Source organism: Desulfobacterales bacterium, from assembly GCA_030066985.1.
Lineage (GTDB): Bacteria > Desulfobacterota > Desulfobacteria > Desulfobacterales > JAHEIW01 > JAHEIW01.
The window spans coordinates 57,672-115,342 of record JASJAN010000007.1 but is presented as its reverse complement, the minus strand read 5'-3'; the positions used below and the strand labels follow the sequence as shown (position 1 = coordinate 115,342).

At 49.2% G+C, this 57,671-nt stretch carries 49 protein-coding genes and 1 pseudogene (2 of these 50 cut by a window edge); 29 read left to right on the top strand and 21 right to left on the bottom strand.

Features of this window, described 5'->3' with window-relative positions:
• Positions 1-4,054 carry the 5' portion of an NAD(P)-binding protein gene (locus QNJ26_05745; protein ID MDJ0985028.1) on the bottom strand. Its footprint begins 377 nt before the window's first position, so the window shows 4,054 of its 4,431 coding nt (coding positions 1-4,054); its start codon is at positions 4,052-4,054; its stop codon lies off the left edge, out of view.
• Between the two features lie 489 nt (positions 4,055-4,543).
• On the opposite strand from QNJ26_05745, the gene QNJ26_05740 reads away from it, so the two are divergent.
• Genes QNJ26_05740 through QNJ26_05730 form a run of 3 tightly spaced genes read left to right on the top strand, consistent with a single transcriptional unit; the run spans position 4,544 to position 8,002 of the window.
• Positions 4,544-6,112: an ATP-binding protein gene (locus QNJ26_05740; GenBank protein ID MDJ0985027.1), complete on the top strand. Its 1,569-nt coding sequence runs from the start codon at positions 4,544-4,546 to the stop codon at positions 6,110-6,112.
• On the top strand, positions 6,105-7,448 hold the full coding sequence (locus QNJ26_05735; GenBank protein MDJ0985026.1) for a sigma-54 dependent transcriptional regulator: 1,344 nt from the start codon (positions 6,105-6,107) through the stop codon (positions 7,446-7,448). The genes QNJ26_05740 and QNJ26_05735 overlap by 8 nt, the downstream gene beginning before the upstream one ends.
• A complete protein-coding gene (locus QNJ26_05730) occupies positions 7,445-8,002 on the top strand; it encodes an archaemetzincin (protein MDJ0985025.1) in 558 nt (185 codons plus the stop codon). The genes QNJ26_05735 and QNJ26_05730 overlap by 4 nt, the downstream gene beginning before the upstream one ends.
• Before the next feature lie 42 nt (positions 8,003-8,044).
• Here the strand turns inward: QNJ26_05730 and QNJ26_05725 are convergent, their stop codons facing one another.
• Together QNJ26_05725 and QNJ26_05720 are read right to left on the bottom strand one after the other, a co-directional pair.
• Entirely contained in the window at positions 8,045-8,971 is a 927-nt protein-coding gene (locus QNJ26_05725; GenBank protein MDJ0985024.1) for a glycine cleavage system protein H, read from the bottom strand.
• A 92-nt stretch (positions 8,972-9,063) separates the two neighbouring features.
• Complete coding sequence (locus QNJ26_05720) at positions 9,064-10,062, bottom strand: glycine cleavage system protein H (GenBank protein ID MDJ0985023.1); 999 nt, start codon at positions 10,060-10,062, stop codon at positions 9,064-9,066.
• 528 nt (positions 10,063-10,590) lie between these two features.
• On the opposite strand from QNJ26_05720, the gene QNJ26_05715 reads away from it, so the two are divergent.
• Complete coding sequence (locus QNJ26_05715; GenBank protein MDJ0985022.1) at positions 10,591-11,061, top strand: ferritin family protein; 471 nt, start codon at positions 10,591-10,593, stop codon at positions 11,059-11,061.
• A gap of 183 nt (positions 11,062-11,244) precedes the next feature.
• Here the strand turns inward: QNJ26_05715 and QNJ26_05710 are convergent, their stop codons facing one another.
• The 3 genes from QNJ26_05710 to QNJ26_05700 all read right to left on the bottom strand — a co-directional run bounded on the left by QNJ26_05710 (position 11,245) and on the right by QNJ26_05700 (position 14,460).
• The gene (locus QNJ26_05710; protein ID MDJ0985021.1) at positions 11,245-12,594 is read right to left on the bottom strand and encodes a glycosyltransferase family 4 protein; all 1,350 of its coding nucleotides are present in this window, start codon (positions 12,592-12,594) and stop codon (positions 11,245-11,247) included.
• Between the two features lie 444 nt (positions 12,595-13,038).
• The gene (locus tag QNJ26_05705) at positions 13,039-13,599 is read right to left on the bottom strand and encodes a DNA-3-methyladenine glycosylase I (GenBank protein MDJ0985020.1); all 561 of its coding nucleotides are present in this window, start codon (positions 13,597-13,599) and stop codon (positions 13,039-13,041) included.
• A 384-nt stretch (positions 13,600-13,983) separates the two neighbouring features.
• Positions 13,984-14,460, bottom strand: coding sequence for a PilZ domain-containing protein (locus QNJ26_05700; GenBank protein ID MDJ0985019.1), 477 nt, complete (start codon positions 14,458-14,460; stop codon positions 13,984-13,986).
• A 431-nt stretch (positions 14,461-14,891) separates the two neighbouring features.
• Between QNJ26_05700 and QNJ26_05695 the strand changes: the two genes are divergently transcribed.
• The 3 genes from QNJ26_05695 (at position 14,892) to QNJ26_05685 (ending at position 15,980) form a co-directional block, all read left to right on the top strand.
• Positions 14,892-15,164: an HU family DNA-binding protein gene (locus QNJ26_05695; protein ID MDJ0985018.1), complete on the top strand. Its 273-nt coding sequence runs from the start codon at positions 14,892-14,894 to the stop codon at positions 15,162-15,164.
• Between the two features lie 290 nt (positions 15,165-15,454).
• Positions 15,455-15,697, top strand: a complete 243-nt coding sequence (locus QNJ26_05690) for an ATP-dependent Clp protease adaptor ClpS (GenBank protein MDJ0985017.1) — start codon at positions 15,455-15,457, stop codon at positions 15,695-15,697.
• A 16-nt stretch (positions 15,698-15,713) separates the two neighbouring features.
• Positions 15,714-15,980 carry a hypothetical protein gene (locus QNJ26_05685; protein ID MDJ0985016.1) on the top strand — a complete coding sequence of 89 codons (267 nt, stop codon included), beginning with the start codon at positions 15,714-15,716 and terminating at the stop codon, positions 15,978-15,980.
• 212 nt (positions 15,981-16,192) lie between these two features.
• Here the strand turns inward: QNJ26_05685 and QNJ26_05680 are convergent, their stop codons facing one another.
• From QNJ26_05680 to QNJ26_05650, 7 genes and pseudogenes are all read right to left on the bottom strand, one after another.
• Positions 16,193-16,636 (bottom strand): SoxR reducing system RseC family protein, encoded by a 444-nt coding sequence (locus QNJ26_05680; protein ID MDJ0985015.1) that lies wholly within the window; start codon positions 16,634-16,636, stop codon positions 16,193-16,195.
• A 313-nt stretch (positions 16,637-16,949) separates the two neighbouring features.
• The gene (locus QNJ26_05675) at positions 16,950-18,842 is read right to left on the bottom strand and encodes an FAD-dependent oxidoreductase (protein ID MDJ0985014.1); all 1,893 of its coding nucleotides are present in this window, start codon (positions 18,840-18,842) and stop codon (positions 16,950-16,952) included.
• Between the two features lie 7 nt (positions 18,843-18,849).
• Positions 18,850-18,905: pseudogene (locus QNJ26_05670) on the bottom strand (hypothetical protein).
• Between the two features lie 12 nt (positions 18,906-18,917).
• A complete protein-coding gene (locus tag QNJ26_05665; GenBank protein ID MDJ0985013.1) occupies positions 18,918-19,055 on the bottom strand; it encodes a hypothetical protein in 138 nt (45 codons plus the stop codon).
• Positions 19,056-19,392: 337 nt separating this feature from the next.
• Positions 19,393-21,180 (bottom strand): NADH-quinone oxidoreductase subunit NuoF, encoded by a 1,788-nt coding sequence (gene nuoF / locus QNJ26_05660; protein MDJ0985012.1) that lies wholly within the window; start codon positions 21,178-21,180, stop codon positions 19,393-19,395.
• Between the two features lie 175 nt (positions 21,181-21,355).
• Positions 21,356-21,709, bottom strand: a complete 354-nt coding sequence (locus QNJ26_05655; protein MDJ0985011.1) for a DRTGG domain-containing protein — start codon at positions 21,707-21,709, stop codon at positions 21,356-21,358.
• A gap of 17 nt (positions 21,710-21,726) precedes the next feature.
• Positions 21,727-22,221, bottom strand: coding sequence for an NAD(P)H-dependent oxidoreductase subunit E (locus QNJ26_05650; protein ID MDJ0985010.1), 495 nt, complete (start codon positions 22,219-22,221; stop codon positions 21,727-21,729).
• A gap of 258 nt (positions 22,222-22,479) precedes the next feature.
• Here QNJ26_05650 and QNJ26_05645 point away from each other — a divergent pair, with 258 nt between their 5' ends.
• From QNJ26_05645 to QNJ26_05560, 18 genes are all read left to right on the top strand, one after another.
• Positions 22,480-23,319, top strand: coding sequence for a purine-nucleoside phosphorylase (locus tag QNJ26_05645; protein MDJ0985009.1), 840 nt, complete (start codon positions 22,480-22,482; stop codon positions 23,317-23,319).
• Positions 23,300-24,619, top strand: a complete 1,320-nt coding sequence (locus QNJ26_05640) for an amidohydrolase (GenBank protein ID MDJ0985008.1) — start codon at positions 23,300-23,302, stop codon at positions 24,617-24,619. Before QNJ26_05645 ends, QNJ26_05640 begins: the two co-directional genes overlap by 20 nt.
• A gap of 34 nt (positions 24,620-24,653) precedes the next feature.
• Positions 24,654-25,973, top strand: a complete 1,320-nt coding sequence (locus tag QNJ26_05635) for an amidohydrolase (protein ID MDJ0985007.1) — start codon at positions 24,654-24,656, stop codon at positions 25,971-25,973.
• Between the two features lie 257 nt (positions 25,974-26,230).
• Positions 26,231-27,940 (top strand): adenine deaminase, encoded by a 1,710-nt coding sequence (ade, locus tag QNJ26_05630; GenBank protein ID MDJ0985006.1) that lies wholly within the window; start codon positions 26,231-26,233, stop codon positions 27,938-27,940.
• Positions 27,941-28,098: 158 nt separating this feature from the next.
• Entirely contained in the window at positions 28,099-28,452 is a 354-nt protein-coding gene (locus QNJ26_05625) for a DRTGG domain-containing protein (protein MDJ0985005.1), read from the top strand.
• Between the two features lie 58 nt (positions 28,453-28,510).
• A complete protein-coding gene (locus tag QNJ26_05620; GenBank protein MDJ0985004.1) occupies positions 28,511-28,951 on the top strand; it encodes an ATP-binding protein in 441 nt (146 codons plus the stop codon).
• A complete protein-coding gene (locus QNJ26_05615) occupies positions 28,948-30,318 on the top strand; it encodes a [Fe-Fe] hydrogenase large subunit C-terminal domain-containing protein (GenBank protein ID MDJ0985003.1) in 1,371 nt (456 codons plus the stop codon). Before QNJ26_05620 ends, QNJ26_05615 begins: the two co-directional genes overlap by 4 nt.
• Positions 30,293-30,637, top strand: a complete 345-nt coding sequence (locus QNJ26_05610) for a DRTGG domain-containing protein (GenBank protein ID MDJ0985002.1) — start codon at positions 30,293-30,295, stop codon at positions 30,635-30,637. The genes QNJ26_05615 and QNJ26_05610 overlap by 26 nt, the downstream gene beginning before the upstream one ends.
• A gap of 41 nt (positions 30,638-30,678) precedes the next feature.
• Positions 30,679-31,416, top strand: coding sequence for a PHP domain-containing protein (locus QNJ26_05605; protein ID MDJ0985001.1), 738 nt, complete (start codon positions 30,679-30,681; stop codon positions 31,414-31,416).
• Positions 31,417-31,974 (top strand): ATP-binding protein, encoded by a 558-nt coding sequence (locus tag QNJ26_05600; protein ID MDJ0985000.1) that lies wholly within the window; start codon positions 31,417-31,419, stop codon positions 31,972-31,974.
• A gap of 18 nt (positions 31,975-31,992) precedes the next feature.
• On the top strand, positions 31,993-32,361 hold the full coding sequence (locus tag QNJ26_05595) for a (2Fe-2S) ferredoxin domain-containing protein (GenBank protein ID MDJ0984999.1): 369 nt from the start codon (positions 31,993-31,995) through the stop codon (positions 32,359-32,361).
• Positions 32,362-32,617: 256 nt separating this feature from the next.
• The gene (gene mtnA / locus QNJ26_05590) at positions 32,618-33,733 is read left to right on the top strand and encodes an S-methyl-5-thioribose-1-phosphate isomerase (GenBank protein ID MDJ0984998.1); all 1,116 of its coding nucleotides are present in this window, start codon (positions 32,618-32,620) and stop codon (positions 33,731-33,733) included.
• A gap of 196 nt (positions 33,734-33,929) precedes the next feature.
• Entirely contained in the window at positions 33,930-34,409 is a 480-nt protein-coding gene (locus tag QNJ26_05585; protein ID MDJ0984997.1) for an Lrp/AsnC family transcriptional regulator, read from the top strand.
• Positions 34,399-35,751, top strand: a complete 1,353-nt coding sequence (locus QNJ26_05580) for a radical SAM protein (protein MDJ0984996.1) — start codon at positions 34,399-34,401, stop codon at positions 35,749-35,751. Before QNJ26_05585 ends, QNJ26_05580 begins: the two co-directional genes overlap by 11 nt.
• Positions 35,752-35,958: 207 nt before the next feature.
• The gene (locus QNJ26_05575; protein ID MDJ0984995.1) at positions 35,959-37,428 is read left to right on the top strand and encodes a leucyl aminopeptidase; all 1,470 of its coding nucleotides are present in this window, start codon (positions 35,959-35,961) and stop codon (positions 37,426-37,428) included.
• Positions 37,429-37,597: 169 nt separating this feature from the next.
• Positions 37,598-38,728, top strand: coding sequence for an MBL fold metallo-hydrolase (locus QNJ26_05570; GenBank protein MDJ0984994.1), 1,131 nt, complete (start codon positions 37,598-37,600; stop codon positions 38,726-38,728).
• A 35-nt stretch (positions 38,729-38,763) separates the two neighbouring features.
• Positions 38,764-39,729 carry a carbon-nitrogen hydrolase family protein gene (locus QNJ26_05565; protein ID MDJ0984993.1) on the top strand — a complete coding sequence of 322 codons (966 nt, stop codon included), beginning with the start codon at positions 38,764-38,766 and terminating at the stop codon, positions 39,727-39,729.
• A gap of 38 nt (positions 39,730-39,767) precedes the next feature.
• Complete coding sequence (locus QNJ26_05560) at positions 39,768-39,965, top strand: hypothetical protein (protein ID MDJ0984992.1); 198 nt, start codon at positions 39,768-39,770, stop codon at positions 39,963-39,965.
• Positions 39,966-40,083: 118 nt separating this feature from the next.
• Here QNJ26_05560 and hisD read toward each other — a convergent pair whose 3' ends face one another.
• A complete protein-coding gene (gene hisD, locus QNJ26_05555) occupies positions 40,084-41,379 on the bottom strand; it encodes a histidinol dehydrogenase (GenBank protein MDJ0984991.1) in 1,296 nt (431 codons plus the stop codon).
• A gap of 228 nt (positions 41,380-41,607) precedes the next feature.
• On the opposite strand from hisD, the gene QNJ26_05550 reads away from it, so the two are divergent.
• The gene (locus tag QNJ26_05550) at positions 41,608-43,350 is read left to right on the top strand and encodes an aldehyde ferredoxin oxidoreductase C-terminal domain-containing protein (GenBank protein MDJ0984990.1); all 1,743 of its coding nucleotides are present in this window, start codon (positions 41,608-41,610) and stop codon (positions 43,348-43,350) included.
• 83 nt (positions 43,351-43,433) lie between these two features.
• A complete protein-coding gene (locus QNJ26_05545; GenBank protein ID MDJ0984989.1) occupies positions 43,434-44,030 on the top strand; it encodes a hypothetical protein in 597 nt (198 codons plus the stop codon).
• Between the two features lie 81 nt (positions 44,031-44,111).
• On the opposite strand, the gene QNJ26_05540 is transcribed toward QNJ26_05545, so the two are convergent.
• The 5 genes from QNJ26_05540 to QNJ26_05520 all read right to left on the bottom strand — a co-directional run bounded on the left by QNJ26_05540 (position 44,112) and on the right by QNJ26_05520 (position 53,011).
• Positions 44,112-45,290 carry a thiolase family protein gene (locus QNJ26_05540; protein MDJ0984988.1) on the bottom strand — a complete coding sequence of 393 codons (1,179 nt, stop codon included), beginning with the start codon at positions 45,288-45,290 and terminating at the stop codon, positions 44,112-44,114.
• 242 nt (positions 45,291-45,532) lie between these two features.
• A complete protein-coding gene (locus QNJ26_05535; GenBank protein MDJ0984987.1) occupies positions 45,533-47,938 on the bottom strand; it encodes a 3-hydroxyacyl-CoA dehydrogenase NAD-binding domain-containing protein in 2,406 nt (801 codons plus the stop codon).
• 339 nt (positions 47,939-48,277) lie between these two features.
• Positions 48,278-49,216 (bottom strand): LysM peptidoglycan-binding domain-containing protein, encoded by a 939-nt coding sequence (locus QNJ26_05530; GenBank protein MDJ0984986.1) that lies wholly within the window; start codon positions 49,214-49,216, stop codon positions 48,278-48,280.
• Positions 49,217-49,221: 5 nt separating this feature from the next.
• The gene (locus QNJ26_05525; protein ID MDJ0984985.1) at positions 49,222-51,030 is read right to left on the bottom strand and encodes a protein kinase; all 1,809 of its coding nucleotides are present in this window, start codon (positions 51,028-51,030) and stop codon (positions 49,222-49,224) included.
• Between the two features lie 637 nt (positions 51,031-51,667).
• A complete protein-coding gene (locus QNJ26_05520) occupies positions 51,668-53,011 on the bottom strand; it encodes an HD domain-containing phosphohydrolase (protein MDJ0984984.1) in 1,344 nt (447 codons plus the stop codon).
• A 118-nt stretch (positions 53,012-53,129) separates the two neighbouring features.
• Here QNJ26_05520 and QNJ26_05515 point away from each other — a divergent pair, with 118 nt between their 5' ends.
• Positions 53,130-53,414, top strand: a complete 285-nt coding sequence (locus QNJ26_05515) for a hypothetical protein (protein MDJ0984983.1) — start codon at positions 53,130-53,132, stop codon at positions 53,412-53,414.
• Between the two features lie 120 nt (positions 53,415-53,534).
• On the opposite strand, the gene QNJ26_05510 is transcribed toward QNJ26_05515, so the two are convergent.
• On the bottom strand, positions 53,535-54,668 hold the full coding sequence (locus tag QNJ26_05510; protein ID MDJ0984982.1) for a cyclic nucleotide-binding domain-containing protein: 1,134 nt from the start codon (positions 54,666-54,668) through the stop codon (positions 53,535-53,537).
• 129 nt (positions 54,669-54,797) lie between these two features.
• Positions 54,798-56,888 (bottom strand): 6-phosphofructokinase, encoded by a 2,091-nt coding sequence (locus QNJ26_05505; protein MDJ0984981.1) that lies wholly within the window; start codon positions 56,886-56,888, stop codon positions 54,798-54,800.
• A 396-nt stretch (positions 56,889-57,284) separates the two neighbouring features.
• Here QNJ26_05505 and QNJ26_05500 point away from each other — a divergent pair, with 396 nt between their 5' ends.
• On the top strand, positions 57,285-57,671 hold the start of the coding sequence (locus QNJ26_05500; GenBank protein MDJ0984980.1) for a transporter substrate-binding domain-containing protein. 441 nt of this gene lie beyond the right edge of the window; only the first 387 of its 828 coding nucleotides appear in the window; it begins with the start codon at positions 57,285-57,287; the stop codon falls past the right edge of the window.

Here is a 57,671-nt window from a genome sequence, read left to right as displayed (position 1 = left end):
GTCGTAATTTGACATGGGCTTCCATGAAAAAGTTTTCCGGTGTGCGCGCCAGTTTTACAATCGATGCCAGCTCCTCGGTATCTTCAGCTTCCACACCGGCGCTAAGGACCAGCAGATCGGTGCTGACGTTCAGCTTGCGATTGAGCACGTGGTCGGTAAAAGTGACCTCGATGCCGTCTTTGCCCTTCTCAGCCACTGGTGGATCTTCGGAATCGTACCGGAAAAAGAAGACCCCTTCGCGCCGGGCTTCGGTATAATAGTCTTCCAAAAGCCCATAGGTGCGGATATCGCGGTTCAACACATAAATCTGGGCATCCGGATATTTTTCCTTGAGATGCAGTGCGTTTTTAACGGCTGTCTGACAGCATACGCGGGAACAATTGGGGTTCTCATCATTACGGGATCCAATGCACTGAATCATGACCACTTGCTCGGGTGTTTCCAGTTCGCCTTTTTGCATCCGATCAGCCAACTCAAGCTGGGTCATCACCCGCGGGTCATCGCCGTACAGATATTCTTTGGGAGAATATTCGTGGGCCCCGGTGGCGACGATCACCACGCCGTGCTCAATTTTGCGCTGGATCATGTCCGGCGCCACCAGAATCTCGGTGGTAAAATTGCCTTTAAAGCCTGAAAAACCTACCACCAGCGAGTTGGCAATCACCTGAATCTTTTCATGCGCAGTCACCCTCGAAACCAGGTCAGAGACATATTCACCAATATTGGCGCCCTCAATGGTGGCGGTTAGACGATTGGCCAATCCACCCAGTTCGGCCTCTTTTTCAATTAAAGCGACTTCATATCCCTGATCGGCCAGACCCAGGGCGGCATTCATACCGGCCACGCCGCCTCCGATCACCAGGCCTTTTTGGATGACTGGGATCCTCTTTTCTTCCAACGGGTGCAGGGTGGTCGCCCGCGCCACCGACATGCGCACCAGATCGTTGGCTTTTTCAGAGGCGACTTCAGATGCTTCAGAGTGCACCCAGGAATCCTGGTTGCGAATATTGGCCATCTCAAACAGGTATTTGTTTAAGCCGCAGGATTCCATGGTATCCTGAAAAATGGGCTCATGGGTCTTGGGGCTGCAGGCCGCTACCACCACCCGGTTGAGCTTGTGCTCCTTGATGATCTCTTTCATCTCATCCTGTGAATCCTGGGAGCAGGTAAACAGGTTTTCCTGGGCATGGACCACATTGGGCAAGGTTTTGGCATACTCGGTAACGCCTTTAACGTCTACGACGCTGGAGATATTAACACCGCAGTTGCAGACAAATACCCCCACCCGGGCATCCTGATCGGTAACGTCAATTTCTTCCGGAATTTCCACACTGCGGGTCAGGGTGTTGCGGGCCGTATTGAGACTGGCACCGGCGGCACAAGCAGCCGCACTGGCTTCGGTCACTGAGCTGGGAATGTCTTTGGGTTCCTGAAACACACCACAGGCGTAAACACCCGGACGCGAGGTCTGGACGGGGGTAAACGGATGGGTTACCGCAAAGCGGGCGTCATCGAGTTCAACCCCCAGACGCTCGGCCAATTCAACGGTTGATTGCGGCACCTGCAGGCCCACCGACAACACCACCATATCAAATTCTTCGATCTGCAATTGACCGGCATCATCCATATAGCGGATGCTAAGATTGCCGGTGTCTGCGATTTCATCGATGGAATGGATTCGTGATTTGACAAACCGGATACCGGCATCTTTGGCGCGATTGTAATATTTCTCATAGTCTTTGCCAAAGGTCCGGATGTCCATATTGAACACGACACAATCCAGCTCTTCTTCGGCGTGCTCTTTGGCGATCATGGAATCTTTGATGGCATACATGCAGCACACCGATGAGCAATAGCTGTTGCCGCACTGGTTGTTGTCTCTCGAGCCCACACACTGCAGCCACGCAATCTTTTTGGGATCCTTGCCGTCCGAGGGCCGCTGCAGGTGGCCCATGGTCGGCCCCGAGGCCGACAGGATGCGTTCAAATTCCAGACTGGTCATGACATTGGGGCTGGTTTTGTAATGATAGACATTTTCTAGATGGGAGGGGTCATAGGGTTCACAACCGGCCGTCAGAATGACCGAGCCGACTTCAATTTCTTTGAACTCAGCCTGCTGGCTGTGATCAACGGCATTGGCCAGACAGGCCTCCACGCATTGATAGCACTCACAGCAATACCCGCAGTTAAGACAGCGGGCCGCTTCGGCGCGACCTTCTTCTTCGCCATACCCCAGTTCGACTTCATCGAAGTTGCCCTGACGCTTGCTGACAGCCAGCTCGGGCATCTTGGCCCGTTCGACGATGGGTTCGTCTTCGGGTATCGGTCGATAAACCGGGTTCTCGTTGACCACCGGCTCGCGGCCTTCGGCCATATCATGCCCTTCGATATACCTTAGAATGGATTCGGCGGCTTCCTTACCGGCGCCAATGGCACCGATGGCCACCCAGGGACCGGTCTGCAGATCACCGCCGGCAAATACCCCGTCGCGCTCGGTGGCATAGGTGACCGAATTGACTTCAGTCGTCCCCCAGCGGGTGTAGGTCAGCCCGGTAATATCTTCCAAGGCGGACAAATCCGGCCGTTGCCCGATGGCGGGTATCAGCTGATCGATTTCGATTTCATATTCGCTTCCGGGAATGGGAATCGGTCGCTTGCGCCCGGAAGAGTCGGGCTCACTGAGCTCCATGCGGATACAGCGCAGACCCACCACCTGACCGTCGCGGGTTAACACCTCCTGGGGTGCCGATAGATAGGTAATTTCAACACCTTCATCTTCTGCCGCCTGGATTTCTTCTTCCCAGGCCGGCATTTCGTTGCGGGTGCGCCGATAAACGATGTTGACCTTTTCAGCACCCAGCCGCACGGCTGAGCGGGCGACATCAATAGCCACGTTTCCGCCGCCGATGATAGCCACCTTTTTGCCGGTATCGGTCTTGCCGGTCAGATTCACTTCTCTTAGAAAGTCAACGCCCTGGCGCACACCATTGGTCTTTTCCCCGGGGATACCCAGTTCAATCCCCTTATGAGCGCCGATGGCCAGATAAACCGCTTTATAGCCGTCTTCTAGCAGACCATCGATGGTAACGTCACTTCCCAGGGCTGTGCTGGTTTTGATCTCCACGCCCAGGTTGGTAATGATTTCAATTTCCTGATCTAAAACTTCACGGGGCAGACGGTGGGCCGGAATACCAACCCGGAGCATCCCGCCCGCTTGCGGTAGGGATTCAAATATGGTCGCTAAAACGCCCTTTTTGACCAGATGATAAGCGCACGAAAGCCCTGCGGGGCCGGAACCGATAATGGCCACTTTTTCTTTTTTGGGCGGGGCACATTTAATTTCCACCTGGCGGGCGTCAAATTTATCGGCTGCCAAACGCTTTAAATCCCGAATGGCCACCGACGATTCCACCTCGCAACGGCGGCAGGCGTCCTCGCATCCGTGGGGGCAGATGCGACCCAGCACACCGGGCAGCGGCAGGTCTTCCATAATGATTTCCAGGGCTTCTTTATATTTGCCCTCTTTGACCATCTGCACATAGCCCTGCACATTAAGTCCGCCCGGACAGGCCAGGCGACAGGGGGCCGTATCGGCCTTATCAATGGCATAAGCGCCGGGAATCGCCTGAGCATATTGCTTAAAGGTGGCTTTTTTGGTGCACAGACCTTCGTCATAATCGCTCGGAAGATCCACGGGGCAGACCGTGGTGCATTCACCACAGCTGGTACACTTATCCAGATCAATGTAGCGGGGATTTTGACGCACGCGGGCTTTAAAATTCCCGGGTTCGCCTTCAAGTTCTAAGAGTTCACTGTTGGTTAAAAGCTCGATGTTGAGATGCCGGCCGACCTCGACCAGTTTGGGTGAGATAATTCACATCGCACAGTCATTGGTGGGAAACGTCTTGTCAAGCTGTGACATCAACCCGCCAATGGCAGATGAACGTTCAACCAAATGAACCAGATAGCCGGAATTGGCCAGATCCAGTGAAGCCTGCATCCCGGCGATGCCGCCACCGACAACCATTACAGATCCTTGGACTTTGTCCGTCATGCTGTCTTACTCCTTACGCAGAATTTGATTTAGATTTACGATCTGATAGAGATAATCCGCATTCGCAATCAATGTTCATGAACCCCAATTCAGCAACAACATTCCGCTTGGAGGCGGGGGAAAACGGTGCTGCTTGAAAACCTGATATTGCCCAATAGGCGAATTCCTATTGGAATGCTTATCTTTACCGTAACCCGTGCGCCTGCGGGCTTTTTCGGGCAGCGTCGCCCTTTAGGCCCAAGTGGCGCGAAGAGGCGAATTTACTTGTTTTTATTTAATTTGTCAACCGATATTTGCACCAAAAACCGTCTCTGAAACGCTGCTGGCAAAATCATTCCCGACGTCCTTGAACGTCAAAAATGCGCTTGAAACCGAAAGTAGTGCGTGATACGTTTCTGCCCTCATGTTAGCGGGCGAGCAGCGTCAACGACAGGCTTCATAACACACCTGATTATTAGCGCTTATTGTCCATACAGGGGGTCCGTTTAAATGCAGCAACAACCTTCAATCATCAGTATCGGTTTGGTCGGCGGCGGCGACCTGTGCAAGGAAATTCTTGAAAAAACAACCGCCGTCTACGAACAGGCCGAAATGGTGGCCCCTATATTGGCGGTGGCCGATCCGGATCCGGAGAGTCCCGGCCGTAAGCTCGCCAGCCAATTGGGACTGCTGACCTTTGACGACTACAAACAGCTTTATGATCGGCGCTACAGCATCCATCTGATCATCATCCTGACCCCGGAAACCGACATTTTCGAAAATATTTTGGCTACCCGACCATCCCGCATACGGATTTTGTCCTATCATGTGTTCCGCATGTTTTGGAAGGCCATCGGTAAAGAGGAGCAAAAGCTGCGCGAGCGAACCGAGGAAATGGAAACCATCCTCAACGGTATCGATGATTTTATTCTGGTCATTACCCCTGAGATGGAAATATTAGAAGCCAATGAATCGTTTTTTGACAAAATGAACTATACCCCCGCTGATGTCATTGGTAAAAAATGCCACCAAGTATATCATAAAATCGATCATCCCTGTAATGATGGCCGCACGGATTGCCCCTTGCAGGGTGTGGTGCGCAACAAACGCCATGTTCGTCAAATCCAGACCCGCGTCATGCCCGATGGTCAAAATCGATATTATGAAGTCAACATTTATCCCATCTGGGAAAAAGACGGTAAAGTTTCCAAATTTATTCACATCAGCCGGGATATTACGCAACACCGCAAAGAAGAGGAAGAAATCACCCGTCGTCTGGAACAAATGGTTGATGATCGCACCCGGCAACTTAAAGAAACACACAAAAAATTGCTCCACCAGGATAAAATGGCGTCTTTGGGCAAACTTTCGGCTTCCGTGGTCCATGAAATCAACAACCCCATCGCCGGAATTCTCAATTTGATCATGCTGATGAAACGGATGGTTGAGGAAGATACCATCGGCGCGGAACAGATCGAGCGGTTTAACCAGTATCTGACCCTGATGGAAACCGAAACACGACGCACCAGCCGTATTGTGTCCAACCTTTTGGCCTTCTCACGCCAGTCTAAAATGGAGCTCAAAAGTGTTAGCCTCAATCGTCTGATCGAACAGACGCTTTTCCTAAACGCCAACCTGCTAAAAATCAGTGGCGTTAAGGTGGAAACCAAGCTTGACCCAGACTTGCCGGATCTCATCGGCTCTGAGGACCAACTTCAGCAGGTGTTCATGAACCTGGTGTCTAATGCCGCCGAAGCCATGGAATCCAAAGGAGGTGGCCGATTGCACATTGAAACCCGGCATTCGCTGCGCGACGACAAATTGGTAGTTGATGTTAAAGACACCGGTGTCGGTATTCCGGACAAAAATATGTCAAAACTGTTTGAACCCTTTTTTACGACCAAAAAAAAAGGCAAGGGTGTGGGGCTGGGCCTGTCGGTCGCCTATGGCATTATACAGGAGCACGGCGGTTCCATTTATGTGGAATCGAATACCGACGAGGGTACCCATTTTAACGTAAAGTTGCCATTAAAACCGGCTACAGAGAAACTTGATTCCCAGGGAGGTTTCAGTGAGTAGCATTAAGATCCTGATTGTCGATGACGAGCTCATCATGCGTGAATCTCTGGCTGGCTGGCTGGAACGCGACGGCCATGTCGTCCAGACCGCTGCCAGCGGCGAAGAAGCCCTCGAGAAAATAAATGAGACCCATTTTAACATTCTGCTAGTGGATATCAAAATGGAGGGCATCAGCGGTCTGGATGTGCTGCGTAAGGTCAAAGAAAGCGACCCGGATGCCGAAGTGGTCATGATCACAGCGTATGGCTCCATTCCCTCGGCAATCGAGGCCATGAAAGACGGCGCCTTTGACTATATGCTCAAGCCGTTTGATCCCAACGAACTGGGTGTACTGATTGAAAAGATCATCCAGCACCAGGAACAGGCGCGTGAAAACATTTACTTAAAAGAGCAATATAAAGATCGGACCCGTTTTGAAAGCATGATCGGCCAATCCAAACCGATGCAGGAGATTTTTGATCTCATTTGCGATGTGGCCCCCATGGATTCAACCGTCCTGATTACGGGTGAAACCGGCACTGGTAAAGGGCTGGCGGCCAAGGCCATTCACACCAACAGCTCACGCCGCAACGGCCCGTTTGTAACGGTCAATTGCGGTGCCATCCCAGAGCATCTGATGGAAAGCGAGCTGTTTGGGCATCAAAAAGGCGCTTTCACCGATGCCAAAGAGACCAAAAAAGGCCGACTGGAATTGGCTCACGGCGGCACTCTGTTCTTAGACGAAATCGGTGAAATCAGTATGCGAATGCAAATCGATCTTTTGCGGGTACTGGAAGATCGGGTATTTTATCGGGTGGGAGGCACCCAGCCCATTGAGGCTGATTTCAGGGTGATTGCCGCTACAAATCGAGATCTGGAAGCGGCCATCAAATCAGGGGATTTTCGGGAGGATTTGTTTTACCGCTTAAATGTCATCTCGTTTAAAATGCCATCTTTAAGTCAACGCAAAGAAGACATTCCGCTTCTGGCGGAGCATTTTCTGTATCGCTTTTCCCAGGAAACCAATAAGCCCATCGATAACATCAGCCGCGAAGCCATGGATGAAATGATGATTTATGATTGGCCGGGAAATATTCGAGAACTGGAGAATGCCATTGAACGCGCCGTCGTGGTTGGCCGGCAGCGCGAAATTTTGCCCGAAAATTTACCCATTTTCTGCCATGAACCGGCACCGGTAATAAAAGCGCACTCACTCAAGGATATTGAAAAAAATCACATCGAACGCGTGCTCACCGAAAATCAATGGAACATCGCCCGAAGTGCCAAAATCCTGGGGATCGACCGCTCCACGCTCTACAGCAAAATCAAACGGTATAATATTGAAAAGATAACTTGACGCCGCTATCCCCAAATACAATCGTCATTTCACCCATCGGAGATTTTTCACCCGAGTTGTTGGATCGCATCAGTGCCGAAATCCAGCGCATCTATGCCTTCTCAACAGACGTCCGGTCTCTGTTGACGGATATCGAATTTGCCTATCATCCGAATCGCAAGCAGTATCATTCCACCCCGATCATAGAAGAACTGGCCCGCAATACCCCGCAAGGCGCCATCAAAGTACTGGCGCTGGTTCAGGTGGATCTCTTTATCCCGATTCTAACCCACGTCTATGGTGAGGCCCAACTGGGCGGTAAAGCCTGCGTGGTGTCCACCATGCGTCTCAATGACGGGCACCGCTCCCTCAACACGCGAGAACCGTATTTGAGCCGCATTCTCAAAGAGGCCATTCACGAACTGGGTCATACGTTCAAATTGCGCCACTGTCGGGAGCATACCTGCTTGATGCATTACTGCCGCAATGAGGGCGATGTCGACCGTAAGTCAGACCAGCTGTGTCGCTATTGCAAGGTCTTGCTCGAGGACGATATAAAAAGGCTGGTGAAATAAATTTCACCAGCCTCAATAGCAAAGGGTGTAGCGCTACAGCTTTTAAGATCTTAAAAACAAGCGGGTCAAATTTTGCCAACCCAACTCCGGCAGATGACCCAAGATATTATCACCCAGGTAACCGCCGTCTGTGGCCAACGGGCCGGTGGTTTCCTCAATGACTTCGTATAGACGGTTGACTTCTTCATCAATATATTGGCTGGCCTGATTACCGATCATCAAATTCTTGAGATCCTGCCGCAGGTTGGCACAGTGTAGTCGCAAAATCCAACTCTCGCTGTAAGGATCTTCAGTGCCCCGGCTGCCGCGTTCTCGCAGGGCCGGGTTGATATCGGTGACCACCCCGCTGACCGGTGAAAGCAGCTTGGCGTCATTTCCTTCGCGCTGCAAAGAAATGTCCCCTCGACCCTGTTCCAGCTGTTTGCCCATCAAAGGGGCTTCAATTCGATCCAGCGGTCCCAGCAGGCGCAGGGCAAAGTCGTCCAGCCCAACACGCACCGTCGCGCCTTCCTCGATTTTTACCCAGGTGTGCCCCGGATGCAGGTAAAATCCATGTGGAAGCTTAAATCCCTTGATGTCTAAGACATCCACCGGCTGAACCACGGCGTGAACGGCAAACTGATCATTGAAATATTGATCGAACTCGCAGTTGCCGCACTGATAATCATGGGTGCACGCCCGAAATTCAATATGGCCGATCATGTGGTGCAGACAGGGTTGTTTCCAGGCGGGCAGCTCCCGTAATTTATCCTTCCAGAAAACAATCCGGCCGCGTTTGCCTTTCGGAATCTTGCCTTTTTCCCTGAGCTGCTGGTTTTCGGCAGCCGTGCGGCGCATGGCCCGGTCATAAGCACAGGCGGCACACTGATATTCAATGTGGCAAAACTTATGGGGTACCACCCCCGCCTGCATCCAGATACAGGGGGCATGGCTTGCTGACTGTATCGCTTCCATTCGGGTGGAGACCATGATCATTCTCCTTGCCATAAACAGGCAGTTATTGGTTATTCGGGTTGACGCGATTGACGGTCTATCATTTACCAATAACAGATAACGAATAACTAAGTGCGTAAGAATTTATTTGTCAAATTCTTCCAGCCCAGATCCGGCAGGTTACCGTAAATATCATCCGCCAGATAACCGCCGTCGGCCGCCAGAGGACCCGCCACCTCTTCAATCATGCCTTCCAATTCACTCACTTCGGTGTTCATCCAGCTCAGGCTGTCCTGGTCGACCATCAATTTTTTCATGGTGCCCTTGACATCCGGTGTACGAACCATAAAAAGCCATCCATCACCATAAGGCTCATGATTGGCCAGTTTGGGATTTTCCCTGACCTTTGAATTGACCTCCATGATGACCCCATCGACTGGAGAAAGTACGTCTGCCAAGTTATCCTTGCGCTTTAACCCCCAGCCCACTTTACTCTGGTCCAATTCTTTGCCGATCAACGGCAGATCAAGCGCATCTGCTTGCCCGAGCATCTTGAGGGCAAAATCATCCAGACCCACGCGGATATAGCCGCCGCTTTCAATACGGGCCCATGCATGTCCATTGTGGAAATAATACCCCACGGGGACATCAAAACCTTTTATCTGTTGCACCTCGCCGGGGATCGCTGTGGCTTTGGTGGTCCAGATATCTTCAAAGTATTGGTCAAAGTCACATTTGGCGCATTCATAGTCGTAGGCGCACATTCGCTTTTCAATGCGATTGGTAAGACTGTGACGACACACCCGATCCAGGTCCGGTCGTCTTTTCATGGCATCCTGCCAGCTGATTTGCTTGCCCTTGGCAACTTTGCTGTCCATGGCATGATCGTATTTACAACTGGTACAATCATAATAATTGTCACAGTTTTTGAATTTTACGACACCGGCTTGCATCCATAGACAAGGATTTGCAGCCTTGGCTTTTTTGTCTGGTTTGACTAGCCATACCTGGCCGCCGAGAACAGATTCAACTCCCTTCTGCTCATTTCCGCTGCCCGCTTGCGCTTTTTGGTAAGTCGATCCGAATCCCACTTGACTTCTCTGCGTTTTTTTCTTTTTTTCAGCCATTTCCTCGCTCCTTTGCTAGATATTTTTTCAATGTTGATAGCCTATAGAGCAATCCATGTGCCAATACCCACAACATACACGGATAAAATTGATAATCAATTGAAATTAATATATATTTTGAGATATCAGAATTGTCGTCAATCCGATCAACTGCATCGAGTTGGCGTTGGATTTTACCACAGTTTTATTTATCGACTGCCTTTATTGTCAAGGCGGTATGAAAAATATATATTATTTTCAAATAGTTAAAATTGTGTTGGATTTCCCACCAGTGCTTTTGTGTTTTCCAACACTGCTTATAGCGCTGCCGCGCGGTTTACTACAGATATGAGTCCACCCATTAAAGTTGAAATCTTATCAGAATCCTGCTATTAGCCGCAGGGTTGTTTTGAAAAGACGATTCCCATTTTAATTTTGGGGTGAAACTCAAAAAATCGTCATTATATTAGAGTCAATTTTACAAATGCATGGTTATAGATTTGGTGTTTTAAGAATAACTTTAGGTTGCGTTAGCGAAAGGAGATCATAATGGAATTTGAGAATTTGGAAGCGATCGTTGATTTTGCCATTCAAAAGGAGCGGGAAGCGGCAGAATTTTATCAAAAAATAAGTGATGATGAGGAAGATTTCTCGGGATCAAAACAGATGTTTGCCGAATTTGCCGCCGAAGAACAAAAACATGAAAAAATATTACAGGAGTTTAAAACCGAAGGCATATCTAAAAGTTTGCAGGAGTATCAATTAAAATGGATTACCGATATTAAGCGCAGCAATTACCTGGTGGATTTAGATTATGAAAAAGGTATGCCTTACAACGAAATCCTTTTGCTGGCGATGAAAAGGGAAGAAAAAGCCCTGAAATTGTACAATGATTTCCTGGCACAGGCCGATACGGAAGAAAGCAAAAAACTGTTTAAAATTCTTTGCCAGGAAGAAGCCAAACACAAGCTGGCACTGGAAACCATGTACGATGACTATATGGCCGCAATGGGCGACTAGCATTTGTTGCGGATGGTGGGTTTATAATGATGAATTTATAGAAATTAGCTTCAACAACCATTCCTTTTTCAATTGTTGATGCAGCAATTTTAAAAGAACGCCTGAGGAAACTTGAGCCTCGGGCGTTTTTGTTGGCTTAAAAACAGCCTGGCGCACATCCGTTAGCCAAGATCTGCACCGGCTTTACATCCGGCCCAACAGTTGCGGACAAGCAGTGCAGTCTGCAATAAGGTTCCCCAGTTTTTTCCCCAAAACTTTATAGGAGTAATACTGTTTGGCCGTTTCATAATTGTGAGTCACCATTTTTTTACGCAGTTCAGGATTGGTTAACACTTTCTTGGTTTTACGCACCGCTTCGTCGGTGACGTAGCCATCTATTTCGATAACCGAAAAGCCTTTGGGTTTGATATCGATTGTGTAAATCGAATACGTGTTGACAACAATCGGGCGGCAAAAATAAACGGCTTCAAGAAATGCATTGCCAAAGCCTTCAAAATTGGACGGATAGGTCACCAGATTGGAATGGGGATAGATATCCTGCAGGGTATAAATCTTGCGACCGTTTTTGGTTTTACCTCTTTGCTCATTGATGATGTTGGCCACAAAATAAGTGTCCACTTTTAGCAATTTAGAATATTCTCTGACGCGGCGTTCATAATCATAGCCTTCATCGCCTGACGCATGTGAAATTACCAGTTTGGCCTTCATACCCAGGCGGTGAACCAGCTCGATCGCGTGCTCGATGCCTTTGCGTTTAACAACCCGTGTGGGCTGCAGGATCAGCAGCTCATCATCGGCAACCCCCAGGCTCTGTCGAACATCTGCTGTATACCCATTGCTTTTGGCAGTATTGTCATTGTTATCCAATGCACATGATTCAAAATTACCGGAATTCGGTGGCGGATTGTCAAAATCCATCACATTTGGGATTATGGTCGCTGAAATACCGGTTCGCAAACTCAATTGATTATCGGCTGATGAGTTGATCACCACATGCTGGATTGAAGGCAAATGCGGTGGAAATGCCATATTCAGATATTCCCAACATGCATTTGTCATGAAATGCTGTCTCTCCCAGAAAAAATCATGGTGATGCGCAATCGTGGGGATGCCGGTCTCAGAGATGACTTCAGTCAATGCGATTCCCAGTGGAATATTCATCGGAATGGTTAAGGCATTTTCGGGAACCAGCATATCAAGTTCAAATTTCTCAATGAACTTGTAAAGGTGATCCTTGAGATGCTGCTTGATTTCATAGATTTTGCGGGTCACGAAACGACCGCGCACACTAGCACCGAAACAATTGCGATATACATCTTTGATGTCCGGATGCTTGAAATGAGCTTCTTTGACAAGATAAGAAACCTCGGGTGGCCGGTCAATTTCGCCGGCAAAATAAAAGCAGGTAAATCCAACTTTTTCGAATACGCTGGCCCATTTTGCGGTCTCCAACGAAACACCGTCTGTCCCTGCAAAACGGGTGGAGATAAAACCAACGTTATGATGCCTGCCGCACGCTGAACAGTATGCCATAATGCCCACCTTATTTAGCAGTTGTGAAAGTATCCATCAAAAGCACAAACCAAACAACAACCGACCATCAAAATATTAATTGATCCTGAAGATAATTTTTAAGCTATCGTCGTGCCTTGATCAAGCTGGACAACACTTATCTATAAAGAAATCGGCAGATAAGCCGATATAACCAATAGAGCAACGACAGCGAGAAACGGATCCGGTTTGAAAGGTGCTCTATGGTTAACTATGCGATCAAGAATGAAAATGGTCTGAATGTTGATGAAAGTATACTGGAGAACTACTACGGCATTTTGTGGAGATCGGTACTGAATCGTCTCAATCATAAGCATGATGGATATTTAATGACCATTCATGACCGTGACTTTAGGCTCCATGTGTATCGCATTCTGACCGCGTAATTTTTTCAAATATCGTGAATGGTGGTTTGCTCAATCCTCCTTAACACTCATGGTATCTAAAGCATCCAACCAGATGATCATTAACCATACCGGCTGCCTGCATAAACGCATAACAGATAGTGGGCCCCACAAATTTAAATCCTCTTATTTTTAAATCTTTGCTCATCGATACGGATTCTTCGGTCCAGGCGGGAATTTGGTCCAGCGTCTTCCAGGTGTTTCTAATGGTTTTACCGCCTGTGAATTGCCAGATATAATCATTGAAACTGCCAAATTCATCCTGGATCATCAGAAACGACTTTGCATTTTGAACCGCCGCTTCAATTTTGAGCTTATTTCGAATAATTCCCTTATTGGAAAGCAATTGTTTGACTTTACGCGTATTGTAGGTGGCTATTTTGCGAGCATCGAAATGATCAAAGGCCTTCCGATAGTTGGCTCGCTTTTTTAGAATCGTAATCCAGCTTAGCCCAGCCTGAAAGCCATCCAATAAAAGGAACTCAAACAATTGACGGTCATTGTGCAGCGGAACACCCCATTCACTATCATGGTACTTTACGTAGATGGGGTCGTTACCGGCCCATGGGCATCTCTTTTTCATAGGGAAAAATTCCTGCAGGAAAGTAACACCATCTGAAATGGGTACATCGATTCTTTTGAGCAGGCATTCGGATTTGTCAGAACTGCATCACCTGAATCTTGCATGTAATTCCGTACAAGATTCTTTTAAACTAGATCTTGCATGAAAATTAAAGCGATAAAATGGATTTCTTCCTAAGCATCTTGATAGCTGATATAGCCTACGAATCTATTTTGTCGGATACGATGTTGTTAAGATAAGTTCAAATGTATTGTTGGAAGCTATCTCAAAAATAGTAGATTACGCTCAAGGGCAAGGCGAAAACCGATTCAAAAGTGGAGTCCGCCTCCGGCGGATTAGATGCATTTTTGAGATAGCTTCTAATTTTCATGCAAGATTCAGTTATTAGCTGAAAAGGTAGAACCCCAAAGCCTTATCAACGGTTTCAAAAGGCGCAAATTCGGCGCCGATATGCTGGTCGCGCTGATTTCTGATAATGACGGTCTTTTTGATCAATGTGCGCTGGACGTCGTCTAGATGAAATTCAATTTTCATCTGATCACCGAGGGCAAAGTTTTGTTTTACGTTCAATTTAATTTTCACCCCGGATGTAGAGATATCTTCAATGGTCATCAGTCCGCGGTTCTGGGGCTGGCCGTCGATAAAATGGATGTAGGTCCCCGGCAGGTTAGTCTCCTTGCGATACTGCTTTCTTTTTTCCAAGATGGCTTTGTATGCATTCCCGCACGGACATTTGACATTTACCTTGACCATCTTATCAAGGGTCGCATATTTGGAAACGTCTACGGTTCTCGTCCGTGTGCATTGCGGACAGGAAAACGTTGCCATCTGTTTGCTGGTTACATAAACTTTCTGGTTCATTATAAATCGACCTGATAAACCGCAGAATACCAAAGCTAGCATTCTGTAGCACTGAAATTATAGACCCTATAGAAAATGAATCCAACGATCGTCAGAAAAAACCTGGTGAGAAGGCAACTATAAAACACCAAGTTTATTCATTTTTATCACAGAATCTTTTGTTTTTAAAGCGTTATTTGAGCAATTCGATATCTGGCCAGACCCTTATGAGGGCAGGTTTTTACAGCATCGATAAGGTTTGCAAAAGTTCGAATTTTCATTTTTCGAATTTTAAGAACTGCTAAACTTAGAGTCCATGCGCATTTAAAATGATTTCTTCCTGTGAAACCAATAAAAATAGGGTTTTATTTATTGACTTTCGAACTATTTTGCTGTAGACTTTTTCAAAAAACGCAATGAAAAATACCCAAAACAAAAAGAAGGAGGCTTAAATGACAAAGGCAGAATTGATTGACAAAATGGCAAAGGACGCTAAGGTATCAAAGGTTGCCGCCGGCAAGGTGCTTGATTCTTTCATGGCCAATGTGACCAAAGCATTGAAGAAAAAGAACGGAAAAGTGACCCTAGTTGGTTTTGGAACTTTTCAGAAAACACGTCAGAAAGCTCGCAAAGGCCGCAACCCGCAGACGGGTGCTCCGATTAAAATCAAGGCCAAAAACGTCGTCAAATTCAAAGCCGGCAAAGGTTTAAAGGCTGCCATCTAACTCGATTGTTACTCTTAAAGGCAGCTTATCAGCATCCCCTGTGCTGATAAGCTGCCTTTTTTATTTTATGGCCTCTTTTGGGCAGTTGTCCTACAATATCGGCAATCCAATCCGTCCAACCGATAGGCGCCCTGTTCGGTTTTTATATTGCGCGGCTTGATTTCTTTTGGCCAGCCCTTACGTTTTACTGATAATACAGAGAGCGGAGGGCCATCATTGTGAGTTCCAAGCAGCCTGATTATCAGCACGATATTCTAGAAGAGATCGATGAAAAAACAACCGAACCGCCGATGTACAAGGTACTGCTTCACAATGATGATTACACAACAAAAGCCTTCGTTGTAGAGATATTGATTGTAGTCTTTAACAAGTCCATCGACGAGGCAACCCGTCTAATGTGGCAGGTGCACCGCAGCGGTGTTGGCGTATGCGGGGTCTATCCTTACGAATTGGCAGAAACCAAAATAAATCTTGTAACCAAAATCGCCCAGGAAAACGGTTTCCCCCTCAAGACGAGCATGGAACAGGAATAAACCGAAGGATACGATAATGCAGCAGTTGAATGAAAAGGATATTTTGACTAAAGTTACCAGATATAATTTGATCCGCAACGAGAGATTAATTTATATCGACGTGCACGAAACAAAGGCCGGAAACTTGGCCGGAAAATTTGTGGCCGTTCCAAACCTCGTCAATATTGTTGCCCGGCAGGAATTTCAGGGCACCGGTGAAACGGAGGAGGATGCGTTGGAAAATTGCCTCCAAAAAATAAAGAAATTTGAAATCGAAGAACTGTTCCCTCAGAAAGAAGAATAACGCCGTCCCGACACACTTTAATCACACCCGCGTGCCTTCCTATTGCATTTGGATCGTTCATGAATCATCAACAAGTTGAAAATAAGATGGATGCCCCGTGGTAGCACTCTTGATCACTTACGCCGAATTTGCTGCTAGCCTGGGGAGCCGGTACTGTTCCAAGCAACGATGGTCAGATGACTAGATTGCAGGTAAGTTCTGAATTGAACCAGCTAGGGTTTATGGTTTTGTAAAATTTTTGTAATTTTCGGCTGGTATGCATTCTTGGCAGCCATTTTGTTGGCCCTCGTTTTCATAATCAACAGCGCGGCAAAAAAACCGGAAAACCCGATCAAAACAGATACGGCTGATGGATTAGCGCTGATAAGAGGAGCCAGCATCTGCCCAACGAGGGCGCCGGCAACCAAGACAATGATGGGGAACACATAGATTAAAAAGGTGGCTTTTAACAATGATTTGGTTTCAAAACTTAAGACAATTCGATCCCCTGCCCTGGCCCCGGCAAGGTTCAATGCTTTGACTTCCACTTCCTGACTGTTGCTGAGGGTATTACACGAATTTCTTGCCGTGCATCCCTGGCAGGCACTGCTGCGTGTCGTTTTGACCCAGGCAGCTTCAGAATTGGTTCGAAGGACAACGCCGTGTTCAGTAGCCATTGATGACCTCGCTCACCGATCGTATCCTAAAATTATAGAAGTCGATTGTTATATTTTGGTGGTGTTGCGATCTTGAAGCAACTCAATATTTAAGGTGTCAGTGTTCAGGTGGCAGCAATTCGGTCCGAAGGGCCTTGCATTCTTCCTTGGGATCTGAGGCCTTGAATGGTTACAATACAATTTAAGGTTTCGATGTGAAGCACGCTGGCCTGACACCTGAAACCTGCCACCTGACACCTTCTGTTATACTTTATAAATAGCTTACAGCACGCTATACAAGTACCTGAATTATACACGCATCGAGTAAAGGACTTTACCCAGAAGCTTCGGTTGGTTCCTCCTTTTCGTCAACCGACGCCTTTTGGGTATGCTCGTAGCAAATCAACCCGCACTGTAGACATCGATCCGCTTCTTCTTTGGCCATCGCAGCGGAAAAACCGCGTTCAACCTCGCCGCATACCGCCAGTTCTTTGCCACTGCATATGGGCATTATCTGGCGCCGGCTGGCTTGAACATTTTCAACATGATATACATTTTGCAGGGTTGATTGCGGTGTGATCACATGCTCCGTTAGACCGGGAGATAGTCCATGCATGATCTGATGAATGGATGCAGCTGCCCGGCGCCCCCCACCGATGGCTTTGATAGCTGCGCTGTAATCCGCCAGCACATCACCATCTGCGAATAGGCCGACCTCATCTTTGAAGGCAGGTTGTTTGTAAGGTGGGGTACCTTCCCAAAGCAAAGACGCATTTGGTGGTGATTCGACCGCTTCAGCTTCTTCAGCTTCGGCACCTTCCGGTTGTTGAGGACGGGTAAACACCATTTCTGGAAATCGGCCAGTGGCCAGTATCAGTGTCTGAGCCGGCAGGCGCGTTAATTTTGAGGTAGCGACTTCAATATATTCTAACTGCTCGAGCTGATCCGCCTGGCCTATCAGGCGGTTAATTGCTGCATCGCAGACAATATTCAGATCGGTCATACCCCGTTTTTCTAATTCCGCATCAGATACAGGACTGTTTTCCCAGCTCTCGCGAAACAAGACGGTGACGGTTGTAGCGCCCCTTTCTTTGCAAGCTTTGGCGGCATCAAGCGCCAGTTTGCCGCCACCGGCAATGACAATTTCAGAGCCAATCGATAAATCCTCTGCCGGTTGCGCTCCGAATCGCATCAGATCTACCAGCATATAAGTTCCGGGAATCGGTGATTCAATCTGATCTTTTGCCCCACGTGACAGGCGGCTATCCCAGCCACCGGAAGCTAAAAATACAGCATCAAATTCTTCTTGCAGCAATGAATTAATCGAAAAATCACGACCAAGAACCTTTTCAGTTTCGATGGTTACGCCCATTTCAACGATGCCCGCAATATCCCAGTCCAATATCTCCTCGGGCAGCCGGTCCTTCGAAATGGCGCTTCTGAGCAGCCCGCCCAGTTTTTCGGTGGCTTCATATACGGTTGCGGCATGTCCCAGACGCGCTATAAAAAACGCCACAGATAAACCTTGTACACCGCCGCCAACAATCGCGATTTTGCGGCCGGTATCTGGCGCCTTATAAGGTAAGACACGTTTGCCGCTATCTTTTTCAAAATCGGCGGCGTAACGCTTCAGATAATTGATGGCCACCGGCTCATCGATATAATTGCGCCGGCACTCAAGTTCACAGGGACGCGGACAAATCCGGCCAATCACAGCAGGAAAAGGATTGCGTTCCTTGATGACCTGAACAGCACGATGATGGTTTCCCTGCGATATTTGGTGAATGTACTCCCGTATGTTGATACCGGCCGGACATCCCCGCTGACAGGGTGTCGTGCATTCATCGGTGGTGTACTCGCGGATAATCCTTCGCGTAACCGAAGATAGATTAATAATGTGCTTCGGGCACACCCGTTCGCAGGTGCCGCAACCCGTGCATCTTTGCTCGACGACAACAGGCAGACCTTTGGGGCCCATTCCGATAGCATTGAATGGACAGGCCCTGGCACAAGTTCCCAGTCCCAAGCAACCAATGGTACATACTTTCATCCCGCCGCCCAGCAGGGCCACCGCCCGGCAATCATCTAAACCGTTATACACATATTTGGTATCCGCATCCGAAACCCCGAAAAAGCATCCCGGCAAGGCGATATCCGGTTCGACCGCTTCGATCTTAACTCCCATAATGCCGGCAATGGCTTCGGCTACCTCTTCACCGGCAGCCACGCATGAATTTGGAGCGGCTATCCCGGCAACAATGGCTTCGGCATTGGCGCTGCAACCCGGCAGCCCGCAACCACCTCAGTTCGCGCCGGGCAATTCTTCTTCGATCGCCAATATTTTGGGATCAACATACACATAGAAAACTTTGGATGCGATGGCCAAAATGATGCTGATGGCCAATCCCATGCCGCCCATTAAAATGATTGCGTCAGTCATTGGACTCCCTCGGCTAAATATTAAGGGTGATCTGAAATGAGATAAGTAACCTAAGATAGATTGAGTGAATCATATAACACAGAATTCACCGGATAAATTAAATTTATGAAACCTAATTGAGCGATTGTCGAGGTCAAAGATCCGCCTCAGGAGGATTGCTGCGGCTACACGGCAGATGTCGTTCCGCTATAGTAAACTATGCGGAACGGCATCTAATCCGACTGCGGCGGAGTGAGATCGGCAATCCCGGAGGGTTCCAAATTTTTTAATTTAAAATGGATAGAATTCCTTAAAGTGAGATTCATTAGCATTTTAAAATTTGGAACGCTCATTTAGGTTAATCGATTGCATCAAACTTGCATTTATCATAGCACGTCATGCATTTGATGCATTTTTCTTTGTCAATAACGGCCACCTCCTTCTTTTTCCAGTCAATGGCCTCAACCGGGCAGGCTCGAAAACACATGCCGCATTTGGTACACAGCTCCGGTTGCACTTCAAACTTTAACAGGGCCACACAGCGCTTGGCCGGACAGCGTTTTTCTAAAACATGGGCTTCGTACTCGTCTTTAAAATACCGCAACGTTGACAGAACCGGATTAGGCCCCGTCTGGCCCAAACCACACAGTGCCGCTTCCTTGATGGTGTCAGAGAGTTCCTCCATAATGGCAATATCTTCCGGCACCCCGTGACCTTCACAAATTTTTTCAAGAAGCTGCAGCAGCCGCCGTGTGCCTTCACGACAGGGGGTGCATTTCCCGCAGGATTCATCCTGCACAAAATCCATAAAAAAGCGTGCCATGTCCACCATACAGGTGTTTTCGTCCATCACAATCGCGCCACCCGACCCCATGATGGCACCAACCTTGGCAATTTCCTCATAGTCGATGGGGATATCCAGATATTGCTCAGGCACGCATCCGCCAGAAGGCCCACCGAGCTGCACGGCCTTAAACTTTTTCTTGTTGGGAACGCCACCGCCAATATCATAAATCATTGTTTTCAGCGTGGTGCCCATCGGCACTTCCACCAGACCGATGTTGTTGACATCACCCGAAAGCGCAAAGACTTTGGTCCCTTTGCTGCTTTCCGTACCGACACTGGCATACCAGTCCCCACCGTTGAGAATGATCTGAGGAATGTTGGCCAGTGATTCGACATTATTTAAGATGGTAGGTTTTTCCCATAAGCCCTTGAGGGCTGGAAAAGGCGGACGCGGGCGCGGCATCCCGCGCTTGCCCTCAATTGAGCGCATCAGCGCAGTTTCTTCACCGCAAACAAAAGCACCGGCACCCTGGTAAATATCGATATCGAAGTCAAAACCAGAGCCAAGGATATCGCTGCCCAGCAACCCATACTCCCTGGCCTGCTCAATGGCAATGTCCAGCCTGCGGATGGCTAGCGGATATTCCGTGCGCGCGTAAATATACCCGTGCTGGGCATTGATGGCCCGGGCGGCAATCAACATGCCTTCCAAAATAGCATGCGGATCAGATTCTAGAATGCTGCGATCCATAAAAGCGCCCGGATCGCCTTCGTCTGCATTACACAATACGTATTTGATATCACCAGCACTTTTGCTGGCAAATTCCCACTTCAATCCGGTAGGGAACCCGGCACCCCCCCGCCCTCTCAAGCCCGATTTTTTCACCTCAGCAATGATGTCTTCGGGTTCCATCTCCTGCAGCGCCTTGGCAGCGCCAAAGTAGCCATCGCGGGCGATGTATTCCTCAATCACCTCCGGATCAATGGCCCCTTTGTTGCGCATCGCCCAAAACATCTGATGCTCAAAGAAGGGAATCTCAACCATATTGGGAATGGTTTCTTTGGAAGCGGGCTCCACATAAAATAGTTTTTTGACCGGTCGGCCCTTGAGAAAGTGCTCTTCAACGAGGTGCGGAATGTCTTTAACCTTCAACTTCTGATAAAAAATACCTTCAGGCTGAACCAGCATAACCGGTCCGACCGCACAAAAACCATTGCAGCCGGTCTCAATGATCTTAATTTCGTCTGTTAGCTCCCGGCGGTCTATTTCTTTTTGGAGTTCTGCGTGAAAGACGTTGCTTTTATAAGCGTGGCAGCCTGTTCCGCCGCACAACATCAACTGTGTTCTCACTTTATTCATGCTGGGCTCCCGCAAGTGATCATTGAATATTTAAGATTGATTATTGAATATTTTACCGCTTTCAGTCGAGTTCAAAAATTACAAATTAAATGGAACACTTTTAATTGAGAGTTCGAAATATCAAAAAGGATAGAATTCCTCAATTATACAATTATCAATATTCAATGTTTCTTACTTACCACGAACCATCCAATCCACGAAGTCCATTGACATACAATCGCCCGCTGGCAACAAACAGGGAATATTTTGTCATCAAGGCGGGCATTTGATAAAATTTTGCCAGTTCGATAACGGGTGTATCGGGCTTTTTACCCCTGACAAACACCACCGCTGCAACATCAGCGACCTTGGCGGTTCGCAACACCTGCTCGGTTGTCAGGCCGGTCAGCAAAACCGCATCTTTGGCGACCGCCGACAGCACATCCGCCATTAAATCAGCGCCCCCGGCACCCACGACATTGCGATCCAGCTGATCTTCTCCTGTTAGAACAGTGGCATCCAGAATCTTTTGAATTTCAGATAATTTCATCAGCGCCACACTGTCGGCTACTCGTATTTTTCCAGCACTTCGATAACCTTGTCGGCTTTGACATCACCGTATGTATCCTCATCTACGACCACGACAGGTGCCAGACCGCATGCCCCAAGGCATCGGACGGCCTCCAGTGAAAACCGACGATCTTCGGTGGTGCTGCCTTCTTCAAGCTGGTATTCATTGCCGATCCGGCTCATCACTTCTTTAATGCCTTTTACATAACAGGCAGTACCTAAGCAGGCTTTGATCAGGTGTCGGCCCTTGGGCGTCAGGGAAAACAAGGAATAAAATGAAACCACCCCAAACACCTCGCTGCGGGACAAATTCAGACCATCGCTGATATAGTCAATCAGCTCCACCGGCAACCAGCCGACCACATCCTGGCATTCTCTCAAAACACCAATGATTGAACCGGGCACATTGCAGTTGGTAGAAATGATGTCATCGATTTTAGGCCACATTTCATCTGAAATTTCGGGATGGTCAGGACGGGTGTCAGGTGCCATGGGCAGATCTCCCTCGTTTGCTCGTGGTTATGACAGATACGATAAAGCTGAAACGTTACCAAACATATAATTTGGTCACCCATTACACAATAAAAGCGGGGCAGGATCAAGGGAGTTTGTATGTCACAATGTCATAAAAAAGTCAATGAGAACATCCTGTTTTGAGCCATCATATCTGATGGCTTGACGACTGCTATCTGCTGAACTAAAATGACATCTTTCTCAGGTATGTTTAAACTGAAACCGCAGAGGCAAGCCATGCAAAATTTAATGCAGCATCTGGCAGAAACCACCGCTTTCATCAAAGGCAAGACCCAGGTCAGACCGTATATCGGTTATTTGACCGGTACCGGTCTGGGTGAAAGTGCCGAATCGATGTCGATTGATCTAACCGTTAAATACAAAGACATCCCTCATTTTCCACTGTCAACGGTTCAATCTCACAAAGGCCAGTTGCTGGTCGGTGAACTCAACGGTTGCCCGATGATCACCCTGCAGGGCCGCTTTCATCTCTATGAAGGCTATAGCCCGCTCGAAGTCACCTATCCGATTCGCCTGATGCAACAACTTGGCGTCAAAATTCTGTTCCTTTCCAACGCCGCCGGTGGTCTGAATCCCAAATTTAGCGCCGGCGACATCATGTTAATTGATGACCATATCAATTTGACTGCAACCAATCCGTTGATCGGCCCCAACGATGACCATCTGGGCACCCGATTTCCGGATATGTCCCGCGCTTATCACCCTGACCTCATCGCTTTTGCCGAAGAAACGGCTCATGCCGCTAAAATAAAGTACCAGAAAGGCATTTATGTCGGTCTGATAGGGCCGGCCCTTGAAACCCCGTCGGAGGTCACGTTTTTACAAACCATTGGAGCGGAGGCTGTTGGATTTTCAACAGTGCAGGAAGTCATCGCCGCCGTCCATGGTGGCCTGCGGGTGTTGGGGCTGTCGACGATTACCAATGTTCACAACCCTGCAGATCCGGTTCCCGCCAACGTTGAAGAAATCATCGCTGTCGCTCAAAAAGCAGCGCCGTTGCTGGAAGCGATCCTTAAAGGAGTTGCCAAACGAATTTATGAAACCGAAATTCGCTGATATCCTGATCATAAACGGAACCATCCTGACAATGGATGCCAATGACACCACCATCGTCAATGGCACAGTTGCTATCGCCAAGGATAGCATCGCGGCAGTTGGTCCGGCAGAAAAATTTTCCGATTGGCGCGCATCCGAGGTTATCGATGCCCAGGGCGGAATTGTCATGCCCGGACTGATCAACAGCCATACGCATGCTGCCATGACGTGTTTTAGAGGGCTGGCAGATGACCTGCCATTGATGACCTGGCTCAATGATCATATATTTCCAGCAGAAACCAAGCTAACTGAACAGATGGTCTACGCCGGCAGCCTGTTGGCCTGCGCAGAGATGATCATGTCCGGCACCACCTGCTTCTGCGACATGTATCTGTTCGAGGATGCCGTTGCCCGAGCCGCCCATGATGCCGGTATGCGCGCGGTGGTCGGTGAAGTCTTGTATGATTTCGACTCGCCCAATTACGGCCCCATTGACAATGGTTTTGAATATACCCGCAAAATGATCGATACCTGGCAGGATGATCCATTGATTAATATCGCTGTAGAACCGCATTCGGTCTATTTGTGTGCGCCGAAATTACTTAAGAAGGCATTTGACCTGGCCCAGGAATTTGCGCTGCCACTGGTCATCCATTTAGCTGAATCTAAAAGCGAAATTGAGCAAGTCAAAGAGCGATATGGTCGGACACCGGTGGAACATATGGCTGAACTTGGGCTATTGGCTCCCAATGTGGTCGCTTGCCATTGTGTTGAGCTGACGGAAAACGATATCGCCCTACTGCAACGTTTTGATGTCAAAGTCGCACACAATGCCGAAAGCAACATGAAATTGGCATCCGGTGTGGCGCCAATCCCCAGGCTGATAGATGAGGGCATCTGCGTGGGATTGGGAACCGATGGTTGCGCAAGCAACAATGACCTGGACCTTTTTTTGGAAATGGACACAGTGGCCAAACTCCATAAGGCCAAAACCTTAGATCCCACCGTTATGAATGCGCAAACAGTTCTCAAAATGGCCACCCGTAAAAGTGCTGCGGTCTTGGGTATGGATTCGGTTATCGGTTCCCTCGAGGCTGGTAAAAAAGCAGATCTTATCATCATCGACACCAACAAACCCCACCTGACGCCAATGTACAGTCCGGTTTCGCATCTGGTTTATGCAGCCATGGGAAGTGACGTCCGTGCGTCTATTATTAACGGCACAATCGTAATGAATGACGGACAGCTTAAGACCATGAACCTCGGCAGGGTTATGGACGAGGTCAACCAAATCGCACAGGATATCATAGCCACTAAATAACAGAATTGGATCTTTGTTCAGGTAACGTGATCCCATGCCCTACGATCTTGTCATCCATAACGGTACTTTTGTAACCGTCAATGAGCGCTTTGATATTATTCCTGACGGTCTGCTGTGCATCAAAGCGGGCACTATTGAACGCCTCGATATCCTGCCTGCTGATCAGTCACCGCCGCCAGCAACTGAGACGATTGACGCCAATGGTGGGATCGTGTTGCCGGGTTTGGTGAACAGTCACACCCATCTTCCCATGACCCTCTTTCGCGGTTTGGCCGACGACCTGCCATTGGACAGCTGGTTAAACGAACATATTTTCCCGGCTGAAAGCGCCCATCTTCAACCTGACAATGTAAGTTGGGGTGCCTTGCTGGCATGCGCTGAAATGCTGCTTTCGGGAACAACCACCTGCTGTGACGGCTATTTTTTTGAAGACCAGGTGGCAGCGGCTGTGGAAACCAGTGGTTTGCGTGCGGTATTGGCCCAGGGGATAATTGATTTTCCGGCGCCCGGCGTGCCGGATCCTAAAAATAATATAAAGGCTTCCCGGGCATTTGTCTCCAAGTGGCAGCACGCATCCGCTTTGATCACGCCTTCGGTATTTTGTCATTCAGCCTATACCTGCAGCGGCGAAACCTTAACAAAAGCCAAAGCGCTTTGCATTGATGCCGGCCTGTGTTTTCAAATTCATGCAGCCGAAACCCAAACTGAGTGCCGGCAGATACAGCAAAAATATAGAAGCACACCCATTGCTTATTTGGATGACCTGGGGGTACTGGATGCAGACACCTTGCTGGTTCATTGTGTTTGGCTTACAGATGACGACATTGACATCATTGTTAAACGCAAGGCCAGTATTGCGCATAACCCGGAAAGCAATGCCAAATTGGCTGCCGGCATTGCACCGGTACCCCAGCTTATAAAGGCCGGTATACCGCTGGGACTTGGAACCGATGGATGCGCCAGCAACAACAACCTTGATGTGTTCCACGAAATGGACATGGCCGCCAAGATCCACAAAGCACAATCACATGACCCCACTACGATGGATGCCCGAACCGTGGTTGAGATGGCCACCATCGGTGGTGCCCGGGCCATTGGTCTGGATCACCAGATCGGCTCTCTTGAAGTGGGCAAACAGGCCGATGTGATCGTTATCGATCATCGCAGCCCGCATTTGACACCGATGTATCATCCGGCATCACATATTGTCTATACCGCACAAAGCGCCGATGTACGTGATGTCGTGGTCGCCGGACAAGTTTTGGTGCGCAATCGACAGATTCTCAGCCTGGATGTTGAAGAGATTATGTCAAAAGTCAACGAGATTGCCGATCAAATTCAAAAGAGCCGATGAGTTCTAAAGGCCTGGTTTCAGGTGTTCCGCCGCAGGCGGATTAAGGTGTCAGGGAAGTTAAGACAAAACCCCGAGCCAGTGCAAACATACGTCTATTAGAGCTGTTGAATAGCAAAGACTCTGCATTGGACACCAAAGGCCTGACACCTGACACCCGAAACCTGACACCAATTTTGGGGCTGACACCTGAAACCTTTCTGTTGAGGAAACCTGAAATTTATAAGACTAACGAGCTGCTTATTTAAAGGAAACTTAAAATGAACTTGACCGACATAATCAAAGCCGCTCACGGTGAAACACCCGTTGATTTGCTGCTAACCAATGCACAGATTGTCGATGTCATGACCGGCGAAATTGTCCCGCAGGCGCTTGCCATCAGCAATGGTATCATCGTCGGATGTGGCCAATATGAGGCCAAGGAAATTGTGGATTTAAACAAGCGCTATGTCGCACCCGGTTTTATTGATTCCCACGTTCATATTGAAAGCGCCATGACATGCATATCCGAATTTGCCCGGGCCATCGTCGTGCACGGCACCACGACCGTAGCCGCCGATCCCCATGAAATCGCCAATGTGTTGGGCACAGACGGCATTGCCTATATGCTGCAGGCAGCCGAAGACCAACCGATCGACATTTATTTTACCTTGCCCTCCTGCGTGCCGGCCACCGATATGGAAACCGCGGGCGCCCGCCTGACGGCCGAAGATCTTGAGCCCTTTTTTAGCCACAAAAGAGTTGTGGCCCTGGCTGAAATGATGAATTATCCGGGCGTCATTTTTGGCGACCCGGATGTTCTGGCCAAAATCGATATGGCCAAAAGACACCGTAAGCCGATCGACGGGCATGCACCGGGTGTTAATGGAAGAGCACTGAATGCCTATATCGCCGCTGGCATCAGAAGCGATCATGAGTGCACCACCGCGCAGGAAGCCAGAGAAAAAATGGCTGCTGGAATGCACATTATGATTCGCCAGGGGACCGGTGCTAAAAATTTAAAGGCATTGCTGGAGGCTGTAAATGATCGCACGTCCAGACGTATGATGTGGTGCACCGATGATCGCCACCCCCATGACCTGATCGAAGAGGGCCATATAGATTCAATCGTGCGCGAAGCCATAGGATCGGGTCTGGATCCGATTTTGGCCATCCAAATGGCCACACTGAATCCGGCCGAATACTTTCGTCTTGATCATCTGGGCGCCATTGCCCCTGGCAGACAGGCTAATTTGGTCGTCTTTTCCAATTTGCAAAAACCGGTGATCGAACAGGTATATTGCCGCGGTGTTGTGACCGCCGAAAACGGAAAGATCCTGCCCCATATACAGGCACCGGCGCCGGCGCCGATTGCCCCTTCAATGCATGTGGATTTGAATACAATTGATTTCAGCATTGCGGCTGATAATAAAAACATACGCGTCATTGAACTCGTGGCGGATCAGTTGATTACTCATGAGTGCATCGAACAGCCGACCATCAGAAATCTTCAGGCCGTCAGCGACCCATCAAGGGATTTATTGAAGCTGGCAGTTGTGGAACGCCACAGCGCCAGCGGCAATATCGGCAAGGGATTTGTCAAAGGCTTCGGCCTAAAGCACGGCGCCCTGGCATCCAGTGTCGCCCATGATTCCCACAATATCATCGTTGTCGGCGCTACCGATGCAGATATGCAGACCGCATTAGAAGCCGTTGTCAATATGGGTGGTGGTTTGGCAGCTGCATCAAACCGAAAGATTCTGGCACGTCTGGCATTGCCGCTAGCCGGGTTAATGTCCTTTGAGCCGGTCAGCAGGGTGCAACGGCAGCTGGATGCCTTAATCGATGTCACTCAAGAAATGGGCTGCATTTTAACCGATCCCTTTATGATCCTGTCATTTCTGGCGCTGCCTGTCATCCCGGCATTAAAGCTGACGGACAAAGGTCTGATCGATGTGAACAAATTTGAAGTTGTCTCTTTATATGTGTGATGGGTCAGTGTTTAGCCTGACTTATCATTGACACTGAAATCCCTTTGCTCTATACTTTGTGAGCCTTAAGTGTTCGGTATGTTTAATTTTTGCCCTTTTTAGCCGGCTGGTGAAATACCACACGCCCTCATTAACTAAATGAAAAATGGAATCGGTATATGAAGCTATCCGAAATTGTTGATGCGCTCGATGCAACCCTTTTAACCGGTGAGGACAAACTGGATGAAGTCATCACCAGATGCGGTGCCAGTGATCTGATGAGCGATGTGCTGGCCGCGGTTTCCGAAGATTGTGTCTTATTAACCGGTTTGACGACCATCCAGGTCATTCGTACGGCCATGGTAGCCGGCGTCGGGGCGGTAGTCATTGTCAGAAAGAAAAAGCCGCCCCAGGAAGTGATCGACATGGCCAAAGAACAGGGCATACCGCTTATATCGAGCCCGTATTCAATGTTTGTCTCCTGCGGCAGACTGCATGCGTGCAATCTTGTTGGGCTTGACGGACAACGTTAATCTGACAATGTTCAGTGACCGTCCCGCCTGAAAGACCGCACCACCCGGAAATTTAAAAATGGCCCAGCTAAAAAAAAGCTTTCCCATTAAAAGCAGAGATTTTATTCGGGCCGGCGAAGCCTCGATTAACGTTCAAAACCTGCTAAAATCAATGGATTTCGATCCACGCTTGATTCGGCGGGTCGCTATCTGCGGCTATGAAAGCGAAATGAACGTCGTCATGCATGGCGGGGACGGCACCCTGAGCATTGAAGTGGACAGCGACAAGCTAATTTTGGAAGTCACCGATGATGGCCCGGGCATCCCCGATATTGACTTGGCCATGCAGGCCGGATATTCAACGGCCAATGATGACCATCGTGAGATGGGTTTTGGCGCCGGCATGGGTTTACCGAATATGAAAAAAAATTCAGATCGGATTCAGGTTGAATCCCCGGAAAACAATGGGACCGTGGTTCGAATGACTTTTTTTATCCCTGACAAAGGAACATCAGATTGAGCAAAAGACATACCTCGACTTGCTTTGTCCGTTTTGACCGGGACCTGTGTGCCGGCCACGGGTCATGTCTGAGGGTTTGTCCTACCAAAGCCATTCGCATCAAAAGAAAGAAGGCTGTTCGAATTGTGGACCAGTGCATCGGTTGCGGTGAATGCATTCGCATCTGCCGTGAACGCGCCGTCAGTGCAGCAACCGAAGGTCCTGACATTCTGAATAAGGACCAGGTCGCCATTGCGCTGGTGTCACCGGTTCTCTACGCGCAGTTTCCCGGTGTGATGCCCAAAGATGTGCTGTTGGGCCTGCGTCAGATGGGTTTTCAGCACACCATCGACATGTCTTATTTTCTGGAAATGTTCCAGTGTGCCACCGAGGAATTCATCAGTCGCAACCGCGCGTCCGAGCAGGCTCCATGGCCCCTGATTTCACCGATCTGCCCCATCGTGGTCAGGCTGATTGCATTTAAATTTCCCAGCCTATTGCCCAATGTCTTACCGGTGTTGCGGCCGGTGGCATTGATGGCGCGCGAGGTTAAACGGCGACTTATTCCCGAATATCTGGATAAGGGCCAGGAGGTTGTTTTATACTACATCAATCCCTGCCCGACCAAAAAAGATCCAGCATGCCTGCCTGCTCGCAAAAAGACCGCACCTGCTGAGGTAGCGCTTGGAATCAACGACATTTATCCGCACCTGATAAAACATGTGGAGCAAATCAAGGCGGCGGATGCCATTCCTTTTTATCAAACCCGCTTTGAATACGAGACCTGTGCCACGGGCAACGCCTCCATGTGGGGCATGTCCGGTGGAGAAATCGCTGACATGGATATCGAGCGATCTTTGGCAGTTTCAGGGATGGAAGAAACGATTAGCTATTTAGAAAAAATTGAGATGGGGTTGTTTCAGGATATCGAGTATATTGAATTCCGGACCTGCCGAGAAGGCTGCCTGGGCGGGGTGCTAAACGCTATCGATAAGTATCTCGCCAAAAGTGCGGTCCAAAAAATGATCAAGCGATATGGTCTCGGCAGACGCCTGCATCGTGAAAACATTTTGCGAATGTATGAAAAAGGCGAATTTCAAAGCGAGAAAGACCCATCCAAACTGACCAGTTTGTTTGGTGCCCGCAAAAAGGCGCTGTCCATCGATTCAATGCAAGAAATTGAGAAAGTGATGCTACTGATTAAAGGGACCGACTGCACCGCGTGCGGGGCACCGGACTGCCGTACATTTGCCGAAGATGTGGTACGGGGTCAAGCGGCTTTGAAAGATTGTCTTTTTATCGATGCCCAAAGCAAGGCGAAACGCAAATCCGCCACACCGAGAAGAAAGGATGCTGCTAAAAATGTTGGTCAAAGACCTGGTAGATAAATTCGATCTTGAAGTTGCCGGTGGGCAACAAGGACTTGACCGTGAGGTCAACGAGGGCTATTGCGGCGATTTGTTAAGTGAAATTATGGGAAACGCACCGATCGGATGCGCCTGGCTGACCATTCAGGGGCATCAGAATATTGTGGCGGTGGCCGTGCTGCGTGAAATGGCCGCCATAATTATTACCAGTGGCCAGAAACCGGATGCGGAAACCATCCAAAAAGCGGACCAGGAAGGCATTCCTATTTTGCAGTGGCCAGATTCGTCATTTCAACTGGCCGGCCGGCTTTTTAGCGCCGGAATTGGAAATACAGAGTGAGCCCAGCAGGTTGAAATGCTGTACGGATAAAGGACGAACTGGTGTTAAAGAAAATCAAAGCCGACCTCCATATTCACTCTTGCCTCTCACCTTGCAGCGACTGGGATATGAGTCCCAAAAAGATTATTCAAAAGAGTCTTGAGCAACAACTTGATTTAATCGCCATCTGTGATCACAATACAGCCGAGAACGCTGCCGCAACCATGCGCGAGGGCCGTCGGCAGGGTATTGCCGTTTTGCCGGGTATGGAAATCTGCTCCAGAGAAGAAGTGCACATGGTCACGCTTTTCAAAAGCGTAGAAGATGCCATAAATATGCAGCAATATATTTATAAGCATCTGAGTGGAAATAATCAGCCGGAGGTGTTCGGGCATCAGGTGATCGCTGATGAGCACGATCAGGTCCTGGGCGAAAATCCGCGCCTGTTGATCGGCGCCACAGGCCTGAGCCTTATGGATATTGTGCAAAAAGCCCATCATATCGGCGGTATCTGTATCAGCTCTCATGTGGATCGCCCGTCTTACAGCTTAATCGGTCAATTGGGATTTATCCCGGAAGATCTGCAATTAGACGCTGTAGAGGTATCTTACCGCGTGCCCCTTGAAAAAGCACGAACAGAGGTGCCGGGTATTGGCGATTATCCTTGTGTAACAGCTTCAGACGCCCATTTTTTACACGATATCGGTAAGGTGTGGACCGAATTCATTATGGCAGCGCCTTCCCTGGAGGAACTAACGATGGCATTCACCGGTACGGAAGGGCGTCATATTATAAGTTAAATGCGAGAACTATCGTTACATATTTTAGACGTTGTCGAAAACGGGATTACTGCCGGAGGCAACTGTATCTGGATTGAGGTTGAAGAAGATCTTAAGGCAGACCAGCTTAAAATTGTGATTCGAGACAATGGTCACGGGATGCCGGTTGAAAAAATGCAAAATATCAACGACCCCTTTATCACATCCCGTACCACACGCAGGGTCGGACTGGGACTGTCGCTTTTAGCTGCCGCTGCCGAGCGCTGCGAAGGGAAATTACGGGTCGACACAGAACCCGGCAAAGGAACAGAGGTTGAAACAACTTTTCAGCACAGCCATATCGATCGTGCCCCTCTGGGGGACATGGCAGCCACGGTGACAACCCTTATCATTGGAAACCCGGAAATCGATTTTGTTTATTCGCACCTGATCGATGGCAGAGAATTTAGTCTGGATACACGTGAAATTCGAGCGGAAATGGAGGATCTTTCATTGTCCGACCCGGTGTTCATTCACCATCTAACCGAATCGATCCGAACTTCGCTCGCCGATCTGGCAACAAGTGACAATTCACCTTAACATCAGGGGAGGCAGCACATGGCAAAGTTATCCATTGATGATCTTAAAAAGATCAAAGAAAAAACCGCCAAGGAAACCTCACTACGAGATGGCCCCGCCAACATCAAGGTCACCGTGCATATGGGAACCTGCGGCATCGCCGCCGGCGCCCGCGATGTCATGAGTGCCCTGATGGAAGAAATGGCGGAAGCAGACCGTCAGGATATCCGCGTAGTGGCCTCAGGATGTATGGGAATGTGCTCCAGTGAACCCAATGTCACCATTGAGGTCGAAGACAGTGAGCCCATAGTGTATCAACTCATGGATGCCAATAAAATGCGGCAGGTTTTCAAACGCCATGTTCTGCTCGGTGAGGTCCAGACCGATTTTGCATTGGCGAAGATGTAATTAAGCAGCTGTCCGATGTCCGTAGTTCGTCGCCCATTGTAACTGCGGTGCTTAAGCTTACAGGTGTCAGGTGTCAGTGTTCAGGTGTCAGTACCAAAAGATCCGGACTGAGTGCTGAAAAATGAGCCATAGATTAGGACCAGGCCATAAACGACCTTGATTCTGCATTTTGCTGAAACCTGATACCTGACACCTGCTTGCCTCGGCTTAGCTCGGTATAGCGTAGACGGGAAACCTTAAACCAACAAGATTGAACATGAAAGTTGATGGAAAAGATCTCAGGACCATTTGGCTGAGCCCGGATGAACAAACGGTCAAGATCATCGACCAGCGGCGCCTGCCGCATGAACTGGTGCTCATCGATCTCAAAACCGTTGATGATGCCATCTCAGCGATTAAAGACATGGCGGTGCGCGGCGCGCCATTGATTGGCGCCACCGGTGCATACGGTGTCTATCTGGTTGCCTTAAATGCGCCCCCGGATGCTGCTGATGACACCTACTGGGCCACCGAGTGCAACCGCCTCAAATCTGCCCGGCCCACGGCAGTTAATCTTACCTGGGCGGTCGACAGTGTTTTCGCCGCGATAATGAAAGCGCGCCAGTCGGAAAAGCGCATTGCCATTGCCAAAGATCAGGCTGCTGCCATTACGGAACAGGAAGTTGAGCGCTGCCGACAAATCGGTGAGCACGGCATGCCGCTGATCGATGCGATCAGTCAGCGCAAACAGGGCCAAGCGGTCAATGTGCTGACGCACTGCAATGCCGGATGGCTGGCCTGCATCGAGCACGGTACCGCCACCGCGCCCATCTATGCTGCTTTTGACCAAGGGATTGACCTGCATGTATGGGTCGATGAGACCCGACCGCTCAATCAAGGCAATCGCCTGACTGCCTGGGAGCTGGGCAAACACGGTGTCAAACACACCATTATCACCGACAATGCCGGCGGTTACCTTATGCAGCAGGGAGATGTGGATATCGTCATCGTCGGAACAGACCGCACGACCGCCACCGGGGATGTTGCCAACAAAATCGGAACCTATTTAAAGGCGCTGGCCGCCAAAGACAACAACATCCCTTTTTACGTGGCCCTGCCCTCCAGCACCTTCGACTGGGATCTTAAGGATGGCGTCAAGGAAATCCCCATTGAAAAGCGAGACCCGGATGAAATCCGCTATATTGAGGGTTTAGCCAACAACAAAAACGAACGTGTGCTCATTTGCCCGGCCGATAGCGCTGCTGCCAATTATGCTTTTGATGTCACACCGTCAAGACTGGTGACCGGTTTTATCACTGAACGCGGTATCTGCAAGGCGACGCCCGAAGCAATCGGGAAGTTGTTCCCTGAATATTTTCATCGAGGAAAATAATGTTTGGAGTAGCCGCAAAAATCAGGTGTCAGGTGTCAGTGTTCAGGTGTCAGCAACCGGCCCGAAGGGCCTTTCATTGACATTGTGGCCTAAGGATCTTAATTAGCTCCAGAGACATTTCAGTTTTGGATATAACAAGCCGGTACCCTGACACCTGACACCCGAAACTTGATATCTTATCAATTATAGGCACCACATGCTGACAGAACTTGAAAAAAAGATAATCGCCTCGATCCAGGAGGATATGCCGATTAGCGAGCGCCCGTATGCTGCGATTGCCGAAAAACTGGCAATCACAGAATCAGAGTTGTTAGACAAATTGCAGGATCTCAGCCGGCGCGGTGTTATCCGGCGTTTCGGGGCCACCTTGCGGCATCAGCGTGCCGGGTTTAATGCTAATGCGATGGTGGCCTGGAAAGTCGATGAGGATCGTATCCAGGAAGTCGGACAAAAAATGGCCTCCTTTCGTCAGGTGTCTCATTGCTACCGACGCAATCCCACCGCTGACTGGCCATATAACCTCTATACCATGGTGCATGCCAACGATGAGCAGGCATGCCAGGAGACGGCGCGTAAAATGTCCAGGGCCACCTCCGTAAAAGATTACACCCTGCTGTTCAGTCGTGAAGAACTAAAGAAAACTTCGATGGTGTATTTTCCCTCCGATGAAACCTGATGTTCCCCATATTCTGCTAATCAACCCCTGGATTCATGATTTCGCCGCCTATGACTTCTGGGCCAAGCCATTGGGGGTACTTACCCTGGCGGCTTTGCTCAGGTCCCATGGTATATCGGTGTCCTACATCGATTGCCTCGACCGGTTTCACCCCCAAGCAGCGCCCGGCGACCCGTCTGCACGCTGGGGTCGTGGGCCCTATTTGAAGACACCCATTAACAAGCCGCAGGGACTTGATGATGTGCAACGCCGCTTTTGCCGTTACGGGATCAAACCCGGCTGGCTGGCGCAAGATCTGAAGGACATACCGGTACCTGATTTGATTATGGTGACCTCCTTGATGACCTACTGGTATGGCGGTGTTCAGGAAACCATCGCCATGTTGCGTGACATTTTTCCGCAGACGGCCATCATCTTAGGCGGTATTTATGCCAGTTTGTGCAGAGATCATGCCCGCCAACACGCCGGCGCAGATGACGTTGTCACTGGCGCAGCAGAAGATGCTGTCTTTGACATCGTCGCCCAACACACAGGGTTCAAGGTGACCGCGCGGTTTGACCCGCAACAACTCGATTCATACCCTTACCCCGCCTATGATCTGCAAAACTGCATCAATTATGTCCCCCTGATGACCTCACGCGGCTGTCCGTTTAAATGCACCTACTGCGCTTCCCATTTTCTAAGCCCCAGCCGGCTGTGGCGCAGCCCGGAATCGGTCCTCGAAGAAATCAAATTTTGGTATCACACCCATGGCATTACCGATGTTGTGCTGTACGACGATGCCTTTTTAGTCGACGCCCAGCAACATGCCGTGCCGCTGCTGGAAAAAATTGTCCGGTCCGATCTTGGCCTTCGCTTTCACACTCCCAACGCCGTCCATATTCGCGGTCTGACCGCTGAAACGGCAAGCTTAATGTTCGACGCCGGCTTTACCACCCTGCGTCTGGGATTGGAAACAGTTAAATTCGAGGAACGTGAAGACATGGACCGCAAGGTAACCCAAGATGATTTCAGGCAAGCTGCCGGGTATTTAAAAGCAGCCGGTTTTACCTCAGACCAGGTTGGCGCTTACCTGCTTTTAGGATTGCCCGGGCAGGATCTGGCTGCGGTTGAACACTCGATTCAGGTGGTTCGGGCCGCAGGAATAACGCCCATCCTGGCATATTACTCACCGATTCCGTATACCGCGATGTGGCCAGCAGCCAAAAGCGCATCGCGTTATGATTTGGCAGCCGACCCGATATTTACCAACAATTCAATCCTTCCCTGCCAATCGGAAGCATTTAATTGGGATACCGTCAGCAGATTAAAAGAACTTGCTTCTGGTTCGAACTCGGCATAAAGTCTTATACCTGAAATTTGCATGAAAATTAATGAGAAGTCGGGACCACATCCATATAATGAGTTAAGTAAATTAAAAATGTAAAACAAAATACCAAATAAAAATAATGGATAAAAATCATTTTATCTCATTAATTTCCATGCAAAATTCAGGTTGTGCGTAATCATAAGCACCTCAATCTGCAGCCATGAAAAGGAGCAACCAAAAATGATAAGCCTCAAAACGGTAGCGCTGAAGACCCAAAAAATCGATACCCTTGTCGTGCCGGTATGTGCAGACAAAAAAATCCACGATGATCGATCGATCAACGCCGTCATCCAAAAGGCGTTAACGCTTAAAGAATTTAAGGCCGACAGAGGCGATCGTGTGACACTTTACGAATTCAAAGGTCTTGCCGCCCAACGAATTATCTGCGTGGGGTTGGGAAAGTTAAAGAAAATCGATTTGGAAATGCTGCGATCCTTTTGCGGCGCAGTCGTCAACCACTGTATCAAAGCCGGCTTTGATTCCCTATGGATGGCTGTACCGACCGCCGCAACGCTTAAATTAGAAACGCCGGATGTGCTCGAAGCCATGATGGAAGGAGCCTGTCTGGGAAATCACATATTTGACAAGTACAAAAGAGAAAAGAAAAAGAAACCGCTCAAACAAATCAACTTCTGGGTCAAACCACAGGCAGCCAGTAGGTTGAGATCAATCGCCCCCAGGGTCCGCACCACTTGTGCCGGCACCATCCTGGCACGCGACTGGATCAGTATGCCATCTAACGACAAGACACCGGAGCAATTGACCCGCGCCATTGTTAATCAGGCCCGCAAATATGGTCTTAAAACCCGCGTGTTGCGCGAAAAAGAGTTAAAGCAACATAGGTTTGGCGCTCTGCTGGCGGTGGCCGCCGGCAGCCGGAGCAAACCCAGCCTGGTGATACTGGAGCATAAGCCGCCCAATGCCAAAAAAACCCTTGCCCTGGTAGGCAAAGGGGTGACCTTTGATTCCGGAGGCCTCAACATCAAGACCGGCGGCAGCATGGCCGGCATGAAAGCCGATATGTCAGGAGCCGCGGTGGTGGCAGCCACCCTGATCACACAGGCCCGGCTCAAAACCGGCCGCCATATCATCGGCGCTATCCCCATTGTCGAGAATATGCCTTCGGGCACCGCCACCCGGCCAGGCGACATTGTGCGCAGCCATGCCGGCAAAACCATTGAAATCGGCAATACAGATGCCGAAGGCCGCTTGATTTTAATCGATGCCATGTCTTATGTGGTCAAGAAACACAAACCGGCAGTGATGATCGACCTGGCCACACTGACCGGTGCCTGTGTGGTTGCGCTGGGGGAAAAAATCGCCGGTGTCTTTACAGCGGATCATCAGCTGTCAGAAGCCATCCAGGCCTCCGGCAACAAAACCCATGAGCGCTGCTGGCCCATGCCGTTGCCCCAGGATTACAAAGAGCTGCTCAAAAGTGATTTTGCCGATCTGAACAATATGCCTAGTTCCCGCTGGGGGGGCGCCATTACGGCCGCATTGTTTTTATCTGAGTTTAGCGGAAATACCCGCTGGGCCCATATCGATATTGCCGGCCCGGCTTACAGCAAAAAAGGCAATGCCTATTGCGGCCCCGGTGGCACCGGGTTCGGGGTGCGACTGCTTTGTCATTTAATCGAAAAACTATGAACCTATATAAAAAACGAGGACGAGTGTTAGTCAAAGTTGCCGCTCGTACTCGTCGTCGTCCTCGTACTCGTTAACTAACGCACAGTGGTTAAGCGCTTTGCCCTTAGCCTTTTGCCATTTGATAAGTCTAAAAAGTGAAGTCGCCGTTTGAAATCGAAAGGAACCAAACTTGATCGAATATGCGGAAATGATAAGCGAAGGCGATAGTAGCGGCAATGAGATGGTGGTACGCTTTCGGTTGCCATCCGGGCTTGAAATCTTCGGTCTGCCGACGAAAAATACATACGGCGGCCACTGGGATTTGGGGCCGACCTGGAATTATGCCGTCATGGCCGACCGTCAGTTTCTGGTGGATGCGGGCAAATTCAACCAGGGCCATCGACTGCTGGCCATGATGGAGGTGGCGGGCGTCGGCCACAGCGATTTGGATTTTGTTTTGATCAGCCACAGCCATGAAGACCATGACGGTGGGTTGGCCGAGTTGATCGAGACCACCCAACTCAAGGTCAAAGCCCACGCAATTTATGATCAGCTGATTCGACATTACCCGGCTCAGTCACCTGAACAAACTAAGAAACATTTCCCGGCCAAATGCTGGCACTGTTTTATGCCCGAGTCCTTTTATGCTAAAAATTGCCTGGACTATCACCGGGTGCTGCAGGGTTTAATGGTGGAGGTGATCGCTGACGGCCAGACCCAACTGGCGCCCAAGGTTTGCGCTTACCACTTGCCGGGTCACAGCCCGGACTGTCTGGCCGTTCGGCTGGGGGATGAGGCCATCATCGTGGGCGATATTGTCTTACCCGATATTTCACCTTGGCCGACCCGCAAAGCCATGTTCGCTGAGGTCGCTGATGTCCTCAAACCGACCTACACGGATGCGGCGGCCATCTTTGGCTTAAGCCGTTATATCCAATCCTTGAAGACCTTGATTAAAATTGCCGATGATCATCCGGGATTGCTGGTGCTGCCCGCTCATCGTTTATACTACAATGAGCGCTGGAACCCGATTGATCTGGCAGAACGATCCCGACAGTTGCTCGCCCACCACATCGAGCGCTGCGGTGCCATCATCGAAATATTAAACGGCAAACCCAAATCCGCCGAGGAGATAGCCGCCGAGCATTTTGACGACCGTCTACTGGAAGGTTTTGGCGCATTAATGGCAACCAACGAAATTATCAGCCATTGTGAATTGCTGATTGACAGCGGGGATGTCATCACAGCAGATGGCGACCGTTATGCCGCCAGCGGCAGTACCCGATTTGAAGCCCATATAAAAGGTTTACCGACAGATTAACCAAACACTACCTCAAAGGAGTCTTTATCCCTCAAATGTCAAATTACAGTTCATCAGAGTTATTGACGGTCGGGCTGGCGCAAATCGCACCGGTCTGGCTGGATCGTCACCAAACGCTCGAAAAAATATTAGACTATGTCACCAGAGCCACCACACAAAATTGTCAACTGGTGGCCTTTGGCGAAGCCCTGTTGCCCGGTTATCCCTTCTGGCTCGAGCTGACTGACGGCGCGCGCTTTAATTCAGCGGTGCAAAAAGAAATCCATGCCCATTATATGGAACAGGCGGTGCAAATTGAGGCCGGTCATTTGGATCCGATTTGCAAAACCGCTGCCACCCATAAAATTGCAGTGGTTTTGGGGTGCATCGAGCGTGCCGCTGATCGCGGCGGTCACAGCCTGTATTGCTCGCTGGTCTATGTCAATCCAGAGGGCAGCATCGAGTCTGTCCATCGCAAGCTCATGCCGACCTATGAAGAACGCCTAACCTGGTCAATTGGCGATGGGCACGGTTTGCGTGTGCATCCACTGGGAGCTTTCACCGTCGGCGGTTTAAATTGCTGGGAAAATTGGATGCCATTGGTTCGCACGGCGCTTTATGCCCAGGGTGAAGATCTGCATGTGGCCATCTGGCCCGGCAACCTACGCAACACTTACGATATTACTCGCTTTATCGCCAAGGAATCCCGCTCCTTTGTGATCTCAGTTTCCGGGCTAATGCGGTTACAAGATTTTCCGGCCGACACACCGCACCTGGAAAGGATTCTGGAGGACTGTCCCGATACTCTGGCCAACGGTGGATCCTGTCTGACAGGTCCGGATGGTGAGTTCATCATTGAACCGGAGGTTGACCAGGAAGTGCTTTTGACCGCAACAATTGACTACCAGCAGATACGCGAAGAAAGACAGAATTTTGATCCCAGCGGCCATTATGCCCGTCCGGATGTCACCCAGTTAACGGTCGACCGCCGGCGCCAAAGCACGCTGGTGATTAAAGAGTAGCCAGGAAACGACAGTCACAAAAGGAGGCTCTTGTGGAAATGAAAAAAGTGATAGCCGGATGGAGCAAGATCTGCCCTACCTGCAATATTGGCCGTAAATATCCGAATTCCTTTCTCGGCAAAAAAGTCAGAGAGCACTGGGAAAAAGGCTGCCCCTCTCACAACGCCTATGTCGAAGTGTACGGCAGCGATGAGCCTTGCCCGATGCGTATCCGCGAAAAACTCGGCAAACAGTGATTTCACTGGAAATGATTGCATCAAAAAAAGGTGGCTTGATGCAAAGAAACCTCACATTTACGTTCAGTAATGGTCTTTGGACTGCTCCCATCCCCCTATCCCGATACCTGACGTTCGATTAAAGTCGGACCTTAATAGACTTGGCATGTGCGCCCAAACCTTCAATTTCCGCCAGGCGCATGATATCAGCGGCCTCACGCCGAAAGGCCTTTTGCGAGTACTGAATTACGCTGGTCTTTTTGATGAAATTATCCACCGACAAAGCAGATGCAAATCGGGCCGTACCGGCAGTGGGCAGCACATGGTTGGGACCGGCCATATAATCACCCACCGATTCCGGGGTATAATCGCCCATAAATACGGCACCGGCGTTGCGGATGGTGCCGACGACCTCAAACGGATCCCGCACATGCAGCTCAAGATGCTCCGGGGCAATGCGATTGGCCATTTCTATGGCATCCGCCATCGTTTTGACCACGATGATCGCACCGTATTTTTTTAGCGATTCTTTGGCAATCTCTGCGCGCGCCAGTTCTGGAAGCTGCGCTTCGAGCGCTTGGACGACAGCTCGCGCCAAGCGGGCCGAATCTGTAATCAATATGGCCGAAGACAGCACATCGTGTTCGGCTTGGGACAGCAAATCTGCAGCAATGAAATCAGGCCTGGCGCCATCATCGGCAATCACCAGAATCTCACTGGGGCCGGCGATCGAATCGATCCCTACGGTACCCATTAGAATCTTCTTGGCCAGGGTGACATAAATGTTGCCCGGGCCGACAATGACATCCACTTTGGGAATCGTCTCGGTGCCATAGGCTAAAGCGGCAATAGCCCAAGCACTGCCGGCCTTGTAGACGGCATCGGCACCGGCCTTTTTGGCCGCCACCAGCAGATGGGGGCTTACGCCGCCGGCTTTGGTCGGCGGTGTCACCATTGCAATCTGTTTAACACCGGCGACTTTAGCAGGTATCACGCCCATCAGCACTGAAGACACCAAAGGTGTTTCCCCTCCCCGGGCGCCGGGCACATATACGCCGGCGGCATCCACCGGGTGGACGAGCTGACCCAGCATGGTTCCGGGACGATCGGTTTGCATCCAGGACCGGCGCCGCTGCTGCTCATGAAACCGTTTAATATTGGCTGCCGCCCGGTTTAATGCCCGCGTAAAAGTTCGATCCACTTTTTGTGTGGCTTCTGAAAATTCCTTTTCAGTCACCTGTATCGAACGAAGAGTGACCCGCGCAGAATCAAACTGTCGCGTATAGGCAATGACCGCCTGATCGCCGTTTTTGCGGACATTTTCACACATGCGGCTGACCGCGGCCAGTTCTTTTTTCTGAAACACCAGACCGCGTTTGACAATGCGGGCAAGCCGCTGCTCAGCCGAACGCGACGGAAAATGATAAATTTTCATGAGGATATCCTTCCTGTGTTCAATCCACATATCGATTGCAGGATACATATAGAGGATTTTAGGCGAACTTGGCAAGCACTTACCGTAAATACCTTGACATTACAGTTCAATCCGCATATGAAAATTGAGGTTATACCTGCCAATTCATTTTCAAGGATCAATCGTTCTAAATAGCCAAATATGGCAGATTTGTGGGATTTATTCTTTAACCTAAAAAAGGAGGTGCACATGGACAAGATTCTAAGAATCAACATGGGAGCGGACGGCGGCCCGTCGGTTAGAACCGAGCCCCCGGGCGACTATGCCGGGGCAGGCGGTCGCGGACTAACCTCGGCCATCGTTTCGAAGGAAGTTCCGCCATTATGCCACCCCTTGGGGGAAGATAATAAACTGGTCATTGCACCGGGACTGTTGAGCGGCTCCACAGCAGCCATGTCAGGCCGTTTATCGGTGGGGTGCAAGAGCCCTTTAACCGGCGGCATCAAGGAAGCCAATGCCGGGGGGCAACCCTCACAAATGCTCGGTCGCTTGGGGTATGCCGCCATCGTGCTGGAAGGCAGCCCAAAAGAAAACACGCTTTATAAAATTATCATCAACAAAGACAACGTTGACATTCTGGAAGACAACAGCCTGTGCATGCTCGGCAATTACGACCTGGTCGACAAAATGAAGGCTGAATACGGTGAAAAAATTTCCTGCATCTCCATCGGTCAGGCCGGTGAAATGAAATTGGCCGGTGCGTCCATTGCCTGCACCGATATGGAACTCAGACCCACCCGCCACGCCGGCCGCGGCGGTGTCGGCGCGGTGATGGGCGCCAAAGGGGTCAAGGTCATTGTTATCGATGAAGCCGGCATGAAAATGCGACAGCCTCAGGATCCGGATGCATTCAAAGCCGCCAACAAAGAATGGGTGGCCGGTTTGAAAAAGCACCCGGTCAGTGGTGAAGGCCTGCCGGCATACGGCACCAATGTATTGACAAACGTCATTAACGAAGCCGGTGCCTATCCCACTAACAACTTTCAAAAAGGCCAGTTCAAAGGCGCCAGCAATATCAGCGGAGAAACCCAGGCTGAGTTGCAAGATGCCCGTGGGGGCAAGGGCTCTTCAACACACGGTTGCCATCGCGGCTGCATCATTCGCTGTTCTGGAACATTTCGTACCAAAGACGGAGAATTTCTGACCAAACAACCTGAATACGAGACTGTTTGGTCCCACGGCGCTAATTGCGGTATCGATGACCTAGATACGATTGCCATGCTGGATCGCCTGGATGATGATTTCGGGTTGGATACGATTGAAATGGGTGCCACCATAGGAGTGGCCATGGAAGCTGGTCTGGCTGAGTTTGGCGATGCCGAAGCCGCCATCCGGCTGGTTAAAGAAGTCGGTGAAGGAACGCCGTTGGGCCGTGTCCTTGGCAGCGGTGCTGCTGTCACGGGTAAGGTGTTCGGCGTTGAAAGAGTCCCGGTTGTCAAGGGGCAGGCCATGCCGGCCTATGATCCTCGCGGCATACAAGGGATCGGCGTCACCTACGCCACAGCCACCATGGGCGCGGATCATACCGCCGGTTACGCCGTCGCCAGCAATATCATGGGTATCGGCGGATCTGTGGATGCGCTTAAACCGGAAGGGCAAATTGAACTTTCCAGAAACCTGCAGATTGCAACGGCGGCTGTCGATGCCACCGGCATGTGCCTGTTTGTTGCGTTCCCGGTCCTGGATCAGCCGGAAACATTTCAGGCGCTGATCGATATGATTAATGCGTTCTATGGCCTGAGCCTGACAGCTGACGATGTCACCGAGTTGGGCAAATCCATCCTGAAAAATGAACGCGAATTTAACCTGGCGGCCGGCTTGACTTCCAAAGATGATCGCTTGCCTGAATATTTCAAAAAAGAAAAGCTGCCACCGCACGACATCACCTTCCTGGTCGAGGATGAAGAACTTGATCAGGTGTTTAACTGGTAAATGACAGACAAACCGAACAACCAAAATGGGGAGAGCCACCTGGGCTCTTCCCATTTTTCTTGAAACAGCAGGAAAATTGACCAATGACAAAACTAACTATTGAAATCAGAAGTGAATTGCTGCCCCGGTTTAATTCCTTGTTGCAGCAAGGTTTTGTCGTCACAGCGCAAGCAGGCTGCAGCATTAAAGATTTCCTCTGCAAACAGATGGGCATTGGGGAAGACTATCTTCAAAACCGGATTCAAACGCTATTTTTAGACGGAATGCCGGTAGACGATGTTAAAAAAGCTTATATCCAGAATAGCGCAACACTGGCCCTTTCCGGCGCCATGCCGGGTTTGGTCGGCGCTGTGTTACGCAGTGGTGGGAGTCTGGCAGCGATGCGACATTCCATTTCCTACAGCGGTGGTCCCGCGCCGACTGACAAAGGAGTGGCCCGGGTCAAAATCAAGCTGTTCAACTTGATCTTAAAAGAGTTGGGGCCCCTATTTTTGGCAAATGGCGCCCTAATTCCTACCGAAAAGTTTAAAGACTTTCTGTCACGTAACCTTGCAGATTTGAAGCCGGCATGTTCATCCGTACAATTGGTTGACCGCCGTATAGAAACCATTGAGTTAGAAAGCATCACATGGACAGACCCGGAGATCTTGTTGCAGGTTAAATCTGACAGGGCCACATAGCCACATCTAATTTATACACGATTATAAATAAAGGCTGCCCAAAGGTTCAGCCTTGTTCGTCTGTATAATCGCTTACAACATTTACTCACACAGCTCCAATAAGGCTGCGGCGCCCATGCCACCACCAACACACATGGATTCCACGCCATATTTCACACCGTGCTGCTGCATGTTGCTGAGCAGTGTGGCGCACAACTTGGCACCGGTGCATCCCAGCGGATGCCCCAGGGCAATGGCGCCGCCGTGGATGTTAACTTTTTGCTGATCGATGCCGAGCGTGTTGATACAGTAAAGGGCCTGGGCGGCAAAGGCCTCGTTAATCTCAAACAGCCCGACATCTTTTAAGTCCATCTCGACCTGTTTCATCAGCTTGGGGATGGCCAGCGCGGGGCCGATCCCCATTTCATCCGGTTTGCAGCCCACAGTGGTATACCCCTTAAATTTGGCGATCGGTTTTAGCCCCAGCGCTTTGACTTTGTCTTCACTCATGATCACGCTGGCCGCAGCCCCGTCGGTCATCTGGGAAGCGTTACCGGCGGTAACCGATCCGCCGGCGGCAAATACCGGATGCAGACTCGCCAGCCCTTCCAGGGTGGTATCCTCCCGGATACCGTCATCAAATTCCTGCATGAAAGTTTCTTTTTGATAGGTCCCATCTTTTTGCGCAACGTAGCGGGTGGCCGGGGTGGGCACCAGCTCCTTAAATAACTTTTTCTTTTTGGCTTCAGCGGCTTTACGCTGGGAATGATAGGCAAACTCATCCTGGGCTTCGCGCGAAACATCGTAGCGATGGGCCACATTTTCAGCGGTGATGCCCATGGAGGCAAATAGATCCGCCATTTTTCGAGTGTATTCCGGATGCGGGCGCGGCAGATTGCCGCCCATGGGGACGTAGGTCATGGACTCCACACCGCCGCCGATAACAATATCCGACCAGCCGGACATCACCCGCAAGGCAGATTGAGCAATGGCTTCCAGACCCGAGGCGCAGAAGCGATTGACCGTGGCGCCGGAGACATCCACCGGAAACCCGGCAATCTGTGATACAATCCGTCCTATGTTAAGTCCCTGTTCGGCTTCGGGAAACGAGCAACCGATCATAATGTCTTCGACATCCTTTTTCTCAAGCCCCTTGGTTTTGTCGACAACCGCTTCCAGAACAAAGGACAGCAAATCCTCCGGCCGGGTGTCTTTAAACGCTCCTTTTTTTCTTTTACATCCCGGTGTCCGTATCGACGTCACAATATAGGCATCTCTCATGATCTGTCTCCTTTGCTAAGTTCGCAAAACAGTCAATTTTTTAAAATTAAAAACTTTACCGACCGCATATCGACTGTGTCCATTTTTAATCGAAGTGTTTACGCTATTTATTTTAGTTGGAAATGTGATAATTTTTTGATGTGCAAGGCCGCACAAGGGTTTATGCCTGAGGCGTACTTAGAGTACGTTGAAGGCGTAAACCCGCGGAGAACGCTGCCCATCGGAAAATTAGCCATTTCCATTTAGTTCCTTAAGGGTTTGCCTGTGGTCAGCATATGATCAATTCTCGCCAGCGTCTTTTCTTCTTTCAAAAGCTCGATAAAAACCTGGCGCTCCAGCGTTAAGATCACATCTTCCTCAACCTGGGCGTTGTCGCGCACATCGCCACCGCTGATAACAAAGGCGATCTTTTTGGCCAGCAGGGCATCATAGTCGGTGATAAACTTACCATTTAACATATTGGATACTTCTGCAGCGACCATGCCCTGGGCGGCTTGACCCAGCACCTTTATTTTGCGCTGGATCGGCGGCGCATAACCGTCGGCGACCATCTTTAAGACTTCTTTTTTGGCTTCACCAATCAAATAATCGCGATTAAAAACAATCCGGTCGCAAGGGCCTAAAAAGCCATTGGCTCGGGCATCGGTAGCCGAGGTTGACACTTTCGCCATGGCAATGGCCATAAAGACCGGCAGAAAAAATTTGGCCAAGTCAAAATCGGTCACCGCCTCGGGCAGTGCACTTAAATATTTTTTCATCAGGTTCAGACAACCGCCGCCGGCTGGTATCAGCCCGACGCCAATTTCCACCTGTCCCATGTACAACTCAGCATGCGCCACAATCTTATCCGCCGCCAGGCAAACCTCACAGCCGCCTCCCAGCGTTAAACCGTAGGGTGCCGCCACAACAGGAATGGGCGCGTAGCGCAAATCTTGCAGCCCATACTGCAAGTTTTTGATCAGCGCATCGATGTCGTCATAGCGTTTATCTTTGACCGCTGCAGCCATATCGGCCAAATTGGCACCGGCCGAAAATGCACCCGGCAGACCACCCGCCTGGTTTCCGATCACAAGCCCAACGCCGTGCTGATCAACATATTCCCTGGCAGAATGAAGCGCTTCTACGATTTGCTGATTCAACGAATTCATTTTCGAGTGAAACTCAAGGCAAAAGACCCCGTCGCCCAGATCGATCAGGGAGGCGGATTCGGAGGTTTGAACGACCTTTTTCCGGGCCTTTAAGGATTGCAGCGAAATAATATTGGGGCTGAGCACTTTCTGTTTATAGCTTTTGGATTTAAAATCGTAGAAAAACACATTGCCGTCTTCATTTTTGTAAAAAGCGGTATGTCCGGCTTTGAGCATATTTAGGATATGTGATGGTATTTTCAAACCGTCTTTTTGCATGCGCGCAACCGATTTCTTGAGATTAAGGGCATCCCAAGTTTCAAACGGCCCCATTTCCAGATTAAAGCCCCAGCGCATCGCATTGTCGATATCCACAATCGTATCTGAAATTTCAGGGATCCTGTTGGCTGCATAGATCAGATTGCTGGCCACCGCCTTCCAGGCAAACCGGGCTCCCTTGTCTTTTCCATAAACCACAGCGCGTATCTTTTCAGGCAGGGTTTTGGCTTTTTGGGCTTTGGCCAGACAGGGAAAATCCACCGGCTGAGCCTCGGCATAGTCAAGGGTCTCCGGATCAACGACTTTGCGGATTTTCTGCCATTCCGGTGTCAATTCGGTTTTATAAAAACCGCTTTGGCTTTTTTTGCCCAGCAGTTTTTTTTCAATCATGGTGTTTACAAATTGGGGCAAAACAAAACTTTCCCGGTCCTCATCATGGGCGATTAGCGCATATGTATTTTGCGCCACATGCGCCATGGTATCCAGACCGACGATATCGGCGGTTTTAAACATCCCGGTCTTCGGTCTGCCCATGGCCGGCCCGAAAAGGGCATCCACCTCTACAATGGAAACACCCTCTTCCAGCATCAGTTGCATGGCCTTGACAATTCCATGCACACCAATGCGATTGCCGACAAAATTGGGGGTGTCCTTGGCCCAAACAATGCCCTTACCCAGAATCCGCTCACCAAAATCGGCCATGAACTGCAAAACTTCCGGTAGGGTTTCTTCACCGGGTATAATCTCCAGCAATTTCATGTATCGCACCGGATTAAAGAAATGGGTCCCCAAAAAATGCTGCTTAAAGCCCTTGCTGCGGCCTTTAGACATGGCTTTTAAGGGGATACCGGAAGTATTGGAGGAAATGATGCTGTCTTTTTTGCGAACAGGCTGGATGCGTTTAAACAGATCTTGCTTAATCTTCAGGTTTTCGATCACCACTTCTACGATCCAGTCGCAATCGGCAATTTTCTCGAAATCATCGGTCAGGTTGCCAATGGATATACGCTTTGCATCAGTGGGTAACATGAACAACGCCGGCTGGGCTGCCAGAGCCGTGTCCAGACCGGCCTTAACCATCCGATTACGCGCGCCCGGATCCTTTTTTTCTTCCTTTTTGAGGCCCGGGGGTACAATATCCAGCAATAGTGTTTTGATTCCCGCCCCTGCCAGCAGGGCGGCGATACCCCCCCCCATAATTCCGGAACCAATCACAGCAGCGGATCTGATCTTTCTCGGCATAATATCCTCCTCGTCAAATTGATACCACCAAAATGAATGAGTATTCATTCATATGCGCTAAGCGCTCGTGTCAATGAAAACCTTCATCTGGTGGCGGCATACCGGATCGACTGTATATAACTATCTATATATATTTAAAATATGTGGTGTAAAGAATAAACTATAGTCATTTTTGATGATGAAAGCAATAGCAAAATAAAAAAATGAATGGTCATTCAATGCAATTGGAACGGTGATACAGGTAGGATATTGACGGTGTTCCCCAAAGCCAACCCAATCACCGGCCCTGCAGAACAGGAGCGGTGATTGGAATTTAACCGGCGGCCGATGTTTGCGTCGTTAATGTTCCTGAAGCTGCTTAGGCCCAAAAAGCTGGATTTTTTTGGGTTTGGCCCTTGGGGTGGCGTCTTCGGTTTTGGCTGTCTTGTGCATGGATTTATGATCCAGCGGTTTATCGGTCAGCAGCAGACCCGAAGGGATGTAGATTTCATTTCCGATCAGCAGAAGCTCAGGATTAACATCCGGATTGACATCGGCAATAGCTTTGTGGTTGCCGGCATCACCGGTGTACCATTCAGCAATTTCCGATAATTTTTCGTCTGTCTGGGTGACCGTATGAGCAAAGTACCCTGGCAACGTTTTGGCGACCACTTTGCGGGGCAGTGGTTTTTTGGTTTTCATCAATTCCGGTGGAATGTAGATCCGGTTACCCAGCACAATACGATTGGGATTCAGGCCCGGATTCGCTTGCGCCAACTTTTTCCAGTTCCCATAGTGGCCCGTGTACCATTTGGCAATCAAACTTAACGATTCGCCACTCCATCGCACCTGGTGTACAAAATAATAAACTCGGTACTTGGCGGCAAATGCCTCGGTGGGTCGTGTCTTCTTTTTAACCAGTTTGGCAGGTATCAAAACCGGCTGATGGGCAGGGATATGTTTTGGCTTCAGCTTCGGATTGGCGGCAGCCAAAGTTTTCCAATTTTCAGAATCACCGGTAAACCATGCCGCGATACCGGGTAGCGTCTCGTAAGACCACTTGGTGCGGTAAACCAGGTAATTGGAATTTTTAGAATATGGCTGCAGCGCTGTTTCGTCATCATCGGATGATGAAAGCTTGTCCTCCATTGAGTGCCATTTCTCTTTTACCCAGCTTTTGGAATTTTCGTATTTTTGGCCTAGATTCATTTCTTTGACAGTGGCACAGCCAACCAGCATCATCATGATCATCCCGCAGATGGTCATTTTGGTGAGGCTATGTTTAAATATTGCGGTCATGAGCGTTACTCCTTGTCTTCCATTATTTGCGCTAGCAATTCGGCGGCGGATGTATTTGCCGGATTGATGTCCAGAGCCCGTTTGAGGTTTTTGACACACTGTCTTTGCTCACCCAACTGATTCTGCATATAGGCCAAATTAAACAAAGCTTCATCAAGGAAATCCGGTTCCAGATCCACAACCCGCGAGTACATCTCTTTGGCCTGCAGGTAATCTTCAGTGATCGCGTAAATGTAGCCTAGATTAAAAAAAGAATTCGGAAGCAGCGGTTCAAGTTCGGCCACCTTGCGGTAGCTTGCGATGGCCTGCGGGTAATTGTTCTCACGAACATAAATAAATCCCATTTTTGACAATGCCTGAACGCTGGCGGGCTCCAACTCCAGCGCTTTAAGCAATGCGTTTTTGGCTGCTGCCGGATCGCTGGCAAGCAGCTCATTGGCCATCCCCACCAAAGCAGACAAATAGTCTGCTGAATATCCATCTAGATCCGAATCATCAGTTGTTATCAGCGATTCAAATATCGCCACCGCACGGGAAAATTGTTGATCTTCAAGTGCTTGGCGAGCGGATTTGATGTGGTCTGCGTTGATGTCCGCTTTTGGCTTTACGGGCGCTGACATGACCGAATAAGCCGCAACAGACCGGTCTGAGGGCGTAAACGGCACCTCGGTTAAACTGAGATTGAACACAAAACCCAAAATGACCAGCAGCGCTGCCGGTGCAAAACGCCATATGGTGTTCTGAATGGGTACCGCCATCCGGGCTTCCGGAAGAAAAACGGTGCTACCCGTATTTTCGCTATCGATAGATGAGGGATGGTTTGCCAGAGACCGATGCTCCCCTTTCGCCTGAGTGTTGTTCCACAAGGCCGTTTCTTCTACAGCCAATTCCTCTTTGAAATAGTCCTTGATAAATCCGGCAAAACGCCGGCTGCTGGGTCGCACAGACAACTCAAAAATACATTCTTCCAAGTCGGCCAGCATCTGCCCGCAGGTCTGATAGCGGTCATCGGGATTCTTTGCCAGCGCTCGATCAACGACCGTCAAAAGTTTAGCAGGAAGATCCGGGCGCAGTGTGTTCAATGGTTCGTATCGGGCTTTTCGCACTTGGCTGTAAATGTGCATGGTCTCGCCTTCAAACATCCGACGCCCGGCCAGCAGCTCGTATAAAATAATGCCGGTGGAAAAAATATCGGAGCGATGGTCGATCGTGTGACCCATCGCCTGCTCCGGCGACATGTACGCCACTTTGCCTTTAATCAACCCCTCGTGAGTAGTGCTATTATGACTGGCGGCTTTGGCGATGCCAAAATCAATGATTTTCACCTGACCTTCATAGGTGAGAAAGATATTCTGAGGATTGATATCCCGATGGATGATATTCAGGGGCTTACCCTGTAAATCCTTCAGCTTATGCGAATAATCCAGCCCGGCACAGATGCGTGAAACAATGTAAAGGGCGCTTTCCAGGTCCAGAGGGCTTTTGTTCTTTTTAACCTTGTGGAGCAGCTTGCGCAGGTCTTTGCCGAAAAGATATTCCATGGCAATAAAGTATTCGCCATCGATGCTGCCAAAATCATATATCTGGATGATGTTTTCATGTTGCAGCAGTGCGGCAAGCTTGGCTTCATCGATAAAGGCCTTGACCAGATTGCCCTCGTCGGACAGGTGCGGCAAAATCTTTTTGATGGCAACCTGCTTTTCAAAACCGTGATCTCGAGTGACCTTGGCAAGATACAGCTCGGCCATACCGCCAGCGGCAATTTTCCGCAGCAACTGATATCTTCCAAATTGTTTGGCTTCAAAGTCTTTCATTTAAAAAATTGATTCCTCGGTTTTCGACATCACATGTTTCGCTGGAGTGGGTTTGCTTCTTGAAAAGGGTTGCCATTGGATGTCAGCGGCAACTGCAACGACCCATCGATCAACCCTAAATCTGGCTTATATATCGGCAATTTGGAAAGGATACTTGAATGGATTTTGAAGGATCTCTTGAATTTGGCCAAACTGACGGGATTTGCTTTTCAAATCTGAACATCGCCTGCTGCGTTTTGGCGCTGCGACGCTGATAATTAGGGTGAGAAAACTTTTTTTTTGATGACGGATGTTACGTTAATGGATATTTTTTTTCAGGTATTGTTAGAGTTTAGCGCCACACTGCAAATTTTCATGAAAAGGAAGGATTGGGGATTTTTCTACCTGACTTTGACGAAAGCGGAAATAACTATCAGTTGCATTTAAATTAAGGATAGGCGCCAATCCAAGAATGATAGGGCATTATTGGAGAGTGATAAATCGTTTCCAATTTGGTCCGCCGCAGGCGGATTTTGATGAGTCCGCCTGAGGCGGACACAAGGATTTCCGTCAAGGCGTACATGAAGTACGTTGCAGACGGAAAATTCGCGGAGAACGCAGCTCATCGAACAAAGGGCCATTTCCATATGGAAACGAATTAGTGGCCGACCGCTTGCACCCTCTCCTGATCAAAAGCCGCTTCCTCTTGCAGCCGTTCCTTGCGCACGCGGTTGAATTCTTTTTCGATAACTATAAAGGCCTCAACAATCTCCGGATCAAAGTGCTTGCCTTTTAAGCGGATAATCATTGTTTTGGCTTTGTCGTGTGAATAGGCTTCTTTATAAAAACGTTTGGTGGTCAGGGCATCATACACGTCTGCGACAGCAATGATGCGCGCCGATAATGGAATGGCTTCGCCTTTTAAGCCGCGAGGATAACCGGTACCATCCCATTTTTCGTGGTGGTTGTAGGCAATTTCCTTGCCCATCGCCAGAAAGGATTTCCCCTCGATCTGTGAATCGATAGCCTTTAACGCATTGCCGCCCATGATGGTATGGCGTTTAATGATATCAAACTCTTCCTCAGTCAGTTCCCCGGGTTTAAGCAAAAGCGCATCTGGTGTGCCGACTTTTCCGATATCGTGTAAAATGGAGGACTGATAAATATCGTCAATATACAGTTGGTCGATGCGGTCTTTAAATTTGGAATTTTCAGCCAATTGCACCGCCAGAATCCTGGAATATTCCCGAATCCTTTCCAGATGGGTGCCGGTGCCCTCATCACGATATTCGGCGAGTTTGGCAAGACCCAAGATGGTGGCACTACGGGCTTCATGCACTTTGCGGTAGGATTCGAGCAAATCCATTTCCATTTTCTTCTTTTCGGTCCGGTCCCGCAACACACCGCGATATCCGATGGGCGCACCCTTTGAATCCTGCAACAAAGCGGCCGAGGCTTCAATGAATAAAGTGGCGCCTTCTATCTTGAATTCACAGTCAAAAGCTTTAACCGGCCTGCCGCTGCGACGGCACTCCAAAAAGGTTTCATAGATGAGGCCGGCATTCTCATCATCCATAAATTCCCAAAGGGTCATAAACCTCAGATCCATTTTGGGTATATTGAGTATTTTACACAGCGAATCATTTACAAACGTAAAATACCCCTCAAAGTCGACCTCATAGTACCCCTCTTCGATACTTTCGAGAATCGTTCGATATTTTTCCTCACTTTCCCGCAACGCTTCCGCCGCTTTCTTGCGTTCATTGATCGTAAATTGAACGTGAGAGCCAAACATCAAAAACAGGCAAAACACGATGAGCCGCGGCCAGATTTCACTGATATTGGGCCCGAAGATCTGCTGGTAGAAACTGATTTCGTCCGGTGAAAAAACATTGAGAAGGGATTCCAGCGCCCAATACAAGGCCCCTAAAAAGATGGCGGTCAGGACCATGTAATCGGCCATATCGACACGATATCTCATAAGTTTTTTCAATTTATTCATATAGTTATATTCCTAAAAATCGGCGGTAATTGACGAACCAGGCGTGGTTTGATAAAATGATAAGAATTGGTGATCACACAAACCCACGTATATTGTATCTCAATATTATAAGGTCATAATGATGAATGCAAGAATTAAGAACTATATCCTGATTGGTATCCTAGCGGCAGTCGGCTATTTCATTATGGACAATCATTTCATATTTCACGGCAAAGATGTTCACCTTCTTAAGAAAACGAATCTGCACCTGCATTACACCTTTTTCAGCTTGAAGGAGAAAAAGCCGGCAAAGATACTCAAAATCGATTACTTGCGCGACGCGGGTATCGGCGATTTGCTCGTGGAATTGGGAATGATTAACGAAGATCAAAGACATAAGCTGGAAAGCGAGTATTACGAATAGCCAACTGCTTTAGTTCATTTAAAGTCCAGGTTACGCCTAAACGCGTATCGTCTCTAATCTCAGTCAATCGATTCATTTTTGAGTCTATTAGGCGCTGGCATCCAACCTTGCTGCCAGTTGCTACTCGCTTTCATTCAGCAGATTCGCAAATACCATCAACAATCCGCTCATTTGGGGCGACATCTCCTCAAACCGGATCCCCAGGGCAACCGTTCGTTGCTGCTGCTCATCGAATATTTCCTTACTCCAGGCAATTGAGCCCAGCACATTAATGGTCATTGCTTCTGACGGCATGGACATTTCTATTTTTGCATTTTGGATCGATTTATAGATCGATGAGACATTGGCATATTTGGCATCCAGCACAATGCACATCCCATCGATTGAAATATCCCGGCAGAGACCATCCAGAATAAGTCCATAATGTCCGGCTGTTCCCGGCCAGATCTTTAGGTTCATTTTGATAGGCAGTTTATGCCGATCCGCCTTGCGAACCGCGCGCAAGGCTTCTATATCCTGTTTTTCGGAACGCACCTTAAACAAATCGATAAGGGCCAATTCAATCTTGGGGTGTTTGCGACAAACCTGTCGCAGATTTTCCTGCATGATTCTGACAAGCTCTGTCCGACCGGTGGTCACCGTATGGCAGTAAGACAGTCGCTTTTCTTTTAATGGATAAACGTGCCCGAAAAAATCATTTTCGGATAAGATGACACTTGATTTGGGCTGATCATCATCGGCTTTTTTTAGCGGTTCATAGGTTGTCGCTTTGATCGCGCCGGCAACAATAAAATAAAGTGCGTTTTCCGCGTTGCCGATCTTGCTGATCGTCCTTCCAGCCGGCAGACGAACGATCTCGATTTGTTTAATCAGCTCTAAAAGTGCTGGTTGCGATAAACTCGCAAAAAACGCATTCGTCGGTATTTCGTGGTATTTGCTATTTTGCAGGGTTTGCCACAGTTCTTGTGTTTCAGCCGCCAACGGCTTTTTGACTTGCCATTTTAGGAATTGACAAACAATTGCCTGCAGCAGCAGACCGGCTGTGGTATATAAATTTGCCGCCTGATGGTAAGCTTGAGCGGCCGCATCCGGTAGTTGCTTGCGAAGCAGAAGATCGGCATATGCCCGGTGTAAGGCCGGGTCATTAGGGAAAATTTGAAGCATGCCGTGGAATTCAGTGATGGAATCAATCGTAATGGTTCCATCAATGATATGCTTGGCAATGCTAATTTGTTTACTCAACTGCGTTTTCATGAGCCTCTCAGATCATCGGATCAAAAAAACCAAATGGAAAAGCGCCGGTTTGCCGTCGCAGGCGACCGAAAATAAGTTACCGATATCTATCAAACTATTATCCTACCGCTAAGCCCACCATGATTGCAATCAACAAATCGCATTTAATTCAAGGGTGATGGGTCGTTCCTCCTCGCTTTTTCCGGTAAATCTGATGGGACCCGGCCTTCTGAAATGGTCGCCTGCGGTATTCGCCGCCAACCAACGTTCACGATTGGCCTTAACGATTTGAAACGCGGCAGACTGGACGTCGACAATACTTTTTTCCAATACCAGTGCCAGACGGCCTTTACGTTCTTCAAGATGCATCAAGGGCGCAATCGGTATGCCGATGGGCTCCCATTTAGAAAAATCCTGCTCCAGATTTCGAATGGCGGCCATCTGCCCAGTGGCCCCGTTGGCAATCAGGCTGAAGACGGTCCGCCCCAGATTATAGGTGTATATACAATCAAAACGCGTTGGATCGTTACCCCGGCCGTCATATCCGTAAAAATGATTTTGCGTCTTTAAGGCCGGAACCGACTTTTTAAAGATTTTTTCAATTGCCGCCGGAATGGCTTTATTTGCCTTTAGCATTTCGCCATCGGCCAGGGTCTGCTTGAGGGTTTTGAGAGACATAATGGCAGATTTTCTCAACAAAATGTCAGCCTGTCCGTAATTTTCAAATAGCAGGGGACCAAATATGTCTGGGTCCAGATCGGCACGCTTCAAGGTTTTGCGGTAATGGTTTTTGTGAATACCCAGACGGTAACGGCCTTCTTCTTTTAGAATGTTCAGATAATCGGTGACCAGATCCATCAAGACCTTCTCGGTTTCAACCTGAGAAAACGGGAAATTACCGTGACTATCCCTTTCCATCAAGAGCCCTTCCTGAAAAAAAGCCGGAATGTCGTTAAACAGGTCGTCATCGCGTGTGTTCCAGAGCGTAAAAGAGGCATCCTCTCTGGAGCGCTGGGCCAGACGTCGCAAATACTCCAGTTTGTCTTCCAGTAGTGGAAAGGCGGCATGAAAATCCTGATCGCGGGTTTGGTTGTGATCAGCAATTATGGTATTCAACTTGATGATGAATACCTGAATTTCGTTGATAAATTCCAAAACCCCTTCGGGTACCACGATGACACCGTAATTTTTGCCAATGGCTGCCCGCCGCACGATGCCTTCACAGATGACCCTTGAGAGATGACGCAAAGTGATCCCGTAAGCATGGTAATCAACCCTGCCCTCCTTGCTCGCTTTTTCAAGCCGCCTTTGATCGACATAATCGGCCAGGTCCTCACCGATGAGCGTCATGTTGGCATGGGTTTGCAAAGCCACCTCCAGCGCCAGGTGGCTGGCCACCCGGCCCATGACTTTACAAATATGCCAGTATTTCACATCGGAGCTGCTGTCGGTGCACAAATTACTGATGGAATTGGCAAATGCACGCGCGGCGGTGTGAAATCCGAATGACATGGCGCAAAGGATGCGGCCGTTATCATCTCTGACCTGGATATCGCCGTCGATCGTCTTGGGGACACCAATAACCTGCACCCCGTCGGCAAACATTTCCTGGGCCAAAAAAGCAGCATTGGTGTTGGAATCATCTCCGCCCACAATTACCAGGGCATCCAAATCCAGTTTTTTACAGGTAGCCCGGCACAGTGCCATCTTGTCAGGCGTATCGATTTTGGTTCGACCGGTTTTGATCATGGTAAAACCGCCCAGATTGCGGTAAGCATCTACCAGCTCATCGTTGAGTTCGAGCGCTTCATTTTCGATAATCCCATCCGGACCGACTAGAAATCCGTACACCCTGGATTTTGGGTTGGCCTTTTTCACGGCATCATACAGCCCGGCAATCACGTTGTGTCCGCCGGGAGCCGGCCCCCCGGAAAAGACAATGCCGATGTTTCGCCTTTTTTGATAGGTCTCGGTTAACTTGGTATCAGCCTTGTCAAGACCCTGTATTTTCTGAACCGTATTGCCGATAATGTCGGGCAGCTGCTTTTGTGCTTCTGGATCCACCGAAAATTGAAATCCATCGGCTTGCTGCAGACGGGAAAATTTCTTGGTTAAGGCCTGGCAGACCGGCGGCGAATATTGTCTTCGTTCCAGCAGTTCCGCATTGACATTGTCAGTGACTTTGAGCACCTGGGGATGCTTTAACAGATCTTTGATCTGAATTGACTTTTTTTCTGGCATGAACATCTCCGCAACAATAGATTCCTAGCATTTGATACACTCAGACAATGGTTACCGTCGGTTTTATCCAACCTCATCATAGGGTGTCAATATTATTTGTAAAAACGAACCTTTTTTTATGAATTGGCCCACCCGGTTCAGATCACTACTGCCACGGGCGATTTGAATCTCGTTTAATGGTTGAAGGGCTGTGATAAACAGAACCCAATTATAAAAAACGACTTGCCATTTATATGGATTGTGATAAGTAAGCATCGTTTATAGTTCAGCATCCTATGTTGACTAGGCCAACACATCCGAAAGCAAAAACAAACATCAAAGCTACTTAATGGGGCATCATCTGCAACGCGTGAGCCCCTGAAAGTAAATCTTAACCCAATAAAGAGGAGGTTTGGCATGAAAAAAGTATTGGTTTATAGTTTGGTGGCCCTATTCGCCGCCGGGTTTATTTTCAGTACAGCGGCGTTTAGCGCTGACATCGAGCTGGCCAAAAAATCGACGATTGAAAAAATCCTCAAAAGAGGTGAACTTCGCGTTGGTTTTGAATCCGGCTATGTTCCGTTTGAAATGACCGATAAAAAGGGTAATTTTATCGGTTTCGATATGGATTTTGCCCGCCGTATGGCCAAAGAAATGGGCGTTAAGTTCGTGCCGGTCAATACCGAATGGGACGGTATCATCCCGGCCCTGATGACCGACAAATTTGATATTATTATGGGCGGCATGACCATCACCCAGGAAAGAAATCTGAAGATTAATTTTGCCGATCCCTACATCGTTGTC

What these genes read in the sequence shown, in the direction of transcription:
- QNJ26_05740 (MDJ0985027.1), top strand. Translation starts at nt 4,544, where the DNA reads ATGCAGCAACAACCTTCAATCATCAGTATCGGTTTGGTCGGCGGCGGC.
- QNJ26_05725 (MDJ0985024.1), bottom strand. Translation starts at nt 8,971, where the DNA reads ATGGTCTCCACCCGAATGGAAGCGATACAGTCAGCAAGCCATGCCCCC.
- QNJ26_05720 (MDJ0985023.1), bottom strand. Translation starts at nt 10,062, where the DNA reads ATGGCTGAAAAAAAGAAAAAAACGCAGAGAAGTCAAGTGGGATTCGGA.
- QNJ26_05715 (MDJ0985022.1), top strand. Translation starts at nt 10,591, where the DNA reads ATGGAATTTGAGAATTTGGAAGCGATCGTTGATTTTGCCATTCAAAAG.
- QNJ26_05710 (MDJ0985021.1), bottom strand. Translation starts at nt 12,594, where the DNA reads ATGGCATACTGTTCAGCGTGCGGCAGGCATCATAACGTTGGTTTTATC.
- QNJ26_05705 (MDJ0985020.1), bottom strand. Translation starts at nt 13,599, where the DNA reads ATGAAAAAGAGATGCCCATGGGCCGGTAACGACCCCATCTACGTAAAG.
- QNJ26_05700 (MDJ0985019.1), bottom strand. Translation starts at nt 14,460, where the DNA reads ATGAACCAGAAAGTTTATGTAACCAGCAAACAGATGGCAACGTTTTCC.
- QNJ26_05695 (MDJ0985018.1), top strand. Translation starts at nt 14,892, where the DNA reads ATGACAAAGGCAGAATTGATTGACAAAATGGCAAAGGACGCTAAGGTA.
- QNJ26_05690 (MDJ0985017.1), top strand. Translation starts at nt 15,455, where the DNA reads ATGTACAAGGTACTGCTTCACAATGATGATTACACAACAAAAGCCTTC.
- QNJ26_05685 (MDJ0985016.1), top strand. Translation starts at nt 15,714, where the DNA reads ATGCAGCAGTTGAATGAAAAGGATATTTTGACTAAAGTTACCAGATAT.
- QNJ26_05680 (MDJ0985015.1), bottom strand. Translation starts at nt 16,636, where the DNA reads ATGGCTACTGAACACGGCGTTGTCCTTCGAACCAATTCTGAAGCTGCC.
- QNJ26_05665 (MDJ0985013.1), bottom strand. Translation starts at nt 19,055, where the DNA reads ATGACTGACGCAATCATTTTAATGGGCGGCATGGGATTGGCCATCAGC.
- nuoF (MDJ0985012.1), bottom strand. Translation starts at nt 21,180, where the DNA reads ATGAATAAAGTGAGAACACAGTTGATGTTGTGCGGCGGAACAGGCTGC.
- QNJ26_05655 (MDJ0985011.1), bottom strand. Translation starts at nt 21,709, where the DNA reads ATGAAATTATCTGAAATTCAAAAGATTCTGGATGCCACTGTTCTAACA.
- QNJ26_05650 (MDJ0985010.1), bottom strand. Translation starts at nt 22,221, where the DNA reads ATGGCACCTGACACCCGTCCTGACCATCCCGAAATTTCAGATGAAATG.
- QNJ26_05645 (MDJ0985009.1), top strand. Translation starts at nt 22,480, where the DNA reads ATGCAAAATTTAATGCAGCATCTGGCAGAAACCACCGCTTTCATCAAA.
- QNJ26_05640 (MDJ0985008.1), top strand. Translation starts at nt 23,300, where the DNA reads ATGAAACCGAAATTCGCTGATATCCTGATCATAAACGGAACCATCCTG.
- QNJ26_05635 (MDJ0985007.1), top strand. Translation starts at nt 24,654, where the DNA reads ATGCCCTACGATCTTGTCATCCATAACGGTACTTTTGTAACCGTCAAT.
- ade (MDJ0985006.1), top strand. Translation starts at nt 26,231, where the DNA reads ATGAACTTGACCGACATAATCAAAGCCGCTCACGGTGAAACACCCGTT.
- QNJ26_05625 (MDJ0985005.1), top strand. Translation starts at nt 28,099, where the DNA reads ATGAAGCTATCCGAAATTGTTGATGCGCTCGATGCAACCCTTTTAACC.
- QNJ26_05620 (MDJ0985004.1), top strand. Translation starts at nt 28,511, where the DNA reads ATGGCCCAGCTAAAAAAAAGCTTTCCCATTAAAAGCAGAGATTTTATT.
- QNJ26_05610 (MDJ0985002.1), top strand. Translation starts at nt 30,293, where the DNA reads ATGTTGGTCAAAGACCTGGTAGATAAATTCGATCTTGAAGTTGCCGGT.
- QNJ26_05600 (MDJ0985000.1), top strand. Translation starts at nt 31,417, where the DNA reads ATGCGAGAACTATCGTTACATATTTTAGACGTTGTCGAAAACGGGATT.
- QNJ26_05595 (MDJ0984999.1), top strand. Translation starts at nt 31,993, where the DNA reads ATGGCAAAGTTATCCATTGATGATCTTAAAAAGATCAAAGAAAAAACC.
- mtnA (MDJ0984998.1), top strand. Translation starts at nt 32,618, where the DNA reads ATGAAAGTTGATGGAAAAGATCTCAGGACCATTTGGCTGAGCCCGGAT.
- QNJ26_05585 (MDJ0984997.1), top strand. Translation starts at nt 33,930, where the DNA reads ATGCTGACAGAACTTGAAAAAAAGATAATCGCCTCGATCCAGGAGGAT.
- QNJ26_05580 (MDJ0984996.1), top strand. Translation starts at nt 34,399, where the DNA reads ATGAAACCTGATGTTCCCCATATTCTGCTAATCAACCCCTGGATTCAT.
- QNJ26_05575 (MDJ0984995.1), top strand. Translation starts at nt 35,959, where the DNA reads ATGATAAGCCTCAAAACGGTAGCGCTGAAGACCCAAAAAATCGATACC.
- QNJ26_05565 (MDJ0984993.1), top strand. Translation starts at nt 38,764, where the DNA reads ATGTCAAATTACAGTTCATCAGAGTTATTGACGGTCGGGCTGGCGCAA.
- QNJ26_05560 (MDJ0984992.1), top strand. Translation starts at nt 39,768, where the DNA reads ATGAAAAAAGTGATAGCCGGATGGAGCAAGATCTGCCCTACCTGCAAT.
- hisD (MDJ0984991.1), bottom strand. Translation starts at nt 41,379, where the DNA reads ATGAAAATTTATCATTTTCCGTCGCGTTCGGCTGAGCAGCGGCTTGCC.
- QNJ26_05550 (MDJ0984990.1), top strand. Translation starts at nt 41,608, where the DNA reads ATGGACAAGATTCTAAGAATCAACATGGGAGCGGACGGCGGCCCGTCG.
- QNJ26_05545 (MDJ0984989.1), top strand. Translation starts at nt 43,434, where the DNA reads ATGACAAAACTAACTATTGAAATCAGAAGTGAATTGCTGCCCCGGTTT.
- QNJ26_05540 (MDJ0984988.1), bottom strand. Translation starts at nt 45,290, where the DNA reads ATGAGAGATGCCTATATTGTGACGTCGATACGGACACCGGGATGTAAA.
- QNJ26_05535 (MDJ0984987.1), bottom strand. Translation starts at nt 47,938, where the DNA reads ATGCCGAGAAAGATCAGATCCGCTGCTGTGATTGGTTCCGGAATTATG.
- QNJ26_05530 (MDJ0984986.1), bottom strand. Translation starts at nt 49,216, where the DNA reads ATGACCGCAATATTTAAACATAGCCTCACCAAAATGACCATCTGCGGG.
- QNJ26_05525 (MDJ0984985.1), bottom strand. Translation starts at nt 51,030, where the DNA reads ATGAAAGACTTTGAAGCCAAACAATTTGGAAGATATCAGTTGCTGCGG.
- QNJ26_05520 (MDJ0984984.1), bottom strand. Translation starts at nt 53,011, where the DNA reads ATGAATAAATTGAAAAAACTTATGAGATATCGTGTCGATATGGCCGAT.
- QNJ26_05515 (MDJ0984983.1), top strand. Translation starts at nt 53,130, where the DNA reads ATGATGAATGCAAGAATTAAGAACTATATCCTGATTGGTATCCTAGCG.
- QNJ26_05510 (MDJ0984982.1), bottom strand. Translation starts at nt 54,668, where the DNA reads ATGAAAACGCAGTTGAGTAAACAAATTAGCATTGCCAAGCATATCATT.
- QNJ26_05505 (MDJ0984981.1), bottom strand. Translation starts at nt 56,888, where the DNA reads ATGCCAGAAAAAAAGTCAATTCAGATCAAAGATCTGTTAAAGCATCCC.